Raw genomic sequence first — 56896 nt, 5'->3', positions numbered from 1 at the left:
GCGAGCGAGTACGACCCTCCTTCTGGCCCCAGGGCGAGACCGGGTGGCGACCACCGGAGGTCTTGCCCTCACCACCACCGTGCGGGTGGTCAACCGGGTTCATCACGACACCACGCACGGTCGGGCGGACGCCCTTCCAGCGCATACGGCCGGCCTTACCCCAGTTGATGTTCGACTGCTCGGCGTTGCCGACCTCGCCGACAGTGGCGCGGCAGCGGACGTCGACCAGGCGGATCTCACCGGACGGCATACGCAGGTGGGCCATCGAGCCCTCCCGCGCCAGCAGCTGCACGGAGGCACCGGCCGAGCGGGCGAACTTCGCACCGCCGCCCGGACGCAGCTCGATCGCGTGGATCGTCGTACCCACGGGGATGTGACGCAGCGGCAGGTTGTTGCCGGGCTTGATGTCGGCGCCAGGGCCGTTCTCAATCCGGTCACCCTGGCTCAGGCCACGGGGCGCGATGATGTAGCGCTTCTCGCCGTCTGCGTAGTGCAGCAGCGCGATGCGCGCGGTGCGGTTCGGGTCGTACTCGATGTGCGCGACCTTGGCCGGCACGCCGTCCTTGTCGTGACGACGGAAGTCGATCACTCGGTAGGCGCGCTTGTGGCCACCGCCCTGGTGGCGAACGGTCACACGACCGGCGTTGTTACGGCCGCCCTTGCTGTGCAGCGGGCGGACCAGCGACTTCTCCGGCGTGGACCGCGTGATCTCGACAAAGTCGGCGACGCTGGAGCCACGACGGCCCGGGGTCGTCGGCTTGTACTTGCGGATACCCATTTCTCAGTCCTCGTCCGATTTCGGACGATCCGGACCGCCCTTAGGCGGTCGGACCGCCGAAGATGTCGATACGGTCGCCCTCGGCGAGGGTCACGATGGCGCGCTTGGTGTTCGCGCGCTTACCGAAACCGGTCTTGGTGCGCTTGCGCTTACCCTGCCGGTTGATCGTGTTGACCCCGGTGACCTTGACCGAGAAGACCGCCTCGACGGCCTGCTTGATCTGGGTCTTGTTCGCGCGCGGGTCGACGACGAACGTGTACTTGTTCTCGTCCAGCAGCGCGTAGCTCTTCTCGGAAACCACCGGCTTGACGAGAATGTCGCGGGGGTCCGTGAAGGTCTTGCTGGTGACGACGGCCTCAGTCATCAGGCGTCGCTCCCTTCGGTCTCAGCGTTGGCCTTGGGGCCAGACACGAAGGACTCGAAGGCGGCCTTGGTGAAGACCACGTCGTCGGAGACGAGCACGTCGTACGTGTTCAGCTGGCCCGGCTCCAGGATGTGGACCTGGGGCAGGTTGCGGGCGGACAGCCACGCGGCCTCGTCGCTGCGCTCGGCGACCAGGAGCACGTTCTTGCGCTCGCTGACCTTGCCCAGCAGGGACTTGGCGGCCTTGGTGGAAGCCGTGCCCTCGACCACGCCGGCAACGACGTGGATGCGGCTGTTGCGGGCCCGGTCGGTGAGGGCACCGCGCAGGGCGGCGGCCTTCATCTTCTTCGGGGTCCGCTGGCTGTAGTCACGCGGCACGGGGCCGTGGACGACGCCACCGCCGGCGAACTGCGGCGCACGGGTCGAACCCTGGCGCGCGCGGCCGGTGCCCTTCTGGCGGTACGGCTTCTTGCCACCGCCGCGGACCTCGCCGCGAGTCTTGGTCTTGTGCGTGCCCTGACGGGCCGCGGCCAGCTGCGCAACAACGACCTGGTGGATCAGCGGAACGCTGACCTTGGCGTCGAAGATCTCCGCGGGGAGCTCGACGGTCCCGGCCTTGTCGCCAGCAGGCGAAAGGATGTCAATGGTGCTCATCGGTTACCTCAGGCCCCCTTGGCCGCGGTACGGACCAGGACGAGGCCGCCGTTCGGACCAGGAACTGCGCCCTTGATGAGCAGCAGACCCTTCTCCGCGTCAACGGCGTGGACGGTCAGGTTCTGGGTGGTGACCCGCTCATTGCCCATACGGCCGGCCATCCGCATGCCCTTGAACACGCGGCCCGGGGTGGCGCAGCCACCGATGGAGCCGGGCTTACGGTGCACGCGGTGGGCACCGTGGGAGGCCTTGCCGCCGTGGAAGCCATGACGCTTCATGACACCGGCGAAGCCCTTGCCCTTGCTCTTGCCGGTCACGTCCACCTTGACGCCGGACTCGAAGGTCTCAGCGGTCAGCTCCTGGCCGAGGGTGTACTCACTGGCGTCAGGAGTACGGACCTCGACGAGGTGACGACGGGGGGTGACGTCGGCCTTCGCGAAGTGGCCCTTGAGGGGCTTGTTCACCTTGCGCGGGTCGATCTCGCCGAAGGCGATCTGGACGGAGTCGTAACCGTCCTGGTCATTGGTGCGCACCTGGGTAACGACGCAGGGGCCGGCCTTCACCACGGTCACCGGGACGACACGGTTGTTCTCGTCCCAGACCTGGGTCATGCCGAGCTTCTCGCCCAGGATGCCCTTGATCTGCTTAGCCATCTCTTCCGCGCCTCTCAGAGCTTGATCTCGATGTCAACGCCGGCCGGAAGGTCCAGGCGCATCAGCGAGTCAACGGTCTTGGGCGTCGGGTCGAGGATGTCGATCAGGCGCTTGTGCGTGCGCATCTCGAAGTGCTCGCGCGAGTCCTTGTACTTGTGCGGCGACTTGATGACGCAGTACACGTTCTTTTCAGTGGGCAGCGGCACCGGGCCTGCGACCGACGCACCAGTGCGGGTCACCGTCTCGACGATCTTCTTCGCCGAGGTGTCGATGACCTCGTGGTCGTAGGCCTTGAGCCGGATGCGGATCTTCTGTCCCGCCATGGCTACTGTGTAGTCCTTTGTCTCGTAACGCTCTGGGACCCGATGCGCTGTGCTCCTTGCGGAGCACCGTCCAACCTCCGACCCACGCGGTCGGGCGTGTCGCACCCCTTCCCGTAAATCTCCGCAGGGGAGATCCTTCGAGAAGGAGATTGTGGGGGAAGAACACCCACCGGGCGCCTGGCCGAGGCACCCCGCTGACGCTTCCCGGAAGATTCCCGTATTTCCGGCCCTGAGAAGGGACGACGAATACCTGGGACTCGCTTCCAGTCCTCCCGGCGGGAGGCGCGCAGCATCGGCACTCAACCGAGCAACCTGGACAGTGTGCCATACGTGGGATGTGTAAGGCCAATCGAGGCCCAACTGTCAAGGAGCCCCGCCCACCTGATGGCGAGCGGGGCTCCTTGAACCACTACTACCGGGTCTCCCCGATCAACAGAACTTACTTGTTGATCTTGGTGACCTGGCCGGCGCCGACGGTCCGGCCACCCTCACGGATGGCGAACTTCAGGCCCTCCTCCATGGCGACCGGCTGGATCAGCGAGACGGACATCTCGGTGTTGTCGCCGGGCATGACCATCTCGGTGCCCTCGGGGAGGGTCACCACACCGGTCACGTCAGTCGTACGGAAGTAGAACTGCGGACGGTAGTTGTTGAAGAACGGCGTGTGGCGGCCACCCTCGTCCTTGGAGAGGATGTAGGCCTGCGCCTCGAACTCGGTGTGCGGGGTGACCGAGCCCGGCTTGATGATGACCTGGCCGCGCTCGACGTCCTCGCGCTTGATGCCACGGAGCAGCAGACCGACGTTCTCACCGGCCTGGCCCTCGTCGAGCAGCTTGCGGAACATCTCGATGCCGGTGACCGTGGTGGTGGTCTTCTCGGTCTTGATGCCGATGATGTCGACGGTCTCGTTGACCTTGAGGACACCACGCTCGATACGACCGGTGACAACGGTGCCACGGCCGGTGATCGTGAAGACGTCCTCGATCGGCATCAGGAACGGCTTGTCGACGTCGCGCTCGGGCTGCGGGATCGACTCGTCGACGGCCTTCATCAGGTCGAGGACGGAGTTGCCCCACTCCTTGTCGCCCTCGAGCGCCTTGAGCGCCGAGACCTTGACGACCGGAACGTCGTCGCCCGGGAACTCGTACTCGGAGAGGAGCTCACGGACCTCGAGCTCGACGAGCTCCAGGATCTCCTCGTCGTCCACCATGTCGGCCTTGTTCAGGGCGACGACGATGTACGGAACGCCGACCTGGCGGGCCAGGAGCACGTGCTCCTTGGTCTGCGGCATCGGGCCGTCGGTGGCGGCAACCACGAGGATGGCGCCGTCCATCTGCGCCGCACCCGTGATCATGTTCTTGATGTAGTCCGCGTGACCGGGGCAGTCGACGTGGGCGTAGTGACGCGACTCGGTCTGGTACTCGACGTGCGCGATGGAGATGGTGATACCGCGCTGGCGCTCCTCAGGAGCCTTGTCGATCTGGTCGAAGGCCGAGGCCTCGTTCAGGTCCGGGTACGCGTCGTGCAGCACCTTGGTAATGGCGGCCGTGAGGGTCGTCTTACCGTGGTCAATGTGACCGATGGTGCCGATGTTGACGTGCGGCTTAGTCCGCTCGAACTTCGCCTTCGCCACTGGTTCCTCCTGAAGTGGTTCTGTACGCCTTACTCATCGGCGCCAGGTGATCTTTGCTGGGATGCCGGCTGCCGGGGCATTCCTCACGGATTGCGGGGATTACCCCGGCAGACGGTGTCAAGCCTAAAGCGTGTTCCGACTCTCGGGAGACGGAGTTATTCGCCCTTGGCCTTCGCGATGATCTCCTCGGCGACGTTCCGGGGAACCTCGGCGTAGGAGTCGAACTGCATCGAGTAGCTTGCGCGACCCGAGGTCTTGCTGCGGAGGTCTCCGACGTAGCCGAACATCTCCGACAGGGGGACCAGGCCCGTGACGAGCTTGGCGCCGCTGCGCTCCTCCATGGACTGGATCTGACCACGGCGCGAGTTGATGTCGCCGATCACATCGCCCATGTAGTCCTCGGGCGTGGTGACCTCGACCTTCATCATCGGCTCGAGCAGGGCCGGGGAGGCCTTGCGGGCGGCCTCCTTGAAGGCCATCGAACCGGCGATCTTGAAGGCCATTTCCGACGAGTCGACCTCGTGGAAGGCACCGTCGAGAAGGGTGACCTTGACGCCCGTCAGCGGGTAGCCGGCGAGCACACCGAACTCCATGGCCTCCTGGCAGCCCGCGTCCACGGACGGGATGTACTCCCGCGGGATACGGCCACCGGTGACCTTGTTCTCGAACTCGTACCCGTCGCCCTCGAGGGGCGCAAGCGCGATCTGCACCTTCGCGAACTGGCCGGAACCACCAGTCTGCTTCTTGTGCGTGTAGTCGAGACGCTCGACCGGCTTGCGCAGGGTCTCGCGGTAGGCCACCTGCGGCTTGCCGACGTTGGCCTCGACCTTGAACTCACGCTTCATACGGTCGACCAGCACGTCGAGGTGCAGCTCGCCCATACCCGCGATGATGGTCTGGCCGGTCTCCTCGTCGGTGTGCACCTGGAACGAGGGGTCCTCTTCGGCGAGGCGCTGGATCGCGACTGCCAGCTTCTCCTGGTCGCCCTTCGACTTGGGCTCGATGGCGACCTGGATGACCGGGGCCGGGAACTCCATCGACTCGAGGATCACCGGGTTGCCCGCGTCGCAGAGGGTCTCACCGGTGGTGGTCTGCTTCAGACCCATGACGGCGACGATGTCACCGGCACCCACCGCGTCGATCTCCTCACGCTTGTTCGCGTGCATCCGGTAGATCTTGCCGATGCGCTCCTTCTTGCCCTTCACCGAGTTCTGCACCTGCGAGCCGGCCTCGAGGCGGCCCGAGTACACCCGGATGAAGGTGAGCTTGCCCAGGTGGGGGTCGCTCGCGATCTTGAAGGCCAGCGCCGAGAGCGGCTCGCTCTCGGACGGCTTGCGCTTGACGACCTCGTCCGGGTTGTTGACGGCGTGGCCCTCGATGGCCTCGACGTCGAGCGGGGACGGGAGGTAGCGCACGACCGCGTCGAGCAGGGGCTGGACGCCCTTGTTCTTGAACGCGGTACCGCAGAACACCGGGGTGACGGTGGTCACGTCGGCCTTGCCGGAGGCCAGGGTGATACGACGGATGGCGGCGTAGAGCTGCTCCTCGGTGGGCTCCTGGCCCTCGAGGTAGAGCTCCATCATGGCCTCGTCGTTCTCCGCGACGGCCTCGAGCAGCTTCCCGCGCCACTCGTCGGCGGCCTCGGTGTGCGAAGCGGGGATGTCGACGACGTCGTACATCTCCCCCTTGGCGGCCTCGGCGGACCAGACCAGGGCCTTCATCTTCACGAGGTCGACGACGCCCTTGAAGTCCATCTCGGTGCCGATCGGCAGCTGCATGACCAGCGGAACGGCGCCGAGGCGGTCCGTGATCATGTCGACGCAGCGGTGGAACTCCGCGCCGGTCCGGTCGAGCTTGTTGACGAAACAGATGCGGGGAACGCCGTAGCGGTCCGCCTGGCGCCAGACGGTCTCCGACTGGGGCTCGACACCGGCGACGCCGTCGAACACCGTCACCGCACCGTCGAGCACGCGCAGCGAGCGCTCCACCTCGACGGTGAAGTCGACGTGGCCCGGGGTGTCGATGATGTTGATGGTGTGGTCGACGTCTTCCAGCGGCCAGTGGCAGGTCGTCGCGGCAGACGTGATCGTGATGCCGCGCTCCTGCTCCTGCTCCATCCAGTCCATCGTGGCAGCGCCGTCGTGGACTTCACCGATCTTGTAAGAGACACCGGTGTAGAACAGGATCCGCTCGGTGGTGGTCGTCTTGCCCGCGTCGATGTGGGCCATGATCCCGATGTTGCGGACCTTGGCCAGGTCAAGCGAAGTGGTGGCCATATCGGCTCAATCTTCTCTCGGTCTCGATGTGGGTTGCGACTACCAGCGGTAGTGCGCGAAGGCCTTGTTGGACTCGGCCATCTTGTGCGTGTCCTCACGCTTCTTGACCGAAGCGCCGAGGCCGTTGGAGGCGTCGAGCAGTTCGTTCATGAGGCGCTCGGTCATGGTCTTCTCGCGGCGGGCGCGGGAGTAGCCCACGAGCCAGCGGAGCGACAGGGTGGCAGCGCGGCCGGGCTTGACCTCGACCGGGACCTGGTAGGTCGCGCCACCGACACGGCGGGACTTGACCTCGAGGGTCGGCTTGATGTTCTCGAGCGCGCGCTTGAGCGTGATGACCGGGTCGTTACCGGTCTTCTCGCGCAGACCCTCCATGGCGCCGTAGACGATGCGCTCGGCGGTGGAGCGCTTGCCGTTCAGCAGCACCTTGTTGATGAGGGAGGTCACCAGAGGAGAACCGTAGACCGGGTCGATGATGACCGGGCGCTTCGGGGCGGGGCCCTTACGAGGCATTCTTACTTCTCCTTCTTGGCGCCGTAGCGGCTGCGAGCCTGCTTGCGGTTCTTGACGCCCTGCGTGTCGAGGGAGCCGCGGATGATCTTGTAACGAACACCCGGCAGGTCCTTCACACGGCCACCACGCACGAGCACGATGGAGTGCTCCTGCAGGTTGTGCCCCTCACCCGGGACGTAGGCAGTGACCTCGATCCCACTGCTCAGCTTGACTCGCGCAACCTTGCGGAGGGCCGAGTTCGGCTTCTTCGGGGTGGTCGTGAACACACGCGTGCACGTACCACGACGCTGCGGCGAGCCCGCCAGTGCGGGTGTCTTGTTCTTCTCGACCTTGTCCTGGCGGCCCTTTCGGACCAGCTGCTGGATCGTAGGCACCGTTTCTCCGGTTTCTTGTCTCGGTACAACTAACCTGGAACGTCACCGACCCACGCGGTCGGGTGTGTCGAATGCTGTAGACCGCTCCTCGCGAACGAGAGCGGCGACAGATTGCGGTGTCGAGACCCGGCTTCCGCGCTCCTGCGCACTCTCCGGCCTAGGCTGGAGGAGGTTGCGGGCACGGCACGCCAGGGACACCCCAGGCACAAGGTCAGAGCGTACCTACAGCATGGGCTACGGTCAAAACAAATGCACACGCGAAGGACACGCCGGACTCCTCACGGCGCTGCGGCCACCGTAGTGGCATCGATGGCATTGGGGAAGAAGGCGGGGCGCCGTCCGCGGGCGGCGTCGGCCGGGGATTCCCCGGCACTCAGTGCCCGGCGATGCCCAGCAGGATCATCATCAGGATGAACAGCGCCCAGCCGCCGATACCCAGCCAGCCGATCACTATGCCGGCGATGGCCTGACCGTCCCCGCGCTCGCCCGTACGGCGGATCTCCGCGCGCGCCTTGTGGCCGAGGATGACCGCCGGGATCGCCGTCGCGCCCCACGTCATCGGCGTCAGGATCCCGCAGACCAGCGCCCCCGTCGCACAGCCGTTGGTGTGCACCGGCATCGGCATCTGCACGGGCATCGGCATGAACGTCGCGGGCACGGCCGGCCGCGGCTGGAACTGCGCCTGCGGTACCGGCCCCTGCGGCAGATCCGCGACCAGCATCTGCAGCTCGTGATGGGTCTGCGCCTGATAGGCACGAGTTATCCGCTGCTCGTACTCGGCCTGCTGAAGCCGCCCCTCGGCGAAACCGGCCTTCAGTACATCGACCGCTCGCTCGCGATCCGCGTGCGAGGCACGCATCACCGGCATCTGATTCGCCGGCTGAACGGGCTGCCCACCCTGCCACGGCTGGAATGCCACTTCGCGAACCTCCCCCCGCTCGACAGTTCTCCCCATCTTCTCATCACAGACGCAGAGATGGGAGGACAAGTTCCCTCGCCCGGCCGAACGCGAATCCGGGTGGCGCCGCCGAACGCCGCAGGGCGGCCACCCCGTGAGGGATGACCGCCCTGCGCCGACTGCAACGGGCTTACTGGTTGTACGGCCCGTAGTCGTAGTCCTCCAGCGGAACAGCCTGGCCGGAGCCGGTGCCGAAGGGCGAGTAGTCGATGTCGTCGTAACCGACGGCCGAGTACATCGCGGCCTTGGCCTCCTCGGTGGGCTCGACCCGGATGTTGCGGTAGCGGGACAGACCCGTACCGGCCGGGATGAGCTTACCGATGATGACGTTCTCCTTGAGGCCGATGAGGCTGTCGGACTTGGCGTTGATCGCCGCGTCCGTCAGGACTCGGGTCGTCTCCTGGAAGGAGGCGGCCGACAGCCAGGATTCCGTCGCCAGCGAAGCCTTGGTGATACCCATCAGCTGCGGACGGCCGGAGGCCGGGTGGCCACCCTCCGCCACGACGCGACGGTTCTCACCCTCGAACTTCGTGCGCTCCACCAGCTCGCCCGGCAGCAGCTCCGCGTCGCCGGACTCGATGATCGTCACGCGGCGCAGCATCTGCCGGATGATGATCTCGATGTGCTTGTCGTGGATCGCCACACCCTGGCTGTTGTAGACCTTCTGGACCTCGCCGACCAGGTGGACCTGGACGGCACGCTGGCCGAGGATCCGCAGCACGTCGTGCGGGTTGATGGCACCCACGGTCAGCGGCTGGCCGACCACGACGTGGTCACCCTCGCCCACCAGCAGACGGGCACGCTTCGAGACGCCGTAAGCCGTCTCGTCCGAGCCGTCGTCCGGGGTGACGATGACCTTCTTGGTCTTCTCGGTCTCCTCGATCCGGACGCGGCCGGCCGCCTCCGAGATCGGGGCGACACCCTTGGGCGTACGGGCCTCGAAGAGCTCGACGACACGCGGCAGACCCAGGGTGATGTCGTCACCGGCCACACCACCGGTGTGGAAGGTACGCATCGTCAGCTGGGTACCGGGCTCACCGATGGACTGGGCGGCGATGATGCCGACCGCCTCACCGATGTCGACCAGCTTGCCGGTGGCCAGCGAACGGCCGTAGCAGTAGGCACAGGTGCCGACCGCCGACTCACAGGTCAGGACCGAGCGGGTCTTGACCTCCTCGACGCCGTTGGCGACCAGCGCGTCGATGAGCACGTCACCGAGGTCGACGTTGGCCGGGGCGACGACCTTGCCGTCCACCACGACGTCCTCGGCGAGCATCCGGGCGTACACGCTGGACTCGACGTCGTCCGCCTTGCGCAGCACGCCGGAGGCGTCCTTCGAGGCGATCCGCAGCTTGAGGCCACGCTCCGTACCGCAGTCCTCCTCGCGAATGATGACGTCCTGGGAGACGTCGACCAGACGACGGGTGAGGTAACCGGAGTCGGCGGTACGCAGGGCGGTGTCCGCCAGACCCTTACGGGCACCGTGCGTGGAGATGAAGTACTCCAGCACGGACAGACCCTCGCGGAACGACGCCTTGATCGGACGCGGGATGGTCTCGTTCTTCGCGTTCGACACCAGACCACGCATACCGGCGATCTGCCGCATCTGCATCATGTTTCCTCGGGCACCCGAGTCAACCATCATGAAGATGGGGTTCGTCTTGGGGAAGTTCTCGTTCATCGCCTCGGCGACCTCGTTGGTCGCCTTGGTCCAGATGTTGATCAGTTCCTGAGTGCGCTCGTCCTTGGTGATCAGACCGCGCTCGTACTGCTTCTGGACCTTCTCGTCCTGGGCCTCGTAGCCCGCGACGATGGCCTTCTTGGCCTCCGGGACGACGATGTCCGAAACGGCGACGGTGACGCCGGAACGGGTCGCCCAGTGGAAACCGGCCGCCTTCAGGTTGTCGAGCGTCGCCGCCACGATGACCTTCGGGTAGCGCTCGGCCAGGTCGTTGACGATCGCGGAGAGCTGCTTCTTGCCCACCGAGTAGTCGACGAACGGGTAGTCCTCGGGCAGCAGCTCGTTGAAGAGCGCGCGGCCCAGGGTCGTCCGCAGGCGGAAGCTGTCACCCTGCTGCCACTCGGGCTCGCCCTCCTCCGGAACCGGCGGGGTCCAGCCGCGGGGCGGGACGGTGCCGATCGGGAAGCGGATGTCGACCTTCGCCTGGAGCGAGAGCTCCTTGGCGTCGAACGCCATGATCGCCTCGGCGGCCGAGCCGAACGCGCGGCCCTCGCCGATGACCTTGCGCTCCTCTTCATCCGTGGTGAGGAAGAAGAGGCCGAGCACCATGTCCTGGGTCGGCATGGTGACCGGACGGCCGTCGGCCGGCTTGAGGATGTTGTTCGAGGACAGCATCAGGATGCGGGCCTCGGCCTGGGCCTCCGCGGACAGCGGGAGGTGGACGGCCATCTGGTCACCGTCGAAGTCCGCGTTGAACGCGGTGCAGACGAGCGGGTGAATCTGAATGGCCTTGCCCTCGACCAGCTGCGGCTCGAAGGCCTGGATGCCCAGACGGTGCAGGGTGGGCGCACGGTTCAGCAGAACCGGGTGCTCCGCGATGACCTCTTCCAGGACGTCGTACACGACCGTGCGGCCGCGCTCGACCATCCGCTTCGCGCTCTTGATGTTCTGCGCGTGGTTGAGGTCCACCAGGCGCTTCATCACGAACGGCTTGAAGAGCTCCAGCGCCATGGCCTTGGGCAGACCGCACTGGTGCAGCTTCAGCTGCGGGCCGACGACGATGACGGAACGCGCCGAGTAGTCGACTCGCTTACCGAGCAGGTTCTGACGGAAGCGGCCCTGCTTGCCCTTGAGCATGTCGGACAGCGACTTCAGCGGACGGTTGCCGGGGCCCGTCACCGGGCGGCCGCGGCGGCCGTTGTCGAAGAGCGCGTCGACGGCCTCCTGGAGCATGCGCTTCTCGTTGTTCACGATGATCTCGGGCGCGCCGAGGTCGAGAAGCCGCTTCAGGCGGTTGTTGCGGTTGATGACGCGGCGGTACAGGTCGTTCAGGTCGGAGGTCGCGAAGCGGCCACCGTCCAGCTGCACCATCGGACGCAGGTCCGGCGGGATCACCGGGATGCAGTCCAGCACCATGCCCTTGGGGCTGTTGCGGGTCTGCAGGAAGGCGGAGACGACCTTGAGGCGCTTGAGCGCACGGGTCTTCTTCTGGCCCTTGCCGGTGCGGATGATCTCGCGGAGGCGCTCGGCCTCCTCCTCGAGGTCGAAGGTCTCCAGGCGCTTCTGCAGGGCAGCGGCACCCATGGAGCCGTCGAAGTACGTGCCGAAGCGGTCACGCAGCTCGCGGTAGAGGAGTTCGTCGCCCTCCAGGTCCTGGACCTTGAGGTTCTTGAAGCGGTTCCAGACCTCGTCGAGACGGTCGATCTCGCGCTGCGCACGGTCGCGCAGCTGCTTCATCTCACGCTCGGCACCCTCGCGCACCTTGCGGCGCACGTCCGCCTTGGCGCCCTCGGCCTCCAGCTCGGCCAGGTCGGTCTCGAGCTTCTTGGCGCGGGCCTCCAGGTCGGAGTCGCGGCGCTGCTCGATCTGCTGACGCTCGACGGAGACGTGCGCCTCCAGCGAGGACAGGTCGCGCGTGCGGCGCTCCTCGTCCACGTACGTGATCATGTACGCGGCGAAGTAGATGACCTTCTCGAGGTCCTTGGGCGCGAGGTCCAGCAGGTAGCCCAGCCGGCTCGGCACACCCTTGAAGTACCAGATGTGGGTAACAGGAGCGGCCAGCTCGATGTGGCCCATCCGCTCACGGCGCACCTTGGCGCGAGTGACCTCGACGCCGCAGCGCTCGCAGATGATGCCCTTGAAGCGGACGCGCTTGTACTTACCGCAGTAGCACTCCCAGTCCCGGGTCGGACCGAAGATCTTCTCGCAGAAGAGTCCGTCCTTTTCGGGCTTGAGGGTGCGGTAGTTGATGGTCTCGGGCTTCTTGACCTCGCCGTGGCTCCACTGACGGATGTCGTCAGCGGTAGCCAGACCGATCCGGAGCTCATCGAAGAAGTTGACGTCGAGCACTATGCGTCAATCCCTCTCAGGGTTGTAAGTCTTGGGGTCTGAAACGGGGGTCCTGGGGCCGGCCGGGGAACCATCACTGGCTCCCCGGCCGAACTCCCGTCAGACCTCTTCGACGCTGCTCGGCTCGCGCCGGGACAGGTCGATGCCGAGCTCCTCCGCAGCGCGGAAGACGTCCTCGTCGGTGTCGCGCATCTCGATGGACATGCCGTCCGAGGACAGCACCTCCACGTTGAGGCACAGGGACTGCATCTCCTTGATGAGCACCTTGAAGGACTCGGGGATGCCGGGCTCGGGGATGTTCTCGCCCTTGACGATGGCCTCGTAGACCTTCACGCGGCCGGTCACGTCGTCGGACTTGATCGTCAGCAGCTCCTGGAGGGCGTATGCGGCGCCGTAAGCCTCCAGCGCCCACACCTCCATCTCACCGAAGCGCTGGCCACCGAACTGAGCCTTACCACCCAGCGGCTGCTGGGTGATCATCGAGTACGGACCGGTCGAACGGGCGTGCAGCTTGTCGTCGACCAGGTGGTGCAGCTTGAGGATGTACATGTACCCGACCGAGATCGGGTCCGGGAACGGCTCACCGGAGCGGCCGTCGAAGAGCTGGGCCTTGCCGGAGCTCTTGACCATCCGCTCGCCGTCGCGGTTGGGAAGCGTCGAGTCGAACAGACCCGCCAGCTCGTCCTCGCGCGCACCGTCGAAGACCGGGGTGGCGACGTTGGTGTTCGGCGCGACGTTGTCGGCGCCGATCGCCTGGAGCCGCTGCTGCCAGTCCTCGGAACCCTCGACCTTCCAGCCCTGGCTGGCGAGCCAGCCGAGGTGGATCTCCAGGACCTGTCCCGGGTTCATTCGGGACGGGACACCCAGCGGGTTGAGGATGATGTCGACCGGGGTGCCGTCCTCCAGGAACGGCATGTCCTCGACCGGCAGGATCTTGGAGATGACGCCCTTGTTGCCGTGACGGCCGGCGAGCTTGTCACCGTCGGTGATCTTGCGCTTCTGGGCGACGTAGACGCGGACCAGCTGGTTCACGCCCGGGGGCAGCTCGTCGCCCTCTTCACGGTCGAAGACGCGGACGCCGATGACCTTGCCGATCTCACCGTGCGGCACCTTCAGCGAGGTGTCGCGCACCTCGCGCGCCTTCTCACCGAAGATCGCACGGAGCAGGCGCTCCTCGGGGGTCAGCTCGGTCTCACCCTTGGGCGTGACCTTGCCGACGAGGATGTCGCCGGCGACGACCTCGGCACCGATCCGGATGATGCCGCGCTCGTCGAGGTCGGAGAGGACCTCCTCGGAGACGTTCGGGATGTCCCGGGTGATCTCCTCGGGGCCCAGCTTGGTGTCACGGGCGTCGACCTCGTGCTCCTCGATGTGGATCGAGGAGAGGACGTCGTCCTGCACGAGGCGCTGCGACAGGATGATCGCGTCCTCGTAGTTGTGACCCTCCCACGGCATGAACGCGACGAGCAGGTTCTTGCCGAGGGCCATCTCGCCCTCTTCGGTGGACGGACCGTCGGCGAGGACCTGGCCCTCGATGACCCGCGCGCCCTCGTCCACGACGACCTTCTGGTTGAAGGAGGTGCCCTGGTTGGAGCGGGTGAACTTGGCGACGCGGTACGTGGTGTACGTGCCGTCGTCGTTGGCGACGGTGATGTAGTCCGCGGAGACCTCCTGGACCACACCGTCCTTCTCCGCCTTGATGACGTCGCCGGCGTCGACCGCGCAGCGGTACTCCATACCGGTACCGACCAGCGGCGACTCCGCCTTGATCAGCGGAACGGCCTGGCGCATCATGTTCGATCCCATGAGCGCGCGGTTGGCGTCGTCGTGCTCGAGGAACGGGATCATGGCGGTCGCGGCCGACACCATCTGGCGCGGCGAGACGTCCATGAAGTCCACCTCGTCGGCGGGGACGAGGTCGACCTCGCCGCCACGACGGCGGACCAGCACACGCTGCTCGGCGAAGCGCATGTCGTCGCTGAGCTTGGCGTTGGCCTGGGCGATCAGGAAGCGGTCCTCCTCATCGGCGGTGAGGTAGTCCACCTCCTCGGTGACCTGACCGTCGACGACCTTGCGGTACGGGGTCTCGATGAAGCCGAAGACGTTGACGCGACCGTAGGAGGCCAGCGAGCCGATCAGACCGATGTTGGGACCTTCAGGGGTCTCGATCGGGCACATACGGCCGTAGTGCGAGGGGTGCACGTCACGGACGTCCAGGCCGGCCCGCTCACGGGAGAGACCACCCGGGCCCAGCGCCGACAGGCGGCGCTTGTGGGTCAGACCCGACAGCGGGTTGGTCTGGTCCATGAACTGCGACAGCTGGCTGGTGCCGAAGAACTCCTTGATGGAGGCGACGACCGGCCGGATGTTGATCAGGGTCTGCGGCGTGATCGCCTCGACGTCCTGGGTGGTCATGCGCTCACGCACGACGCGCTCCATACGGGCCAGACCCGTACGGACCTGGTTCTGGATGAGCTCGCCGACGTTGCGCAGACGACGGTTGCCGAAGTGGTCGATGTCGTCGGTCTCGACGACGATCTCCCGGCCGCTCTCGCCCATCGTCTCGGTCTCGCCGGCGTGCAGCTTGACCAGGTACTTGATGGTGGCGATGACGTCGTCGGTGGTCAGCACGCCCGCGTCGAGCGGCTCTTCGCCACCGAGCTTCTTGTTGACCTTGTAGCGGCCGACCTTGGCGAGGTCGTAGCGCTTGGGGTTGAAGTACAGGTTCTCGAGCAGCGTCTGCGCGGCCTCACGGGTCGGCGGCTCGCCCGGACGCAGCTTGCGGTAGATGTCGAGCAGCGCGTCGTCCTGACCCTGGGTGTGGTCCTTCTCCAGGGTGGCGCGCATGGACTCGTACTCGCCGAACTCCTCGAGGATCTGCTCGGTGGTCCACCCGAGCGCCTTGAGCAGGACGGTGACGGACTGCTTGCGCTTGCGGTCGATACGCACACCGACCATGTCGCGCTTGTCGATCTCCATCTCCAGCCAGGCACCCCGGGACGGGATGATCTTGGCGGAGAAGATGTCCTTGTCGGACGTCTTGTCGATGGAGCTGTCGAAGTACACACCCGGCGAGCGGACCAGCTGCGAGACGACGACACGCTCGGTGCCGTTGATGCAGAAGGTGCCCTTGTTCGTCATGAGCGGGAAGTCGCCCATGAAGACCGTCTGAGACTTGATCTCGCCGGTCTCGTTGTTGGTGAACTCGGCGGTGACGAACAGCGGAGCCGCGTACGTGAAGTCGCGCTCCTTGCACTCGTCGATCGAGTTCTTCGGGGGCTCGAAGCGGTGGTCGCGGAACGTCAGCGACATCGACCCGGAGAAGTCCTCGATCGGCGAGATCTCCTCAAAGATCTCTTCGAGACCGGACTTGGTGGGAACTTCCTGCCCACTCTCCAGCGCAGCCTCGACGCGACCCTTCCATGCGGCATTGCCGAGCAGCCAGTCGAAGCTTTCGGTCTGCAGCGCAAGGAGGTTCGGAACCCCGAGGGGCTCCTTGATCTTCGCAAAAGAGATGCGCAGCGGGGCAGTGCTGTCGCCGTTGTTCGTATTGGCAGTCGAGGCGTTGCGCGAGGCGGCCAAGAGGGGGTCCTTCCGAGGGCTCGGACTCACTACGCGCGTACCGGTCCCGAACGAACAAAGTGAGAGAAACCCCAGGTCAGGGCGTATCATTCAGCAATGCTCGGGCTCGGGTATGCCCCTGGTGACGGGCAGGGAGCAGCTAACAGGCAGCGCAAAGGGTCAGTGTAGCCACTTGGCACACTGATGTCCAGAGCGAGTTTCCGGAGACCGGTTCATCGCCGTGATACCGATCTTCTCCCTCCGGGAGGGTGCGCCCTCCTCGCCGGAGAAGCCCCTCATTGTTCTTCTTCTCTTCGCCCAATGCCCTGCGCCTGCCGAAAGCCCTTGCGCCAGTGGCGCACACCGATGCTTCCCTCTTCGTCCGCGATCCATGCCTCGAACCCTGGATCGCTTCCGCGTCGCGTCCCGAGAATTGCGCGCCGCGTGCGGTTCGTCAAGGCCCCCCACCTCAGGGAGATCGTCACATGGTGGCAGGTCCGGGCAACGAAGATCACCATACTCGCACTCCGGCGCGAGGCAATGCAGCCGTGGCGAGCACGCCGAAGGGCGACCACCCGCATGGGTGATCGCCCTTCGCAGTGTCCAGGTGCGCCATCAGGCGCTCAGGACGTGAGCCCGAGGCTCAGTGGGGTCACTTGACCTCGACGGAGGCGCCGGCGCCCTTGAGGGCCTCGGCGGCCTTCTCCGCGGCGTCCTTGGCGACCTTCTCGAGGACCGGCTTCGGGGTGCCGTCGACGAGGTCCTTGGCCTCCTTCAGACCCAGGGAGGTCAGCTCACGCACGACCTTGATGACCTGGATCTTCTTGTCACCGGCGCCGGTGAGGATGACGTCGAACTCGTCCTGCTCCTCGACGGCCTCGGCGGCGCCACCAGCGGCACCACCGGCGACGACGACCGGCGCGGCAGCGGCGGCGGTGACGTCGAACTTCTCCTCGAACGCCTTCACGAACTCGGAGAGCTCGATGAGGGTCATCTCCTCGAACTGCGCGAGCAGGTCTTCCTGGCTGAGCTTCGCCATGATGGGCGGTCCTTCCACTAATTCGGCTGGTGCCGGATGTACATGTGAGGCGGGCGTACGTTCGGGCCCGCGGTGGCCTTCCTGCCTAGGCGTACCTGGGCGGGAACGACCAATGTGCGAGCCGAATTACTCGGCACCGCCCTGCTCGGCCTGCTTGGCGCGAAGCGCGTCCACGGTGCGGACGAGCTTCGACGGAAGCGCCTGGAAGAGCGACGCAGCCTGGGACTGCTTGCCCTTCATGGCGCCCGCCAGCTTGGCGAGCAGAACCTCGCGGGACTCGAGGTCCGCAAGCTTCTTGATCTCGTCGGCGGACAGGCCCTTGCCGTCAAGGACACCGCCCTTGATGACGAGAGCGGGGTTCTCCTTGGCGAAGTCACGAAGACCCTTCGCCGCCTCGACCGGGTCACCGGTAACGAAGGCGACGGCCGTCGAGCCACTGAGGTGCTCGTCCAGCACGGAGATCCCGGCCTCCTGGGCCGCGATCTTGGTCAGCGTGTTCTTCACCACACGGTACTGAGCGTTCTCGCCGAGAGAACGACGCAGCTCCTTGAGCTGCGCCACAGTCAGTCCGGTGTAAGACGTCACAACAGCTGCGTTGGAGTCACGGAGCTTCTCCGTGATCTCAGCAACTGCTGCGTTCTTCTCAGACGTCGCCATGAGCCTCGGCCTCCTTCCGGGTGATGAGGACCGCGCAGAAGGGGCTGGGCAAAACAAACGCCCCGGCGCAGGCGCACGGGGCGAACTCGACCGGACAGAATTCCGTCCGGGAGCACTTCCACACACAACCTGCGCAGGCCGTCCGCAGCTAGCGGATCCTTCGGCCACCACGCGCCCGTTATCGGACGTGCAGAGACAACCAGCGGTCTTTGGCTTCGTGGGTACGGTACGGGAGAGGCCCGCGGTCAGGCAAATCGGCCGGAGCGGGGGCATCGGTGACGTCCCCGCTCCGGCCTCTGTTCACGCCCGGCTCACGTCCGGCGCGCCGGTCAGCTGCCGGGACGCTCCATCACCTGGCTCGCCGGCGGCGGGGTCACATCGACCTTGTCGCCGTAGGCCGAGTAGAACACGACCGCGGTCTGGGTGCTGCCGAGCTTCTCCTGCTTCTTGACCAGCAGGTTGTTCGAGTCGATCCAGACGTCGAGCTTCTCGCTCTTGTCCTTGGACTTCGCCAGCTGCTTGCGCAGCGCCTCCTGGGCCGCCGGGCTGAGCCTCTTGCCCTGCACGTCCAGCGTGATCGTGCCGCTGTAGTGAGTCGCCTGGACGCCGCGGACGTCTTCCTTGCCGACCACCTTGAGGTCCCCGGCGGCGGTCATCCACTCGATCGGCTGGCTCGGGTTGGCGGTCGAGAGCACTTCCTTGATCAGCTGACCGCCGTTCGGCTGCTTCGACAGGGAGGCGTACGAATGCTTCGCCCAGGGCTTGCCACCGGGCAGGCCCATGTTCATGTACACCGCGTCCTTGGTGTACAGGGCCTTCATGGGCCGGCCCTTGCCGCCGGGCGGGGACACCTCGATGTTCATCTGGGTGCCGTCGCTCCAGTCCACCCCGCCCTTGCTGTCCTGCTGCCCCGCAGCGGACGTGATCGTGCTGTCCAGCTTCACGGACTTCTTGGCATCGGTCGCCGCCTTCGCGGCGTTCAGCGCGTCCAGCGGGCTCGAGGCCGGGTCCTTCGCCGGGTCGCTGCCGCCGGTGCTGCTGCCGCCGGTGCTGCTGCTACCGCCGGTGCTGCCCCCGGCCTTGTCACCATCGCTGCCCTTGTCGTTACAGGCGCTCAGACCGGCCACCATGATGACAACCCCCGCCGCGATGGCGGTCATACGCGTGCTACGCACTTGAGGCTCCCCCTTAGTTCTCCTTATGGACCTCGGCGCCGACTGTAGTGCAGGGCACCGACAGCACATGCGTCAGGCCCCGTTTTCCCTGGGGAAAACGGGGCCTGACGTTCCGATCACACGCTACGGCGGATCACCCGCCCAGAGGCTCAGACAGCCTCGTCCTCCACAAGGAGGTTGCGGGTGCGGTTGGAGTCCAGCGGGATGCCGGGGCCCATCGTGGTGGTGATGGTGGCCTTCTTGATGTAGCGGCCCTTCGCGGCGGACGGCTTGAGGCGGTTGATCTCCTCGAGCGCCGCGGCGTAGTTCTCCACCAGCTTGGTGTCGTCGAAGGACACCTTGCCGATGATGAAGTGGAGGTTCGCGTGCTTGTCCACGCGGAACTCGATCTTGCCGCCCTTGATGTCCGTGACGGCCTTCGCCACGTCCGGGGTGACGGTGCCGGTCTTCGGGTTCGGCATCAGACCACGGGGACCGAGCACGCGGCCGAGGCGGCCGACCTTGCCCATCAGGTCCGGGGTGGCGACGACGGCGTCGAAGTCCAGACGGCCCTTGGAGACCTCGTCGATCAGTTCGTCCGAGCCGACGATGTCGGCGCCGGCGGCTTCCGCGGCCGCAGCACGGTCACCGGTCGCGAAGACCAGGACCCGGGCGGTCTTGCCGGTGCCGTGCGGGAGGTTCACGGTGCCACGGACCATCTGGTCGGCCTTGCGCGGGTCGACACCCAGACGCATGGCAACCTCGACGGTCGCGTCGAACTTGGCGGCGGAGGTCTCCTTGGCGAGACGGACGGCCTCGAGCGGGGCGTACAGACGCTCCCGGTCGATCTTCGCGTCCGCGTTGCGAAGAGTCTTGCTGCGCTTCACTTCTGCTCCTGATGCAGTGGGGTGGAGTCGTGGTGCGGACCAGCGCCTGGTCCTGCCACGGATTGCCTGAAGGGGCTGATCAGCCCTCGACCGTGATGCCCATGGAACGGGCGGTGCCGGCGATGATCTTCGACGCGGCGTCCAGGTCGTTGGCGTTCAGGTCGGGCATCTTGGTGGTGGCGATCTCGCGGACCTGCGCCTCGGTGATCTTGGCGACCTTGGTCTTGTGCGGCTCGCCGGAGCCCTTCTCCACGCCCGCGGCCTTCAGGATGAGCTTGGCGGCCGGCGGAGTCTTGGTGACGAAGGTGAAGGAACGGTCCTCGTAGACCGTGATCTCCACCGGCACGACCATGCCACGCTGCGACTCGGTCGCGGCGTTGTAGGCCTTGCAGAACTCCATGATGTTGACGCCGTGCTGACCCAGCGCGGGGCCGACCGGCGGAGCCGGGTTGGCGGCACCGGCCTGGATCTGGAGCTTGATAAGCCCCGTGACCTTCTTCTTCTTGGGAGGCATGCTCTCTCCGGGTCCTAGTGAGAGGTGGTTCGCCCCGCAATCCGGTCATCCGGATGGAGGCATACCGCACAACGATAACGGGTATGGATGCGCGGCCAAAAACCGAGCAGGTCAGACCGGCTCCGCAGAGCCCGTCTGACCTGTCCGGCAAATCTTCTGGATCAGTTCTTCTGGATCTGGTCGAAGCTCAGCTCGACCGGCGTCTCGCGGCCGAAGATCTCGACGAGGCCCTTGACCTTCTTCGAGTCGGCGTTGATCTCGTTGATCGTCGCCTGCAGCGTCGCGAACGGGCCGTCGGTGACGGTGACGGAGTCGCCCACCTCGAAGTCCAGCACCTGGACCTCGACCTTGCGGGACGGGGCCGGCTTGCCCTCGGCCGCGGCGGCCTCCTTGGCGGCCTTCTCCTCGGCCTCCGGGGCGAGCATCTTGACGATCTCGTCCAGCGTCAGCGGGTAGGGGTCGTAGGCGTTGCCGACGAATCCCGTGACACCCGGGGTGTTACGGACGACGCCCCAGGACTCGTTCGTCAGGTCCATCCGCACCAGCACATAGCCCGGGAGCTTGTTCTGGCGGATGGTCTTGCGCTCGCCGTTCTTGATCTGGGCGACCTCTTCCTGCGGCACCTCGGCCTGGAAGATGTAGTCCTCGACGTTCAGCGAGACGGCGCGCTGCTCGAGGTTGGTCTTCACGCGGTTCTCGTAGCCCGCGTAGGTGTGGATGACGTACCACTCACCGGGGAGGCCACGCAGCTCGTCGCGGAGAGCGGCCACCGGGTCGACCGGCTCCTGCTCCTCCTCGGACGCGCTCTCGGCGTCCTCCTCGACCGTCACCGCGGCTTCTTCGGCGGGCTCGCCGGCGGCAGCGTCCTCGGCGTCGAGCTCGTCCGCACCGTCGGCGCTCTCGACGATCTCCACAGAGGTGTCGTCGCCCTCGACCTCGGCCGAGACGGCCGCGTCAACGTCGGCCTCTGCAGCCGCGACGGGCTCGGCGGCGTCGTTCAGGTTCGGGTCAGACACGTGGCTGCTTCTTCCTTGCTTCAAGGGGTTGAACGTGCGAAGGGCCGCCCCCGCTGAGGCACCCTCCGCGGGATCAGCCGAAGACGTACCCGACGACTCGGTTGATTCCCAAGTCAATCACGGTTACGAGACCAATGATGATGGCCACGAAGACGATCACCACGGTGGTGTACGACGACAGCTGGCTGCGCGTGGGCCAGACGACCTTGCGGAGCTCCGCCACGACCTGGCGGTAGAAGAGCGCAAGACGCGCGAAAGGCCCCTTCTTGCCGCGCTTACCGCCACGACGGGGCTTCTTCTGGGATTCCGCGGTCTCGTCCTCGGAACGACCGCGCTCAGGCATGTCGATGGAGCCCAGGGCGTCCGTCACTCGTCCTCACCTGAATCCGGGTCGTGGCCGTGCCGCGCCCGGTTGAGCCGCACGGCGGTGCAATCCATACGTACGCGTGCACGCACCTTGGTGAAGAAAGTGCGTGTAGCAGGGCCGGAGGGACTTGAACCCCCAACCGCTGGTTTTGGAGACCAGTGCTCTACCAATTGAGCTACGACCCTTTGTGGTTCCCCCAACCTACCGCATACGACCGAGTGCACTACGTGCGTGTGTCGCGGCGGCCTGTTCGGAGCCAACGGTCAGCGAGTGTACGTGCTCGAGCGCCGGGCGTCGAACAGAAACCTCGCGCAACGGTCCCGGGACGTGCCCGCAAACCCGTGCACCGGGCTCCCGGGCGGTCTGCGACGATGCCTGTATGAGCGCTGCCACTCCTTCCGCATCGTCCCCCACCGAGCGCCGGGTCTCCGCCCGCATCGGTGCGATCTCCGAGTCCGCCACCCTCGCCGTCGACGCCAAGGCCAAGGCCCTCAAGGCCGCCGGGCGCCCGGTCATCGGCTTCGGCGCCGGTGAGCCCGACTTCCCCACGCCCGACTACATCGTCGAGGCGGCCGTCGAGGCGTGCCGTAACCCGAAGTTCCACCGCTACACGCCGGCCGGCGGCCTCCCCGAGCTGAAGGCCGCGATCGTCGAGAAGACCCGGCGCGACTCCGGCTACGAGATCGAGGCCGCCAACGTCCTGGTCACCAACGGCGGCAAGCAGGCCATCTACGAGGCGTTCGCGGCCATCGTCGACCCCGGCGACGAGGTCATCATCCCGGCCCCGTACTGGACCACCTACCCCGAGTCGATCCAGCTCGCGGGCGGTGTGCCGGTCCCGGTGGTCGCCGACGAGACGACCGGCTACCGCGTCACCGTCGAGCAGCTGGAGGCCGCGCGTACGGAGAAGACCAAGGTCCTGGTCTTCGTCTCGCCCTCGAACCCGACCGGCGCGGTCTACCCCCGCGAGCAGGTCGAGGCGGTCGGCCGCTGGGCCGCCGAGCACGGTCTGTGGGTGCTGACCGACGAGATCTACGAGCACCTGGTCTACGGCGACGCGCAGTTCTCCTCGCTGCCGGTGGCCGTGCCCGAGCTGCGCGACAAGTGCATCGTCGTCAACGGTGTGGCCAAGACGTATGCGATGACCGGCTGGCGGGTGGGCTGGGTGATCGGCCCCAAGGACGTCGTCAAGGCCGCCACGAACCTCCAGTCGCACGCGACCTCCAACGTCTCCAACGTCGCGCAGGCCGCGGCCCTCGCGGCGGTCTCCGGTGACCTCACGGCCGTCGAGGAGATGAAGGTCGCCTTCGACCGCCGCCGCCGCAAGATCGTGCAGATGCTCAACGAGATCGACGGTGTGCTCTGCCCCGAGCCGGAGGGCGCGTTCTACGCGTACCCGTCGGTGAAGGAGCTCCTGGGCAAGGAGATCCGCGGCAAGCGCCCGCAGACCAGCGTCGAGCTGGCCGAGCTGATCCTGGAGGAGGCCGAGGTCGCCGTCGTCCCGGGCGAGGCCTTCGGCACCCCCGGCTACCTGCGGCTTTCGTATGCGCTGGGCGACGAGGACCTGGTGGAGGGCGTGTCCCGGGTCCAGAAGCTGCTGGCGGAGGCCAAGTAGGCAGTCGAGCAGGCAGCCACCTCCTCACGTGAGGAGGTGACGGGCGGGGCCGGAGCATCTTCCGGCCCCGTTCGCGCTTTCGGCAGGCCCTTCGTTCGGGGCGGGACCTATCGGCGTGGCGCCCGCATACGGCAATATCTGCGGATGGAGCGCCTCCGTGATCTGCGTCAATTGCCCAAGGCCCATCTGCACCTGCACTTCACCGGTTCGATGCGGGCCACGACCCTGCTGGAGCTCGCCGACAAGTACGGCGTGCATCTGCCGGACGCGCTCACGGGCGGCGAGCCGCCCAGGCTGAGGGCGACCGACGAGCGCGGCTGGTTCCGTTTCCAGCGGCTCTACGACATCGCCCGGTCGTGTCTGCGCTCGCCGGAGGACATCCAGCGGCTGGTGCGCGAGGCCGCCGAGGAGGACGTCCGGGACGGGTCCGGGTGGCTGGAGATCCAGGTCGACCCGACCTCGTACGCGCCGCGGCTGGGCGGGCTGATCCCGGCGCTGGAGATCATTCTGGACGCGGTCGGGCGCGCCTCGCGGGACACCGGTCTGGGCATCCGCGTCCTGGTGGCCGCGAACCGTATGAAGCACCCCCTGGACGCCCGGACGCTGGCCCGGCTCGCGGTCCGCTACGCGGATCAGGGCGTGGTCGGCTTCGGGCTCTCGAATGACGAACGCCGCGGTTTCGCGCGGGACTTCGACCGGGCCTTCGCCATCGCACGGGACGGTGGGCTGCTGGCGGCGCCGCACGGCGGCGAGCTGTCGGGCCCGGCGAGCGTGCGGGACTGCCTGGACGATCTGCACGCGGGACGGATCGGGCACGGCGTACGGGCGGCGGAGGATCCGAAGCTGCTGCGGCGGCTGGCTCAGCGCGGGGTGACCTGTGAGGTGTGCCCGGCGTCGAATGTGGCGCTGGGGGTGTACGAGAAGCCGGAGGACGTACCGCTGCGGACGCTGTTCGAGGCGGGGGTGCCGATGGCGCTGGGTGCGGACGATCCGCTGCTGTTCGGCGCGCGGCTGGCCGCGCAGTACGAGATCGCCCGTACCGCGCACGGCTTCTCGGACGCGGAACTGGCCGAGCTCGCCCGTCAGTCGGTCCGCGGCTCCCAGGCGCCCCAGGAGGACCGCCAACGGCTGCTGGCGGACATCGACGCCTGGCTGGCGGCGTAAGGCCCGCAGCGGCCGCCTGGCGCCGTTCTGGCGGCTCCGGGCGGCCGTCTGGGACGCCTTGGACGCCTTGGACGTCTAGAGGCTGACGCCGACCGTCACCGGCTCGTTGACGAGGGTGACGCCGAAGGCCGCCTGCACACCGTCCCGGACCTCGCGGGCCAGTGCCAGGAGGTCCTCGGTGGTGGCCGCGCCGCGGTTGGTGAGCGCGAGGGTGTGCTTGGTGGAGATCCGGGCCGGGCCGCTGCCGTAGCCCTTGGTGAAGCCGGCGCGGTCGATGAGCCAGGCGGCGGAGGTCTTCACCAGCCCGTCGCCCGCCGGGAAGGCAGGGGGTTCGGCCTCGGCGCCGAGACGGTCGCGGACGCGCTCCAGGAAGGCGGCGTGCTCGGCCGCGGTGAGGATCGGGTTGGTGAAGAAGGAGCCGGCCGACCAGGTGTCGTGGTCCTCGGGGTCCAGCACCATGCCCTTGCCCGCGCGCAGGGCCAGCACGGTCTTGCGGGCGACGGCCGCCGGGACGCGGTCCCCGGTCCCGACGCCGAGGGTACGGGCGGTCTCGGCGTACTTCAGCGGCGCGGAGAGCCCCCCGGCGTCCTCCAGGGCGAACCGCACCCGCAGCACGACGAACCGGTCGGGGTGCGCCTTGAAACGGCTGTGGCGGTAGGAGAAGGCGCATTCCTCGTTGGTGAGGCTGACGGTCTCGCCCGCCCGGCGGTCGTAGGCGACGACCTCCGTGATGGTGGCGGAGACCTCCTGGCCGTACGCGCCGACGTTCTGGATCGGGGTGGCGCCCGCCGAGCCGGGGATGCCGGCCAGGCACTCGATGCCGGCCAGTCCGGCCTCGACCGTGCGGGCGACGGCGTCGGACCAGTTCTCGCCCGCGGCGAGCGTCAGCGTCGTGCCGTCCAGCTCGAAGCCGCTGGTGGCGATGCGCAGGGCCGTGCCGTCGAAGCCCTTGTCGCCGATGACCAGGTTGGAGCCGCCGCCGATGATCAGCAGCGGGGTGCCGGCGTCGTCGGCCGCTCGGACGGCGGCGATCACCTCGTCGTCGGTGGTGGCCGTGACGAGACGGGTCGCCGGGCCACCGAGACGGAAGGTGGTCAGCGGGGCGAGGGGGGCGTCGTGGAGTTCCTGCACCCGGCCAAGGGTACGGGCCGCATCACCCAGGAACGTTCCTAGGTGATGCTCGTCTCCGTACGGCCGTGATCCGGCAGCTCAGGCGAGGCGGACCACGGCGCGGGACATGCCCAGCACCTTCTGGCCGGCGCTGGTCGCGGTCAGGTCGACGCGGACCGTACGTGCCTCGTCGTCCAGCTTGGCGGCCACCTTGGCGCTGACCTCGATCAGGGCGCCGGTCTCGTCGTTGGGGACGACGACGGGCTTGGTGAAGCGCACGCCGTACTCGGCGACCGCGGCCGGGTCGCCGGCCCAGTCGGTGACCACCCGGATCGCCTCGGCCATGGTGAACATGCCGTGCGCGATGACGTCGGGCAGCCCGACCTCCTTGGCGAACTTCTCGTTCCAGTGGATCGGGTTGAAGTCGCCGGAGGCGCCCGCGTACCGGACGAGTGTGGCGCGGCTCACGGGGAAGGACTGCGCCGGGAGTTCGGTGCCGACCTCGACATCGTCGTAAGAGATCTTCGCGGTCATCTCAGCCCTCCTCGGTCACGGCACGGACCACCAGCTTGGTGAATGCGGTCACGACGTGCTCGCCCGCCTCGTCGTGCACGTCACCACGGATGTCGATGATGTCGTTGCCCGCCATCGACTTGATCGCCTCGATGGTGGAGGTGACGGACAGTCGGTCACCGGCGTGCACCGGCCGGGTGTAGGCGAACTTCTGGTCGCCGTGCACCATCCGGTTGTAGTCCAGGCCCAGTTGCGGGTCGCCGACGACCTGCCCCGCGTCCTTGAACGTGATGGCGAACACAAAAGTCGGCGGCGCGATCACATCGGGGTGCCCGAGCGCCTTGGCGGCTTCGGTATCGGTGTATGCGGGGTTGGTGTCCCCTATCGCCTCGGCGAATTCGCGAATCTTTTCCCGGCCGACCTCGTACGGATCGGTGGGCGGGTACGTGCGTCCGACAAAAGACGGATCGAGCGCCATGGGCTCGCAACCTCCCTGTGCTGCAGCGGTGATCAACGCCGTGAGGCCGCCCCCAAATTGGGGACGGCCTCACGGCTGTGCTTTACGAGAAGCGCGGCCTGACTTATCGCGTCTCGCGGTGCGCGGTGTGCGAGTTGCAACGGGGGCAGTGCTTCTTCATCTCAAGACGGTCCGGGTCGTTGCGCCGGTTCTTCTTGGTGATGTAGTTCCGCTCCTTGCACTCCACGCAGGCCAGCGTGATCTTCGGGCGGACGTCGGTGGCAGCCACGTGAGTGCTCCTTGACGGACAGATGGTCGGATTGAACGCATAAAAGAGTAGCCGATCGGAGGACCGACCCCACAATCGGCTACTGTCAGTAGCGGTGACCGGACTTGAACCGGTGACACAGCGATTATGAGCCGCTTGCTCTACCGACTGAGCTACACCGCTGTGATGCGAGGGGTCCCGCCCGAAGGCGGGTACCTCACACATCAGAGCCCCAATACGGAATCGAACCGTAGACCTTCTCCTTACCATGGAGACGCTCTGCCGACTGAGCTATTGGGGCGAGCGATGAAGACATTACACGGCCCGCAGCCAAAGGTGAAATCCGTATCCGGGCCGCGCACCAACCGCCCCGCGCACCACACCGGTACGACTATTTCGCGCCTGCACGAAGCTCTCCCGGCGGCGGCCTACGCTCGGAGAACGCTGCGTGATCTTGCACGCCCGTGCCTTCGAGGAGCGCGATGTCCGACAGCAGTTCACCGCAGCAGCCACAGCCGGGGAAGAAGCGGGGGCAGCCGAACTCCGGCCGGCAGGCCAGGTCGGACTCCGGCGCGCTGGTGCTGTGCGGCGCCCGGTTGGCCGACGGCCGGACGGTGGACGTACGGCTCGGCGGCGGGCGCATCGAGGCCGTCGGGACGGCGGGCAGCCTCGCCCCGCAGGGCTCCCGCGTGGACCTCGCGGGCTATCTGCTGCTCCCCGCCCCCGCCGAACCCCACGCACACTGCGACACCGCGCTGACCGCGGACACCGACGGCCCCGCCTCCGACTCCCCCGAGGACGTCCAGCGCCGCACGACGGAGGCCGCGCTGCTGCAGCTCGGGCACGGCGCCACCGCCTCGCGCAGCCATGTCCGCATCGGCGACGTCCAGGGGCTGCGCTCGCTCCAGGCGGTGCTGCAGGCCCGCCGGTCGCTGCGGGGGCTGGCCGATCTGGCGGCGGTGGCGGTGCCGCGGGTGCTGACCGGGGTGGCGGGCGCGGACGGGCTGGCGATGCTGCGGGACGCCGTCAAGATGGGGGCCTCGGTCATCGGCGGCTGCCCGGACCTCGACCCCGATCCGGCCGGGTACGTCGAGACGGTCCTGGACGTGGCGGGCGAGCACGGCTGCCCGGTGGATCTGCACACCGACGGTGACGATCCGGCGCGGCTGTCCCGCTTCGCGGCGATGGCCGGCGGGCTGCGGCCGGGCGTGGCCCTCGGGCCGTGTGCCGGGATGGCCCGGATGCCGCGCAGCGTGGCCGCCCGGGTCGCCGAACAGCTCGCGGCCGCCGATGTCGCCGTCGTCTGCCTGCCCCAGGGCGACTGCACCGGCCTGGAACGCCACGGCTCACGGGTGGCCCGTCCCGCCCCCGTACGGCTGCTGCGCGCGGCCGGGGTGCGGGTGGCGGCCGGCAGCGGCGCGCTGCGCGATGTGGCGAACCCGGTGGGGCGCGGCGATCCCCTGGAGGCCGCGTATCTGCTGGCGTCCCTCGGGGAGGCCACGCCCGAGGCGGCGTACGAGACGGTGAGCGCGGCGGCACGGGCGACGCTGGGCCTGCCGGAGGTGCGGGTCGAGGCGGGCTTCCCGGCGGAGCTGCTGGCCGTACGGGGTGAGCGGATCGCCGGGGTGCTGTCGCTCGCGTACAGCCGGGTCGTGGTGCACCGGGGCCGGGTGGTGGCCCGGACCAGCGCGGTGCGCGAGTACTGCGATTCGGCGGCGGAGGTGGCGCTGGAGCTGCCGCGGCAGTCGCAGCGCTAGAGGACCGCCCCAGGGACGGCTTTGCGCCGCACCGGCCGGTCCCGCACGGTGCGCGGGCGGTGCGGCGTACGGTCGGGATCATGCGCATTGTCATCGCAGGTGGACATGGTCAGATCGCGCTGCGGCTGGAGCGGTTGCTCGCCGGGCGCGGGGACGAGGTCGCGGGCATCGTCCGGCGGCCGGAACAGGCCGGCGACTTGCTGGCCGCGGGTGCCGAACCGGTGGTCTGCGACCTGGAGTCGGCGTCGGTGGAGGATGTGGCGCGGCATCTGGAGGGCGCGGACGCGGCGGTCTTCGCGGCCGGTGCGGGGCCGGGCAGCGGGGCCGAGCGCAAGGACAGCGTGGACCGCGGCGCGGCGGCGCTGTTCGCGGACGCGGCCGAGGCGGCGGGCGTGCGGCGCTTCCTCGTCGTCTCCTCGATGGGCGCGGACCGCGAGCCGCCGGAGGGCACCGACCCGGTCTTCGCGGCGTATCTGCGGGCCAAGGGCGCCGCGGACGCGGACGTACGGTCCCGCGCCGGGCTCGACTGGACGATCCTGCGGCCGGGCCGGCTGAACGACGGCCCCGGCACCGGCCTGGTGACCCTGGGCGAATCCACCGGCCGCGGCGACGTCACCCGGGACGACGTGGCGGCCGTCCTCGCGGAGCTGCTCGACCAACCGGCCACCGCGGGGCGGACGTTGGAGCTGATCGGGGGCGATGTGGCGGTCTCCGAGGCGGTGCGGGACGTGGCTGCCGCGTGAGGCCGCGGGCCGCGCCTCGCCGCCCGGCCGCGCCGCGAGGCCAACGGCGAACTCACCTGGCGGAACGCCTCGTTCGAGTGACGTATCGCACGGCCACGGCCGGCCGGGGCCTGCCTGCGACGGCCTGATCGGCTGCGGGGGCGGGACTACGGCGAGGCGTTACAGAGGGTGACGGCGGGGGCGCGGCGGTTGGGGCGGGATGGCCCCGGACGCGGAGTGAGAAGCAGCGAGAAGGGGCGAGACGGTCCGTGCCGCACCGGGGGCAGGGGTATAGGGCGAAGATGCACGGCAGGAGATGCATGACAAAGGGCCCCTGATCCGCGATAGTCGCAGATCAGGGGCCCTTTGCACTCCTGTGGCGGCGCCAGGATTCGAACCTGGGAAGGCGAAGCCGGCAGATTTACAGTCTGCTCCCTTTGGCCGCTCGGGCACACCGCCAGGGTTTGCTGCCGCGAGTTCCGCTGTGGGGCGGTGCTCTGTGGCAACGACGTAAACCATACCCGATGGCAGGGGGTGGTCCGCCACTCGATTCCGAGGCGCTGGATCTTGGCCGGGTAGCTAGGCTTGGCAGGCGGTCCGGGGACGGCCCGCACCCCTGACGGATCTACGTACGAGGAGCCAACTCAACATGGCCGACTCCAGTTTCGACATCGTCTCGAAGGTCGAGCGGCAGGAGGTCGACAACGCCCTCAACCAGGCCGCCAAGGAGATCTCGCAGCGCTACGACTTCAAGGGCGTGGACGCCTCGATCGCGTGGTCGGGCGAGAAGATCGAGATGCGGGCCAACGCCGAGGAGCGCGTGAAGGCCGTACTCGACATCTTCCAGTCCAAGCTGGTCAAGCGCGGGATCTCGCTCAAGGCGCTGGACGCCGGGGAGCCGCAGGCCTCGGGCAAGGAGTACAAGATCTCCGCCTCGATGGAGGAGGGGATCTCGCAGGAGAACGCGAAGAAGGTCGCCAAGATCATCCGCGATGAGGGCCCGAAGGGCGTCAAGGCGCAGGTGCAGGGCGATGAGCTGCGGGTCAGCTCGAAGAGCCGGGACGACCTGCAGGCGGTGCAGCAGCTGCTGAAGGGGAAGGACCTGGACTTCGCCATTCAGTTTGTGAACTACCGGTAGGCATCCGGGTCCGGGGAATCCCGTTTCCGGCTGCCAGGGATGGGGCGGCACGCTTCGGCGTGCCGCCCCACCGGTGTTTACGGGGCGGGGTAACGGCGGCGCTCGGCCTCGACATCAGCCTCGCTATTGACCTCGATATTGGTTGAGGTTGCAGGGTGCTGCCATGACCACACAGCAGAGCGCGCACAGCACCGCACGCGACGGCAGTCAGGGCACTCAGGACGCTCAGGGCGCCTTTCTCGCCGACGTCTTTCCGGAGGTCCGGCGGCCGGATGCCGGTGCCGTACTGATCAGCGAGTGGGACGCGGGCAGTCCCGAGGGCCAGCGGGCCGTCGTGGACGGCGTGGCCCGCGTCTGGCAGGAGACGCCGCTGCCGGAGGGCTTTCTCTCGCGGGTGCTGTTCACCGGGACGGACGGCCGGAGCGTTCTGAATTACGGGCAGTGGACCAGCCATGCGGCGCGCCAGGAGTTCGTACGGACCGCTGAGGACAGCGGGCTGCGCGAGCGGATCGCGGCGGTCCTGGACGGCGTCGTGGAGGCCGACGGCACGGGTCCCGGCCGCTTCCGGCTCTACCGCAGCCTGCTGGCCCAGGACGCGCCGGGGGCGGTGGGCTGCGTCGTACGGGTCGGTTTCCGCACGTCCGGGCACGAGGCGGCCCTGCGGCTCGTCGACGGCCTGATGGAGATGTTCGGCGGCCGCCAGGGCGGCGAGGGGGCCTTCGCCTCGCATTTCCACCTCCGCGAGGACGGGCGGCAGGTCGTCAACTACAGCGAGTGGACGGACGCGGAAGCCCATCAGCGCCAGGTGGGGTCCGCGCTGCAGCGCGGCGGGGCGGTGATGGGCTTCATCGCGGGCCTGGAGGGCGTGGAGCCGCTGGGGTTCAAGCGGTTCGTGGGGCCTCGGGGGCTCGTACGGGCGTAACGGCGGCCTCGTACGGACGCGGGGACGGCGCCGTCAGCGGGTGGCGAACGGCTCGTCTGTGGGGACGATCTCGCGGCCCAGGGGCAGCAGCGAGATCGGGATCATCTTGAAGTTGGCGATGCCCAAGGGGATGCCGATGATCGTCACGCACTGCGCGATACCGGTGACGATGTGCCCCAGGGCCAGCCACCAGCCCGCGAAGACGATCCAGATGATGTTGCCCAGCACCGAGCCCGCTCCGGCGTCGCGGCGCTCGACGGTCGTACGGCCGAAGGGCCACAGCGCATAGCCCGCGATCCGGAACGAGGCGATGCCGAAGGGGATCGTGATGATCAGTACGCAGCAGATGATGCCTGCCAGGACGTACCCGATCGCCAGCCACAGGCCGCTCAGGACGAGCCAGATGAGATTAAGGATGAGCTTCATGATCGGCAGCCTTCCACGGGCGCGTCGAGGGATCGTTCCGCCCTGCTAGACGCGCTTACCACCGTGGACCGTTGCGACGTCGGGCCGCAATCGGAAGGAACCCGGGCCCGGTGGCCGGCCGGGTGCGGGGGCAGTGGGGTGATCTTTGCGCGCGGGTCGTGGGCCGGGGGCGGCCCGGGGAAGTACAGAGGCTGATCACCGTCTCGGCCTTCGGGAGAAATCATGCGCATCCGCACCACGCTCTTCGCAGTGACCCTGGCCTCCGCTGCCCTGCTCGGCAGTGCGGGTACCGCCGCCGCCGACGACCGCTCGGGCCCGGCTTCGGATCACGGGTCGTCCGGCCCCGGCGGTTCCCCCATGGGCGGGGAGTCGGACAGGCCGGACCGGCAGGGTCTGCTGGGGGGCGACAGTTCCACCGCTCATGGGGTGCGTGACAACTACCCGGTCTCGGTGGTCGGCCGCCTCCTCGGCATGTGAGCCGGCCGGGCGGCGCCGGCGGCGGAGCTTCTCGCCGCCGGCCTCGCTCGGCCCCGTCAGGGACGGTGCCCCGCCATCTCTTCGAGGCGGGCGATGCGTTCGCGCATCGGGGGGTGGGTGGAGAAGAGCCGGGACATCCCCTCGCCCGCCCGGAACGGGTTGGCGATCATCATGTGGCTCGCGGTCTCGATCCGCGGCTCGGGCGGGAGCGGCAGCCGCTGGGTGCCCGCCTCCAGCTTGCGCAGGGCGGAGGCGAGGGCCAGCGGATCGCCGGTGAGCTGGGCGCCCGCGGCGTCCGCCTGGTACTCGCGGGAGCGGCTGACGGCCAGCTGGATGAGGGAGGCCGCCACCGGGCCGAGAATCATGATCAGCAGCATGCCCAGGAGGCCGGGGCCCTCGTCGTCGTCGCTTCTGCCGAACGGGATCAGCCAGGCGAAGTTGACGAGGAACATGACGACGGAGGCGAGCGCGCCCGCGACGGACGAGATGAGGATGTCGCGGTTGTAGACGTGGCTGAGCTCATGGCCGATGACGCCGCGCAGTTCGCGTTCGTCGAGGAGCTGCAGGATGCCGTCCGTGCAGCAGACCGCGGCGTTGCGCGGGTTGCGGCCGGTGGCGAAGGCGTTGGGGGCCTGGGTCGGGGAGATGTAGAGGCGGGGCATGGGCCGGCGGGCGGCCGTGGAGAGCTCGCGCACCATGCGGTAGAGCCCGGGGGCCTCGAATTCGCTGACGGGGCGGGCGCGCATGGCCCGCAGCGCCAGTTTGTCGCTGTTCCAGTACGCGTAGGCGTTGGTGCCCAGGGCGACGACGACGGCGATGATCAGGCCCGCACGGCCGAACAGGCTGCCGATGACGATGATGAGTGCGGACAGTCCCCCGAGGAGTACGGCGGTCCTGAGCCCGTTGTGCCGGCGGTGCACGGTACGCCCTCCAAGCGGTGCGGCAGGGGAACCCTGTGCTGCTTCTCCACTCTCCGGTGGACCCTTACGCACTGGTCAACGCGGGATGGGGAGGGGTGGTTCCCCGGCCGGCGCGGCGGGACGCCGGGCGGGGCATCGCCCGTAGGGCTGCGTACCGCTACAGGAGCGCCCCGGAGGCGAAGCGCAGGACGAGCTGCGGGGCGCCGGAGAGGACGATGCCGAGGACGGTGGCGAGGGCGATCGCGGTGGTGAGGGCGGCCGGAATCCTGGCGGGCGGCGCGGTCCGGTCCACGGCCTCGGCGCCCTCGGTCTCCTTGGCGCCCCGGAAGAGAACTGCCGTCCACTGGAGGTAGTAGTAGAGCGCGATCACGACATTGACGGCCATGACGACGGCGAGCCAGGCCAGGCCCGCGTCGACGGCCGAGGAGAAGACCGTCACCTTGGCGAAGAGGCCGATGATGCCGGGCGGCAGGCCGGCGAGGTTGAGCAGGAAGAAGCCGAGGGCGAGCGCCACCAGGGGGCGGCGGGCGTACAGGCCCCGGTAGTCGGTGATCCGGTTGGCAGGGCGGGTACGGGCCACCAGGGCGGCGATGGCGAAGGCGCCGAGGTTCACCGCGCCGTACATCAGGGCGTAGGCGATGGTGGAGCCGATGGCGTGCGCCGGGTTGTCGGTGTAGCCGGCCGCCGCGAGCGGAACCAGGAGGTAGCCGGCCTGGCCGACCGACGACCAGGCCAGCAGGCGTACGGCGCTGTGCGCGCGGTGCGGGTCCTGGCGGAGGGCGGCGACGTTGCCGACGGTCATGGTGAGCGCGGCGAGGACGGCCAGTACCGGGCCCCAGATGTCGGCGTACGAGGGGAAGCCCTCGACCGTGACAAGGATCAGACCGGAGAAGCCGACCGCCTTGCCGATGACCGAGAGGTAGGCGGCGATGGGCAGCGGCGCGCCGACGTAGGTGTCGGGAACCCAGAAGTGGAACGGGACGGCCGCGGTCTTGAAGGCGAAGCCGACCAGGGTGAGCGCGACGCCCGCGGCGGCCAGTGTGGCCAGCCGGGGGTCGGGGAGGTCGGTGAGGGCGTGCGCCACCCGGGAGAGGTACAGGCTCCTGGTGGCGGCGTACAGGAAGCTCACGCCGAGGAGCATCACGGCGGTGGCGGCCACCGAGGAGAGGAAGAACTTGAGGGCGGCCTCGGAGGAGAGGCGGCTGCCGCGGCGCAGTCCTACGAGGGCGAAGGCGGGCAGGGAGGCCACTTCGAGGGCGATGACCAGGGTGGCGAGGTCCCGGGAGGCGGGCAGCAGGGCGGCGCCGGCCGCAGAGGAGAGCAGCAGGAACCAGTACTCGCCGGTGGGCAGGTCGTGGTCCTTGATGGTGTCGATCGACAGCAGGGCGGTCAGCAGCGCGCCGGCCAGCACCAGGAACTGGATCACCAGGGCGAAGGGGTCGGCCACGTAACTGCACACATCCGGGTGGCCGGTGAGGCAGAAGGTGCGGCGGTCGCCGTCCAGGAGGGGCAGGAGGGACAGCGCGGCCAGGGCCAGGCCCGCGGTCGCCATCCAGCCGAGCAGCGGCTTTCTGGCGGCGGGGAGGAAGAGATCGGCGACGAGCACCGCCAGGGCGACCGTCGCGGCGATGGTGGGCGGCGCGATGGCGAGCCAGTCGACGGACTGGACCAGAGAACCCACCGGGTGCGCGGCGGCCAGGTTCCCGTCGGCCATGGGGATCGTCGGGCTCATCACTTACCGCCTCCGAGGAGCTGCTGGACGGCCGGGTTGGTGAGGCCGAGGAGGGCCGCGGGCCACAGTCCGGCGAGGACGGTGAGGACGGCGAGGGGGGACCAGGCCGCGTATTCGTGGCGCGCGATGTCGGGGATGACGGGGGCAGGCTCTTCTGCGGGCACGGGCTCTTCGCCCGGTGCCGCCTGGGCCGCCAGGTGGCCGCCCATGCAGACGCGGCGGACGACGAGCAGCAGGTAGGCGGCGGTCAGCAGGGTGCCGAGGCCGGCCAGCACCATGAACGTCAGGAAGGCGGCGCGGCTGAGGCCCGCGGCCGGGCGGAAGGCGCCGAACATCGCGAGCATCTCGCCCCAGAACCCGGCGAGGCCCGGGATGCCCAGCGAGGCGACGGCGCCGAAGGCGAGCAGGCCGCCGAAGCGGGGCGCCCTGCCGTACAGGGCGGCGCCGGTGGTGCCCGCGAGGGCGTCCAGGTCGGTGCTGCCGGTGCGGTCCTTGAGGGCGCCGACCATGAAGAACAGCAGGCCGGTGATCAGGCCGTGGGCGATGTTGGCGAACAGCGCGCCGTTGACGCCGGTGGGGGTCATGCTCGCGATGCCGAGCAGGACGAAGCCCATGTGGCCGACGGAGCTGTAGGCGATCAGGCGCTTGAGGTCGCCCTTCGCCCCGTTGCGTACGAGGGCGAGGCAGGCGAGGGACCCGTAGATGATGCCGATGGCGGCGAACGCCGCGAGGTACGGCGCGAAGGTGTGCATGCCCTCGGGTGTGATGGGCAGCGCGATGCGGACGAACCCGTAGGTGCCCATCTTCAGCAGGACGCCGGCCAGCAGCACGGAGCCGACGGTGGGGGCCGCGGTGTGCGCGTCCGGCAGCCAGCTGTGCAGCGGCCACATCGGGGACTTGACGGCCAGTCCGATGCCGATCGCGAGCACCGCCAGCAGCTGGACCGTGTGGCTGAGCTGGGCTTTCGGGCCGTTGTCAGTGGCCAGTGCGACCATGTCGAACGTGCCGGACTTCACGCCGATGAGGAGGAGGCCGAGCAGCATGACGACCGAGCCGAGCAGCGTGAAGAGGATGAACTTCCAGGCCGCCGCCTGCTTTCCGGCACCGCCCCAGCGGGCGATGAGGAAGTACATCGGGATGAGGACCATCTCGAAGGCGAGGAAGAACAGCATCAGGTCGAGGACGGCGAAGGTGGCGAGGGTGCCGGCCTCGAGGACGAGCAGCAGGGACACAAATGCCTTGGGGGACGGGCCCGTTGGCATCTTGAAGTAGCTGTAGAGCGCGCAGAGGAAGGTCAGCAGCGCGGTCAGGACGACGAGGGGGAGCGAAATGCCGTCGACGCCGAGGTGGATGCGGATGTGGAGCGCCGGGATCCAGCTGATGTCGGTGGTGGCCTGCATACGGGCCGGGTGGCCGCGGTCGAAGCCGGCGGCCAGCGCGACGGCGGCGACGAGGACGACGCCGGTGACGGTGACTCCGTGGCGCAGCACGGCCTGGTCGGGGTTGCGCCCCTTGAGGCCGGGCGGGGCGGGCAGCAGGGCGGCGACGGCGCCCAGGAGGGGGAGGACGACGACCGCCGCGAGGAGGTACTGCAGTGCGGTGTGGTTCACGGGGTCAGCCCCTCCTCAGGGTGTCGCTCGGGCGCCGGCAGTGCGGGGTGTGTGCCCCGCGCGTGTCATGCAGCATCGGTCAGGCTCCCGTACCCGTGGCGACGAGGACGGCGGCGACGGCCAGGACGAGCGAGCCCGCGAGCAGCGCGCCGAGGTAGGTCTGCACATTGCCGGTCTGGGCGCGGCGGACGGCGGCGCCCAGCCAGCGGGGAGCGGCGCCCGCGCCGCGGACGTAGGTGTCGACGACCTCGCGGTCGAGGAAGCGGACGAGCGTGGCGGCGGCGCGTACGGGCCGGACGAACAGCGCGGAGTAGACGGCGTCCAGGTGGAAGCCGACGGCCGCGTGGCGGTGCAGCGGGCCCAGGAGGAGGCGGCCGGGGTCGGCCGGGTCCGGGGCGCCGGCCACGCCGCCGTAGGCCGGGGCGTGGCTCTCGATGGCCAGTTCCTCGGCGAGGCCGGGGGCGGCGTCCGGGGCCGCCGCCACTGCCCCGAGGGGGGCGCGGGCGGCGAGGGCGCTGGTGTGGCGCCAGGCCGCGTAGGCGACCAGGCCGCCGGCGAGTGCGGCACCGGTGCCCAGGACGGAGGTGGTGAGCGTGGGGTTGAGCGAGCGTCCGTCGAACCACTGGGGCAGATAGGGGCCCGTCAGGCCGAGCGCGACGGTGGGGACGAAGAGGACCCACAGCATGGCGTTCATGACGACCGGCTGGCGACCATGGTCGGGGACCTCGGCGCCCTTGCCCCGGAAGGCGAGCAGCCACAGGCGGGCGGCATAGGCCGCGGTGAGGAGGGCGGTGAGCAGGCCGGAGACCAGGACGGTCCAGCCGGCCGCGCCGGGAACACCGTGCGCCCCACCGGAGGCGGCGTGCTCGGCGGCGCCCAGGACGGCCTCCTTGGAGAAGAAGCCGGCAAAGGGCGGGATCGCGGCGAGCGCGAGCAGCGCCACGGTGACCGTCCAGTAGGCGTCCGGGATCCGCCGGGACAGCCCGCTCATCCGGGACATGGCGGCCAGCGAGTTCGTCCCGGCGGCGTGGATGATCACGCCCGCGCCGAGGAAGAGCAGGGCCTTGAACACGCCGTGGGACAGGAGGTGGAAGACGGCGGCACCGCGGTCGCCGACGGCCAGGGCGCCCATCATGTAGCCGAGCTGGCCCACCGTCGAATAGGCCAGTACGCGCTTGATGTCGTCCTGGGCGAGCGCGGCCAGGCCGGAGCCGACCATGGTGATCGCGGCCATGACGGCGAGCACGACCAGCGCGGCCGCGGAGGCGGCGAACACAGGAAGCAGCCGGGCGACGACGTAGACACCGGCGGCCACCATCGTCGCGGCGTGGATCAGTGCCGAGACGGGCGTCGGGCCGGCCATCGCGTCCGGGAGCCAGGTGTGCAGCGGGAACTGCGCCGACTTGCCCGCGGCACCGGCCAGCAGCAGCAGCGCGATCAGCGTCGGGTGGTCCAGGCCGCCGCTGGTGACGTGGCCGAGGATGCCGGTGATGCGGAAGGTCCCGGCGTCGGCGGCCAGCGCGAAGATGCCGAAGAGGAAGGGGACGTCGCCGAGCTTGGTGACGAGGAAGGCCTTGAGGGAGGCGGCGCGGGCGGCCTTGGTCTCCCAGTAGTGGCCGACGAGAAAGTACGAGCAGATGCCCATGACTTCCCAGCCGACCAGCAGCACCATCAGGTCGCCGGTGTAGACGACGAGCAGCATCGCGGAGGTGAACAGCGAGACCAGCGCGGCGTAGGAGGGGTAGCGCGGATCGTCGCGCAGATAGCCGGTGGAGTAGATCTGCACACAGCTCGCCACGACGCCGACCAGGACGGCGATCAGCGCGGCGAAACCGTCGATGTGCAGGGCCAGGTCGATGGGGATCGAGCCGGTCGGGGTGAGCCGGGTGGCGACGTCGGTGGCCGGGCCGCCGCCCTGCTCGACGGCGACGGACACCGCGAGAGCGGCCGCGGCGAGCGTCGGCAGAACGGCCAGCGGCCGGACGAAACCGGGCGCGCTCCGCCCCAGGAGGAGGCCGGCGACGGCCCCGAGGAAGGGCAGGAGGGGGACGAGGACGGCGCTGGTCGTGAGCGTCACGCGGGGGCCTCCGCCTGGGTGTCCGGCTGCGGCTGCGCGCCGTGGTCCGTGGCGTCCGTACCGTCCGGCCGCTCCGCGAGGTCACGGAGCCGGTCGATGTCGGAGCTGCCGCGGTTGCGGTAGACGAGCAGCACGATCGCCAGGCCGATACCGATCTCGGCGGCGGCGATGGCAATGGTGAAAAGGGTCAGCGCCTGGCCGGCGTGCAGGGTGTCGCGCAGCCAGACGTCGAAGGCGACGAGGTTGAGGTTGACGGCGTTGAGCATCAGCTCGACGGACATCAGCACCAGGATGGCGTTGCGGCGGGCGAGCACGCCGTACAGACCGGTGCAGAAGAGGAGGACGGCGAGGACGGCCGGATAGGCGAGATGCATCAGCGCTGGTCCTCTCGCGGGGCGGGGGCCGGGGACGTGCGGAAGACGTTCCGGAGACCCGCCACCGGGGCCTTGCCCTCCCCGGCCCGGCGGGACAGCACGATCGCCCCGACGAGCGCGGCGAGCAGCAGCACGGACAGCGCTTCGAAGGGCAGCACCCAGTACTGGAAGAGGGTGCGTCCGGAGGACTGGGTGGAGCCCTGGACGGCGCCGTCGAGGTCGATCCAGGTGGCCCGGAAGGCGTCCACGACAACCCAGACCAGCGCGCCCGCGGCGGCGACGGCCACGATGAGCGCGGCCCAGCGGTTGCCCGAATCGGCGTCCGGGGAGCGGCCGATGGGCGCCTTCGTCAGCATCAGCCCGAAGAGAAGGAGGACGACGACGGAACCGACATAGATCAGCACCTGCACCCAGGCGATGAATTCGGCGGTCAGGAGGAGGTACTCCACGGCGACCCCGCCGAGGGTGACCACCAGCCAGAGGGCGGCGTGCACCAGCTGCCGGGTGGTGACGGTGACGACGGCCGCGCCGAGGGTGGCGATGCCGACCAGGAGGAAGGCGATCTCGACACCGGTGGGCGAAAGGAAGCCGTGGCCTGCGGCGGTGGCGGCGAGCGTCACGTTCCCTCCTCCTCGGTGTCCTTGGCCTGTTCCTCCTGGCCTGCGGCCTCGGCCGCCTGCTGGGCCTCGGCCGCCTGCTGGGCGGCGAGCTTGTCCGCGGCCTTGCGTGCGGCGCCGATTTCCTTGGGCTCCTCGGCCGCCGGGTCGAGCGCGGGCGGCTCGGGCACCGTCCACATCCACTCGCGGAGCCGGTCGCGTTCATGCGTCAGCTCGCGGATGTCCGTCTCGGCGTACTCGAATTCCGGCGACCAGAAGAGCGCGTCGAACGGACAGACCTCGATGCAGATACCGCAGTACATGCACAGCGCGAAGTCGATCGCGAAGCGGTCCAGCACATTACGGCTGCGCTCGCGGCCACCGGGCGCGGCGGGCGGCACCGTCTCCTTGTGGGAGTCGATGTAGATGCACCAGTCCGGGCACTCACGGGCGCACAGCATGCAGACCGTGCAGTTCTCCTCGAACAGCCCGATGACGCCGCGGGTGCGCGGTGCGAGGTCGGGCTGGGCGTCCGGGTACTGCGCGGTGACGGACTTCCGCGTCATCGTGCGCAGGGTGACGGCCAGGCCCTTGGCGAGGCCTTTGCCAGGCATGCCCATTACGAGATCACCACCTTGACGACGCCGGTGAGGGCGATCTGGGCGAGGGCGAGCGGGATGAGGGCCGTCCAGGCGAGCTTCTGCAGCTGGTCCTCCCGCAGGCGCGGGTAGGTGACCCGCAGCCAGATGACGCCGAAGGCGAGGATCGCGGTCTTCAGCAGCGTCCACAGCCAGCCGAGGCCGTCGAGGCCGAACGGGCCGTGCCAGCCGCCGAGGAAGAGGACGGAGGTCAGCGCGCAGAGGACGACGATGCCCGCGTACTCGGCCAGGAGGAAGAGCGCGAAGCGCAGTCCGGTGTACTCGGTGTACGCGCCGAAGATGATCTCCGAGTCGGCGACCGGCATATCGAACGGCGGGCGCTGGAGTTCGGCGAGGCCCGCGGTGAAGAAGACGACGCCGCCGACGATCTGCCAGGGCACCCACCACCAGTGGAAGGCCTCCAGGATGCCGGGCAGGGAGAGCGTGCCGGCCGCCATCGCGACGGACGCGGCGGCGAGCAGCATCGGCAGCTCGTACGCCAGCAGCTGCGCGGCCGTCCGCAGACCGCCGAGCAGCGAGAACTTGTTTGCCGACGCCCAGCCCGCCATCAGCGAGCCGAGCACACCGACGCCCATGACGGCGAGCACGAAGAAGATGCCCGCGTCGATGACCTGGCCCACGGCGCCGTGCGGGCCGATCGGTATGGCGATCAGGACCAGGAGGTACGGCAGCAGGGCGACGGCCGGCGCGAGCTGGAAGATCCGCCGGTCGGCGCCCGCCGGGACGATGTCCTCCTTCTGCGCGAACTTGACGCCGTCCGCCACCAGTTGCGCCCAGCCGTGGAAGCCGCCCGCGTACATGGGGCCGAGGCGGCCCTGCATATGGGCCATGACCTTGTGCTCGGTCTGCCCGATGACCAGCGGGAACACCAGGAAGACGACGAAGACGGCGAGCAGGCGCAGGGCGATGTCGAGGGTGTCACTCATGGGGTCCCACCTCCTGCCTGGTCGTCTTGGGTGCCGTTCCGGGGGCTGTCCTGTTCCGGCTGCGGTTCGGGCTCCGGCGTCGCCTCGGCCTCGGCCTTCGACTCCGGTTTCGGCTCCGATGCCTTCTCCGGCGTCTTCTCCGGCTCGTCGAAGGCCGGGCGGGCGTGGTGCCACGGCGCGTCGGAGGAACGCGGGGCCGCCTCCTTGGCCGGGGCCGCGGGGGCCGTCTCCGAAGCCTCCTCGGCTGCGGCGGCCGCCGTCTGCTGGCTCGCCGACCCCTCGCTCACCGAGCGGGTCCGCCGTGCCGGCCGCGCCGGGCGCTCGGCAGGCGCCGCGGCGGCAGCCGGTGCCTCGGCGGCCTCCCCCGCCGCCTGCTGGCTCGCCGACCCCGCACTCGCCGTACGGGTACGCCGTACCGGACGCTCGCCCGCGGCAGCACCCGCGGCCCGCGCGCCACCGGCCGCCCGTGCACCCCGCGCCGGCCGCGCGGGAGCAGGCGGCAGCTGGCCCTTGAGCGGACCCCACTCGTTCGGGTCCGGCACACCCGGCGGCAGCATCTGCCGCCGCTTGGGCCCACCGTGTTCGGATTCGCCCGGCTCCTTGGCCCCCGGCCACGCCTTGGCGACCCGCGCCGCCAGCACGAAGTCCTTGCGCAACGGGTGGCCCTCGAAGCTCTCCGGGAGCAGCAGCGGTACGAGATGCGGATGGCCGGTGAAGTCCACGCCGAACATCTCGTGGGTCTCGCGCTCATGCCAGCCCGCGCCCGCGTACACACCCACGGCGGTGGGCAGCGCGGCGGCGTCGTGCGGCACGGTCGTACGGACAATCAGCCGCCGGACGGTCCCCGGGTGCGCCACATCCGCGAGGTGCGCGCAGATCCGGAAGCCGGTGCCGGGCTCGTCGACGGCGCTCAGCCAGTCGAAATAGGTGCAGCCGAGGTCGTCGCGGGCGGCCGTCAGGGCGGCGAGCCAGCCGTCCACCGGGACGTCGACCGTCAGCAGGTCGTATGCCTCCTCGGCCGTGGCGCCCGTACCGAAGATCTCGCTCGCGGGCCGCGGCAGCCAGCCGACGACGGGCTCGGGGGCGGACTCGGGGGCGGACTCTGCGGCCTCGACCGCCTCGGCGGCGGGCTCGACCGGCTGCCCGGCCTGCTGCTCGCTCATCGGGGCTCCTCCCCCGCGGCCTTGGGGGCGGGCGGCGTGACCAGCCCGCTGCGCAGCGCGGCCGCCGAGGGCCGGGCGGTGCGGCCGTGGTGGTAGCGCTCCCCCAGCGACTCGCGCGCGATCTTCTCCTGCAGCTTGAGGATGCCCTGCAGCAGCGCTTCGGGCCGCGGCGGGCAGCCCGGTACGTACACATCCACCGGAATGATCTGGTCGACGCCCTTGGTGACCGAGTACGAGTCCCAGTAGGGGCCGCCGCAGTTGGAGCAGGCGCCGAAGGAGATGACGTACTTCGGCTCCGGCATCTGCTCGTAGAGCCGCTTCACGGCGGGGGCCATCTTGTCCGTCACCGTCCCGGAGACGACCATCAGGTCGGCCTGGCGCGGGCCGGGCGCGAACGGGATCACCCCGAGCCGGATGAAGTCGTGCCGGGCCATGGACGCGGCGATGAATTCGATCGCGCAGCAGGCGAGCCCGAAGTTGAAGACCCAGAGCGAGTACCGGCGGCCCCAGTTGAGGACCACCTTCATCGGTTCGGGCGCGAGGCGGGCCAGCGTGCCCAGGCGCCGGGGTTCCGGCAGGAGCTGGGGGGCGGCACCCTCGGCCGCGGCTGCGGATCCGTTGGAGACGGGGTTCACGTCCATTCCAGGACGCCCTTCTTCCATGCGTAGAGCAGGCCGACGGCGAGAAAGCCGAGGAAGATGAACATTTCCACCAGCGTCACGCCGCCGAAACCGGGGGCGGCGAAGATCGTCGCCCAGGGGAACAGGAAGATCGAGTCGACGGCGAAGATGACGTAGAGGAACGCATAGACGTAGTAGCGGACCTGGGTGTGCGCCCAGCCCTCACCGACCGGGTCCACACCGCACTCATACGTCAGCATCTTCTCGGGCGTCGGCACGACAGGCCGCAGCAACCGCCCGGCCCCGAAGGCCACGGCCACGAAGAGCACACCGATCACGGCGATGAGCCCCACGACCGAGTAGCCCTCGAAGTAGCCCGCGGCGATGGTGGTGCGTACGGTCGTGTCCGGCACGTCCGCCCCTCGCTCCCTGACTGCGCTTGTTCAACGACTTTCGACAATCTTTACGGTCCGGAGTCTAGGCCCTGCCCCGACCGCGCCCCGCAGCCGCGTCGTCGCGGACGGTGGGCTTGTCCGTACTTCGCCCTACCTGGGTGGGCGGCAGCGTAGACGGCGCGGGGGGTTGTCTCAGGAGGTGTCTCACGGAGCGGACGGCGGGCCCGGTCGGCGGGCGGTGGATCAGCGCATGGGGCCGCCGTCGAAGGGGCTGCGGGTGTCGGGGGTGCCGGGATCGGCGGGGGTGCCGGGATCGGCGGGGGTGCCGGGATCGGCGGGGGCCGACAGCCGGGGCGATGCGGGGGGCGGGGCCGGAGCCGGAGCCGGGGGAGGTGACGCAGCCGGGGCCCGGGTGGGCTGGGGTTGCGACGTCGGCTGCAGGGTCGGTTGCGGCATCGGCGGGAGCGGGGCCTGCGGCATCGGCGGTGCGGCAGGCCGGGGCACCGGGGCCGGCTGCGGCGGTACGGGCACGGCCCCCGGAGCAGGGTGCGGAAACACAGGAGCGGGCCCGGGGGCAGCGGCCTGCGGCGGCACGGACGCCTGGCCCGGGGCGTGGACGACCTGCGGGGGGTGTATCGCCTGCGGGGCCCCGCCCTGCCGCCTCCCCGGCTCCCGCGAGACGGCACGGTCCATCACCTCGGCGGCGATCCGGGCCGCCGCTTCCCGGGTCCGCTCGCCCAGCAGTTCCGTCCGGATGGCTCCGCCCGCCGCCAGATGGCGGTCGTACGGCAGCGGGAGCACCGCCGCGCCCCCGGCGCCCAGATGCTCGGCCGCCTTGCGCACGTCGAGACCGGCATCGGGAGAGGAGTGCGTGAGCACGACCACCGTGGTCGGCAGCAGGCCGGGGTGCAGACCGCCTATCCAGTTCAGTACGGAGCGGGTGGCCGCCACACCCTCCGGGGTCGCCGGGGTGACCAGCACCCGCGCCTGGGTGGTCACCAGGGCGGTGCGCGCCACCTCGGCGGGCAGCGTTTCGCAGTCCACCACGGTGGCGGCGAAATGACGGCGCAAGGAGGTCATCACGACCCGGTAGGTCTCCAGATCCAGCCGGGTGCCGATGGACCCCTGGCTGCCGGGCAGCAGCCAGCCGCCGCCCGCGAACGGCAGGAGATAGCCCGTCAGGTCGGTGATCAGCATCGACGGGTCGACGATCTGGGCCAGATCGCTGCCCGACCAGCGCACCTCCCGCGCACCGAGGCGGTGCGGCAGTGTGCCGAGCGCGGGATCGGCCTCGACGGCGAGCACCGGGTCGGAGCGGTAGTGCGCGTAGGTGAGTGCCAGGAGGGCGGCGACGGTGGACTTGCCCGCGCCGCCGCGGATGCTGGACACGGCGATCTGGCGGCCGGTGGTCACGGGCTGCTGAATGGCGGAGGCGGCCTGGGTGACGGCCGCCGTCTCGGCGGCCGGGGACGACGCGAACACCCGCCGCAGCGCCCGCCCGGCCCGCCGGGCCAGCGGGTCGCCGCGCCGCGGCTTGGGCTGCCCGGCGGCCAGCTCGGGCGGCAGCAGGGGGACGGAGACGGGGGTACGCGCCGGCACACCGGAACGGCCGTAGCGGCCGGGGGCGGGGGCCGACGGGGCGGGAGCGGGCACCGAGGGGACGGAGGCCGTCGGCACGAAGGCGGTCGGCACGGGTGCCGACGGGGCGGTGGCGGGGGCCGCCTGGGCAGGAGGCGGGGCGGCGGGGGCGGGCGGTCCCGGGGGCGGCGCGGCCTGGGACACCGGGGCCTGGGGCTGCGCAGCGGGGGCCTGCGCACCGAGGATGTGCGTGGCGGGGATGTGGGGAATGGGCTCTTGCGCTGCGGGGGCCTGCACTGCGGCGGCCTGCCGTAGAGCGGCTTGCCCGGCAGACGTCGGCTCCATGGGGGCCTGCCGCGCTGCCGGAGCAGCCGGCTTCTCCAGAGAAACCGGAGCCGTCGCCGTCTCCGGAGCCCATGCGGGCATCGGCCCGGCCCCACCCGTCGCACCCGAACCCGAACTCGTACTCACCGCACCCATACCTCCCTCCCCCTCACTCAACGCCCGGCCCGGTCGGACCGGTTCCGCTCCCGCGCCCTGATGCGCAGCGGCTCCAGCAGCCGCATGCGCACTCGCTTCCGCCGACATCTTCCCTCCGCAGCCTTCCGGGTCAGGACCCGCCCAGCAGCAAGCTGTAGACCCCGAAGGCCCCCAGGGCCACCGGGATCAGCGCCACCACGGCGATCGACTCGGCCAGATCCAGCCACCGCCGCAGCCGCGCCCGCAGGGTCTCCGGCACCCGTACCGCGAGCACCGCCACCGGGAGCAGCGCCAGCCCGCCCAGCACCACCAGGGCACCGGCCCGGCCGCCGCCGTCCGTCGCCCACAGCAGAACGAGCCGTACGGCTCCGGCGGTTCCGGCTGCCAGCAACGCGACGACCTCTACCGCCAGCGGATAGGCGCGTGCCCTCGAGAGCAGCACCACACAGAGCAACAGCGCGGTGAGCACGGTCCACAGGCCCGGTGTGTCCACCGCCAGCACGGCCGCCGCGCCGGCCGAGACCGCCATCGCCACCGTGGCCAGGGCCAGACCGCGGTGGGTGGCACCCAGCGCGGCCGCGACCTGGTGCCTGCTGACCGGCGTGCCACCGGAGCGCTGGTCGTCCAGCCGGGTCAGCCCGGCGGCCATCAGGGCCAGCCGCGGCAGATACCCGAGCACGAGGACGGAGACGAAGCCGAGCGCAACTCCCGTACGGGCGGGGGTGGTCAATGCCAGGCCGAGCTCCCAGCCGCCCACGGTGAGCGCGATCGAGGCCGCGCCGGTCAGGCCGCCGCGGCCCAGCGGCGTACACAGGCCGAGGAGCGCGCAGACAACAGCGACGGTGAGTCCTGCGGCGGCCAGCCTGGCGGCGCCGCCGGAAACGGCCTGCCAGGAGGCGACCACGCCGAGCCCGCCACCGAGCAGCAGCAGCGCGACATCGGGGGCGTGCCGTCCCGGCTGTCCGGCCACCTTGCCGATCACCGCGCCCGCGCCCGCGGCGAGCGCCGCGGCGCCTCCGAGCCAGGGGGCGGTGCCTCCGTACCAGGTGACCGCGCAGACCCCGGCGACCGCTGCGAGCAGCACACTCGCCGTCACCGACGTCCAGGCCCTGGTCCGTTCGCCCCAGCCCCAGCCACGGATGTCGAGCGGACCGGCCGTCTCGTCGACGAGCTCCGCCGCGACGGGTTCCGGCTCCAGCAATCGGCTGTCACGACCCCGCGCCATCGCCCCGCCTCTCCCGCTCTGCACCGCCACACCATACGGTCCCGCCGGCGCGCCGTGTCCACCAGAGGCGATAACGAGATCGGCACCAACCTGCACCGATGCGCGGGAGGACGGCGGCCGGAGGTGGGGAAAACCCCACCTTCGCCGCACCGGCCACCCCATGGCCCCCAGCGCCCCCGCCGGGCAGGCTGGACCCCATGACGGAAAGTCCCCCCATCAGCACCGGTGCCGCCCCCCTTGACGACACCTCACCCCCGCCCCCCAAAGCGCCGCTCAGCGCCTGGACCTGGCGGGAGATCGCCTATCTGCTCTCCAATTTCCCGTTGGACGTCGTCGCGTTCGTGGTGCTGCTGGTCTGGCTCACACTCGGGATCGGGCTGTCCGTCACCGTGGTCGGGCTGCCGTTGCTGGCGACGGGGCTGGTGGCGTGCCGGCGGTACGGGAAGCTGGAGCGTGCGCGGGCGCGGGCCCTGCTCGGGGTGGAAGTGGAGGAGCCGAGTCCGCTGCGGGCGCGGGAGAAGGGGTTCTTCCCCTGGTTGTGGGCATGTCTGAAGGATCCGGTCGCCTGGCGGCACGCCCTGTTCGCGTTCATCCGGCTGCCCTGGGCCGTCCTCACCTTCTCGGTCACCCTCGTCTCGCTGTTCGTGGCGTGGCCGGCGCTGCCCTGGCTGGCGCGCTGGCTGTCGAACGTGGACCGGGCGATGGTGCGCGGACTGCTCTCGCCCTCCGACGAGTTGGAGCGGCGGATCGCCGAGCTGGAGGCGGACCGGATGGCGGTCAGCGACACCGCGGCGGCCGATCTGCGGCGGATCGAACGGGATCTGCACGACGGTGCGCAGGCCCGGCTGGTGGCGCTGGCCATGGGGCTCGGGCTGGCGAAGGAGAAGCTGCTGGAGGGCCGGGCCGACGAGGGCGTGGCGGCGATGGTGGACGAGGCGCACGGCGAGGTGAAGCTGGCGCTGCAGGAGCTGCGGGATCTGGCCCGGGGCATCCATCCGGCGATCCTGACGGACCGGGGGCTGGGGCCGGCGCTGGCCTCCCTGGCCGGGCGCTGCACGGTGCCGGTCGCGACCTCCGTGGACCTGGCGGAGCGGCCCGCGCCCGCCATCGAGGGGATCGTCTACTTCACCGTCTCCGAGCTGCTGCAGAACATCTCGAAGCACAGTGCCGCGCGGAAGGCGTCCGTGGAGGTGTGGCGGGTCGAGGACCGGCTGCTGATCCAGGTGGCGGACGACGGGCGGGGCGGGGCCCGGCTGGACGGCGGCAGCGGAATGGCCGGGCTCGCCGAGCGGCTGGGGTCGGTGGACGGGCTGTTCGTGCTGGATTCTCCGGTCGGCGGGCCGACGCGGGTGACGGCGGAGCTGCCGTGGCGGGCGCGCGGAGAGACGTCGCGGACGGGGAAGCGCTGACGGGCAGGGGGACGGTGGCGGGCGGGGGCGACGGGGCGGGGCAGGGGCATGGTGGGGCGGTCCGACGGGTCGGTCCGGGGCGTGAGGGTGGTCGTCCTCAGGCCCGGGGGTGGGGAAAACCCCAGGAAAAGACTGCGCTGAACCTCATGGTGCGGGCGGCGGCGGCCGCGGACTCTTGTCGTAGCGGAAAACGGCCGGACGCATCCGGCAGAAGACCTCCTGCATACGGCAGAACGGACGGACGACGAGACGATGGACACCGCATACGCACCGCAGCCCCGCGGCTCCCACGTGCCCGTGGGACTGCGCGCCCCCTTCTCCGGGCGCACCTGGCGCGAGTTCCTCTATCTCTTCCTCAGCCTCCCGATCGCGTGCGTGATGTTCAGCTACGCGATAGCGGTGATCTCGCTCGGCGCCGGTCTGCTGATCACGTTCCTGGGCATCCCGGTGCTGGCCGGCGGGCTGGCCGGATGCCGGGCGCTGGGCATTGTGGAGCGCGGGCGGGCCCGTGCGCTGCTCGGGCTGGAGGTGGCCGAGCCGGAGCCGGTCCGCGCCGCCAAGCCGGGCCCGATGGGGTGGATCGGCGCCGTCCTGAAGAGCGGAGTGTCCTGGCGGCACCTGCTCTACTCCTTCTTCCACTTCCCGTGGGCGCTGTTCTCCTTCGTCTTCGCCACGACCTTCTGGTCCGTCGGCTGGTGCCTGCTGACCTACCCCCTGTGGCGGTGGACGTTCCCCGCATACCTCGGCCTGCCCGGCATCCAGATGTGGGGCGACGGCGACGGCCACGGCTTCTACCTCGACACTCCCATGGAGATAGGCGGGATCAGCGCCGTCGGGCTGCTGCTGGTGCTGGCCGGGCCGTGGCTGATCCGCGGGCTGACCCAGGTGGACCGTCTGATGGTGCACGGGCTGCTGGGCCCGTCCCGCCTCGCCGGCCGGGTCTCGGAGCTGGAGTCGAACCGAGGGGCCGTGGTCGACACCGCGGCGGCCGATCTGGCGCGGATCGAGCGGGAGCTGCACGACGGTGCGCAGGCCAGGCTGGTGGCGCTCGCCATGGACCTGGGACTGGCCAAGGAGAAGCTGGCGAAGGACCCGGACGCCGCCGCACGGATGGTGGACGAGGCGCACGGCGAGGTGAAGCTGGCGCTGCAGGAGCTGCGGGATCTGGCCCGGGGCATCCATCCGGCGATCCTGACCGACCGGGGGCTCGGCCCGGCGCTGTCGGCGCTGGCCGCGCGGTGCCCGGTGCCGGTGACGGTGACCGTCGACCTGGACCTCAGACCCGCCGCGGCGATCGAGGGCATCGCGTACTTCACCGTCTCCGAGCTGCTGCAGAACGTCTCCCGGCATGCGAGGGCCACCAGCGCCACGGTCGATGTCTGGCGCGCCGCGGACCGGATCATGCTGCAGGTGACGGACACCGGCCGGGGCGGCGCCTCCACCGGAGCGGGCGGCGGCCTGGCGGGCCTGGCCGAGCGGCTCGGTTCCATGGACGGCCTGCTGGTGGTGCGATCCCCGGAGGGTGGTCCGACCTCCATATCCGCCGAGCTGCCGTGGCGCAGCCGGTAGCGGCCGGATAGCCACGGCCGGGGCCGGGACGGGGGTCCGGCCCCGGCCCCCTGTGCGCCTCCCCTCCCCTGAGCCCCCTCGGCCCTCCCTGGCATCCAATCCCCTGCTCCCGCCGCGCCGTATCTCCAATGCTGGAATGCTGGAGCCGGAGATCGGGTTGTACGAGGCGTGGGGGAAGCTGAACCGTGGAGGACAGGGTGCGGGTGGTCATCGCCGAGGATTCGGTGCTCCTCCGGGAGGGCCTGACGCGACTGCTCACCGACCGTGGGCACGATGTCGTGGCAGGTGTGGGGGACGCCGAGGCGCTGATCAAGGTGATCGCCGAGCTGGCCGACGAGGGTGCGCTGCCGGATGTGGTGGTGGCGGACGTACGGATGCCGCCGACGCACACCGACGAAGGGGTGCGGGCCGCGATCCGGCTGCGCAGGGACCATCCGGATCTGGGCGTGCTGGTGCTGTCGCAGTATGTCGAGGAGCAGTACGCGACGGAGCTGCTGGCCGGTTCCACCAAGGGCATCGGTTATCTGCTCAAGGACCGGGTGGCCGAGGTCCGGGAGTTCGTCGACGCCGTGGTCCGGGTCGCCGGGGGCGGCACCGCGCTGGACCCGGAGGTGGTGGCGCAGCTGCTCGGACGGAGCCGTAAGCAGGACGTCCTGGCCAATCTGACACCGAGGGAGCGGGAAGTACTGGGGCTGATGGCCGAGGGCCGGACGAATTCCGCGGTCGCCCGGCAGCTGGTGGTCAGCGACGGCGCGGTCGAGAAGCACGTCAGCAACATCTTTCTGAAGCTGGGCCTGGCCCAGAGTGACGGGGATCACCGTCGGGTGCTCGCGGTGCTGACCTACCTCAACTCCTGATCATTTGACAGCCTGTCAGATGCCCAGGCCGGAGAGATGTCACCCAGGGCCCAGGACCTTGGACCTAGAACTAATGGACGAAGTCCGGAGTGCCGCGGAGAAGAGGTAACGGGGGCGTTGATTTCATGACAAATCATGCCAGAACGGTGTCTCATCGTGATGTTCACTATGTGACCGACTCAGGGAAGGCGACCCTTACCCACGTACGATGGATATGGGACAACCGGTCGGTACGACACGTCCCGAGCCCTGCCTCAGGCGGGGACGCCGCACCCCTCGAGGGAGGTCCGAAGCAGTGACCAGCCAGGTCAGTAGCCCAGCCGAGAAGACCGATGGTGCGCTTGTCGGGGAACAGCGCACGCCCGGCGACGGCGGCGGAGGCAAGGAAGTCCGGCGCCTGGACCGGGTGATCATCCGGTTCGCGGGTGACTCCGGTGACGGCATGCAGCTCACCGGCGACCGGTTCACCTCCGAGACGGCGTCGTTCGGCAACGACCTGTCGACGCTGCCGAACTTCCCCGCCGAGATCCGGGCCCCCGCAGGCACCCTGCCGGGCGTCTCCAGCTTCCAGCTGCACTTCGCCGACCACGACATCCTCACCCCCGGTGACGCTCCGAACGTCCTGGTGGCCATGAATCCGGCTGCCCTGAAGGCGAACATCGGCGATGTGCCGCGGGGCGCGGAGATCATCGTCAACACCGACGAGTTCACCAAGCGCCCGATGGCCAAGGTCGGCTATGCGACCAGCCCGCTGGAGGACGGCTCGCTGGAGGCGTACAACGTCCATCCGGTGCCGCTGACGACGCTGACGATCGAGGCGCTCAAGGAGTTCGGGCTCTCCCGCAAGGAGGCCGAGCGCAGCAAGAACATGTTCGCGCTGGGCCTGCTGTCGTGGATGTACCACCGGCCGACGGAGGGCACCGAGAAGTTCCTGCGGTCGAAGTTCGCGAAGAAGCCGGATATCGCGGAGGCGAATGTCACGGCCTTCCGGGCAGGCTGGAACTTCGGCGAGACCACCGAGGACTTCGCGACGTCCTACGAGGTCGCCCCGGCCACCAAGGCCTTCCCGACCGGCACCTACCGCAACATCTCCGGCAACCTTGCGCTGTCCTACGGGCTGGTCGCCGCCTCGCAGCAGGCCGATCTGCCGCTCTACCTGGGCTCGTACCCCATCACCCCGGCCTCCGACATCCTGCACGAGCTGTCCAAGCACAAGAACTTCGGTGTGCGGACGTTCCAGGCGGAGGACGAGATCGCGGGCATCGGCGCGGCGCTGGGCGCGGCGTTCGGCGGGTCGCTCGCGGTGACGACGACGTCGGGCCCCGGTGTGGCGCTGAAGTCGGAGACCATCGGCCTGGCGGTGAGCCTCGAGCTCCCGCTGCTGATCGTGGACATCCAGCGCGGCGGACCCTCGACGGGCCTGCCCACCAAGACCGAGCAGGCCGATCTGCTGCAGGCGATGTACGGCCGCAACGGCGAGGCCCCGGTGCCCATCGTGGCACCGAAGACCCCGGCCGACTGCTTCGACGCGGCGCTGGATGCGGCCCGTATCGCCCTGACCTACCGCACCCCCGTCTTCCTGCTCTCCGACGGCTATCTGGCCAACGGCTCCGAGCCCTGGCGGATCCCCGACGTCGACGAACTCCCGGACCTGCGCGTCCAGTTCGCATCCGGCCCCAACCACCAGCTGGCGGACGGCACCGAGGTGTTCTGGCCCTACAAGCGCGATGAGCAGACCCTGGCCCGCCCGTGGGCGGTGCCGGGCACGCCGGGCCTGGAGCACCGTATCGGCGGCATCGAGAAGCAGGACGGCACGGGCAACATCTCCTACGACCCCGCCAACCACGACTTCATGGTGCGCACCCGCCAGGCGAAGGTCGACGGCATCGAGGTCCCGGACGTCGAGGTCGACGACCCGTCCGGCCAGGCCCGCACCCTTGTCGTGGGCTGGGGTTCGACGTACGGCCCCATCACCGCGGCGGTACGGCGCGTAAGGGGCGCAGGGGCGCACATCGCTCAGGCGCATCTGCGCCACCTCAACCCCTTCCCGAGGAATCTCGGCGAGGTGCTCCGGCGTTACGACAACGTGGTCGTGCCGGAGATGAACCTCGGACAGCTCAGCACCCTGCTGCGCGCCAAGTACCTCGTGGACGCGCGCTCGCACACCCAGGTCAGCGGCATGCCGTTCAAGGCCGAGCAGCTCGCGGAGGTCTTTAAGGAGGCCATCAATGACTGAGACGATCTCGGAGGAGAAGCCCGCACAGATCGAGGCGCTCTCCCTGGTGCCCAAGGCCGAGGCCAAGCAGTCCATGAAGGACTTCAAGTCCGACCAGGAAGTGCGCTGGTGCCCCGGCTGCGGTGACTACGCCGTCCTCGCCGCCGTCCAGGGCTTCATGCCCGAGCTCGGCCTGGCGAAGGAAAACATCGTCTTCGTCTCCGGCATCGGCTGTTCCTCCCGCTTCCCGTACTACATGAACACCTACGGGATGCACTCCATCCACGGCCGCGCCCCGGCCATTGCCACCGGCCTGGCCTCCTCGCGGCGCGACCTGTCGGTATGGGTCGTCACCGGTGACGGCGATGCGCTGTCCATCGGCGGCAACCACCTCATCCATGCCCTGCGGCGCAACGTCAACCTCAAGATCCTGCTGTTCAACAACCGGATCTACGGTCTGACCAAGGGCCAGTACAGCCCCACCTCCGAGATCGGCAAGATCACCAAGTCGACGCCGATGGGGTCGCTGGACGCGCCGTTCAACCCCGTCTCGCTGGCGCTGGGCGCCGAGGCGTCCTTCGTGGCCCGCACCGTCGACTCCGACCGCAAGCATCTGACCTCGGTGCTGCGCGAGGCCGCGGCCCACCCGGGCACGGCGCTGGTGGAGATCTACCAGAACTGCAACATCTTCAACGACGGTGCCTTCGAGGTCCTCAAGGACAAGGACAAGGCCCTGGAGGCGGTCATCCGCCTGGAGCACGGCCAGCCGATCCGGTTCGGGGCCCCGGCCCCCGACGGCCTCGGCTCCAAGGGCGTGGTCCGCGACCCGGCCACCGGCGACCTCAAGGTCATCGATGTCACCGAGGAGGGCGCGGACGGCGTGCTGGTACATGACGCGCACGCCGCCTCGCCCACCACAGCCTTCGCGCTCTCCCGGCTCGCCGACCCGGAGACGCTGCACCGCACCCCCATCGGTGTCCTGCGCAATGTCGAGCGCCCGGTCTACGACACGATGATGTCCGACCAGCTCGACTCCGCCATCGAGCAGAAGGGCAAGGGCGACCTCGCCACCCTGCTGGCCGGCAATGACACCTGGACGGTCGTCGGCTGATCTGACGCCCCCAGGCCGGCGCCCTCACGGGTGTCCGTACGCGAGCGCCTTATGGCGTTCCCGCACGGGCACCCGTTTGTCGTTCCGTGGCGTTGGGTCGGCGCGCCGCACACCCACACCCTCAGATCCATACATCCGCCATCCGCGAATCCCCCATCTATACATTCGTCATAGACATTTGTTTATGACGAATGTATGGTCGTGCCCTCGGTCCGCGAACACCCACAGGGGGCAACTCATGAGCTACGTCATCACCGGCGCCACCGGAGCGCTCGGCCGGCTCGTCATCGAGGCACTGCTGGCGCGTACGGCACCGGGCGAGATCGTCGCGGTCGCCCGCGACCGGGCCAAGGCGGCGGATCTCGCGGCGCGCGGGGTCGCGGTGCGGATCGCGGACTACGGCCGGCCCGAAACCCTTCGGGGCGCCTTCGCGGCCGGCGACCGGGTGCTGTTGATCTCCGGCAACGAGGCAGGCCGGCGCCTCGCCCAGCACAGCGCGGTCATCGACGCCGCGCGGGAGGCGGGCGTGGCGCTGCTCACGTACACCAGCGTGCTGGGCGGACCGGCCGCCACCTTCTCCATCGCCGAGGAGCACATCGCCACCGAGCAGGCGCTCCTGGCGTCCGGCGTGCCGTACTGCCTGCTGCGCAACGGCTGGTACCACGAGAACTACACCGGGGCCCTGGCAGGCACCCTGAAGACGGGGGCGGTCATCGGCAGCGCGGACGGCGGCCGGGTGGCCAGTGCCGCGCGCCGGGACTACGCCGAGGCCGCCGCCGAGGTGCTGACCGGCAGCGGCCATGAGGACTCCGTGTACGAGCTGAGCGGCGACACCGCCTGGACGATGGCCGAGTACGCGGCCGAGGTGTCCCGGCAGACCGGCCGCAAGATCCCGTACCGCGATCTGCCGGAGGAGCGGTATGCGGCGCTGATGACCGAGGCGGGGGTGCCGGGCCCCGCCGCGCGGATGGTGGCCGATGCGGACGCCGCGATCGCCCGTGGCGAGCTGGCTTCCACCTCCGGTGACCTGGCCCGGCTCCTCGGCCGTCCGACCACTCCGCTCTCAGACGCGATCGCCGACGCCCTCAAGGAGCCGGGACTGTCATGACCGTATTCCGAAACAGGCATGACAGCGGCGGCGTACGGCGTTACCTTCACTGAGTCGACGCAGCACCAACGGGAGGGTCCCTTGCAGCCTCGAACCGATCAGCGCACAGGACTCGCCTTCGGTCTCGCCGCCTACACCATGTGGGGCCTGCTGCCCCTCTATTGGCATCTGCTGGACGCCGCCGCGCCGTCCGAGATCCTGGCCCACCGCATGATGTGGTCGCTGCCCGTCGCCGTCATCATCCTGGCCGTGCTGCGCCGCTGGTCCTGGATACCCCCGCTGCTGCGGCAGCCCCGGCGGCTCGGGCTGGTCCTGGTCTGCGCCCTGGTCATCTCGGTGAACTGGTTCCTCTACATCTGGGCCGTCAATGCCGGGCACGTCCTCGAAGCCTCACTCGGCTACTTCATCAACCCCCTGGTCAGCATCGCTTTCGGTGTGCTGGTGCTGCGCGAGCGGCTGCGGCCGCTGCAGTGGACGGCGGTGGGCATCGGCACCCTGGCCGTCGTCGTGATGACCGTCGCCTACGGCAAGGTGCCCTGGATCGCGCTCATCCTGGCCCTGTCGTTCGCGACCTACGGCCTGGTCAAGAAGGGCATCAAGCTCGACGGCATCGAGGGCTTCAGCGCGGAGACGGCGATGCAGCTGCTGCCCGCGCTGGGCTTTCTGATCTACCTGGGCGCGCGCGGCGAGTCCAGCTTCGTCACCGGCGGACCCGGCCAGGCGCTGCTTCTCGCAGGCTGCGGCATCGCGACCGCGGTGCCGCTGATCTGCTTCGGTGCGGCGGCGATGCGGCTGCCGCTGGTGACGATCGGGATGATGCAGTATCTGGCGCCGACTTTTCAGTTCGTCCTCGGCCTGACGGTCTTCCATGAGGAGATGCCGCCCGAGCGCTGGGCCGGCTTCGCGCTGGTCTGGCTGGCCCTGTGCGTACTGACCTGGGACGCGCTGCGCACCGCACGGCGTGCGCGGACCGCACTGGCCGCCGCGGGGGCACGAGCGGGCGAGGCGGCCACGGAGACCGCGCTCGCCGAGGCGGCAGTGGACGAGGCGGCGGGCGAGGCCACAGCCACTGCCCAGGCCGGCGCGGCCACCGCCGACCCCGGCCCCCGTATCACGCAGTGACGTCCCGCGTGGTGAACCGCGCCCACGCCGCCGAGCCGAACACGACCGCATACAGCGCCTGCAGGCCTATGTTCTTCTGCAGCCCGTCCCAGTAGACGGGGTCGCGCAACAGGTCCGCGAAGGACAGCCAGTAGTGCGGGAAGAGATACGGCTGGATGGCCTGCAACTGCGGGATGGTGTCCAGGATCTGCACGGTGATCAGCAGGCCGACCGTGGTCGCCATCGCCGCGATACCGCTGTTGGTGAGCGTCGATATGAACAGGCCCACGGCGGCGACCCCCATCAGGGAGAGCGCCACCACGCACGCAATGGCCAGCGCGCGCAGCAGTCCCTCGCCGAACGGTATGGACGTGCCGGAGAGCAGGGTGACATCGCCCAGGGGAAAGAGCAGCGCGCCGACCGCCAGCGCCGAGAGCGCCACGACCAGGGTCGCCACCAGGCAGAACGCGAGGGTCGTGGCGTATTTGACCAGCAGCAGACGCGTACGGCCCGCGGGAGCGACGAGGAGATAGCGCAGCGTCCCGGCATTGGCCTCGCCCGCGAGGGAGTCCCCCGCGATCACTCCGATGGCCATCGGGAGGAAGAACGGCAGCGTGACGGCGAGCGAGGTGAAGACCAGGAAAAGGCCGTTGTTGGTGACCTGGGAGAGGAACGCCGGGCCGCCGTCCCCGCCACCGTGGCCCGCCGGTCCGCCGTCGCCGGTCTCGATCTTCACGGCGATGCCGACCAGGATCGGTACGCCCGCGAGCACCGCCAGCAGCGCGAGGGTGCGCCAGCGCCGGAACGTCATACCGATCTCGCTGCGCAGCAGGCCCAGCGACCACAGCGGCCCGG

The 56896-nt window shown here is 69.5% G+C and carries 52 protein-coding genes and 4 tRNA genes (2 of these 56 running past the window's edge); 14 read left to right on the top strand and 42 right to left on the bottom strand.

Going from position 1 to position 56896, the window contains the following annotated elements; translation table 11 throughout:
- The 20 genes from rplB to ADL29_RS20470 all read right to left on the bottom strand — a co-directional run.
- Nucleotides 1-778 carry the 5' portion of a 50S ribosomal protein L2 gene (rplB, locus tag ADL29_RS20565; RefSeq protein ID WP_030283452.1) on the bottom strand. 59 nt of this gene lie to the left of the window's left edge, so 778 of the gene's 837 nt are visible here — the first part of the coding sequence; its start codon is at nt 776-778; its stop codon lies beyond the left edge, outside the window.
- Nucleotides 779-818: 40 nt separating this feature from the next.
- Nucleotides 819-1142 carry a 50S ribosomal protein L23 gene (gene rplW, locus ADL29_RS20560; protein ID WP_053925087.1) on the bottom strand — a complete coding sequence of 108 codons (324 nt, stop codon included), beginning with the start codon at nt 1140-1142 and terminating at the stop codon, nt 819-821.
- Nucleotides 1142-1795: a 50S ribosomal protein L4 gene (gene rplD, locus ADL29_RS20555; protein WP_046927443.1), complete on the bottom strand. Its 654-nt coding sequence runs from the start codon at nt 1793-1795 to the stop codon at nt 1142-1144. The genes rplW and rplD overlap by 1 nt, the downstream gene beginning before the upstream one ends.
- Nucleotides 1796-1803: 8 nt before the next feature.
- The gene (gene rplC, locus ADL29_RS20550; RefSeq protein ID WP_046927442.1) at nt 1804-2448 is read right to left on the bottom strand and encodes a 50S ribosomal protein L3; all 645 of its coding nucleotides are present in this window, start codon (nt 2446-2448) and stop codon (nt 1804-1806) included.
- A 14-nt stretch (nt 2449-2462) separates the two neighbouring features.
- Nucleotides 2463-2771, bottom strand: a complete 309-nt coding sequence (rpsJ, locus tag ADL29_RS20545; protein ID WP_004571821.1) for a 30S ribosomal protein S10 — start codon at nt 2769-2771, stop codon at nt 2463-2465.
- Between the two features lie 439 nt (nt 2772-3210).
- Nucleotides 3211-4404, bottom strand: coding sequence for an elongation factor Tu (gene tuf / locus ADL29_RS20540; RefSeq protein ID WP_053925086.1), 1194 nt, complete (start codon nt 4402-4404; stop codon nt 3211-3213).
- A gap of 155 nt (nt 4405-4559) precedes the next feature.
- Nucleotides 4560-6680, bottom strand: coding sequence for an elongation factor G (gene fusA / locus ADL29_RS20535; protein ID WP_053925085.1), 2121 nt, complete (start codon nt 6678-6680; stop codon nt 4560-4562).
- A gap of 39 nt (nt 6681-6719) precedes the next feature.
- Nucleotides 6720-7190, bottom strand: a complete 471-nt coding sequence (gene rpsG / locus ADL29_RS20530; protein WP_004571813.1) for a 30S ribosomal protein S7 — start codon at nt 7188-7190, stop codon at nt 6720-6722.
- A gap of 2 nt (nt 7191-7192) precedes the next feature.
- Entirely contained in the window at nt 7193-7564 is a 372-nt protein-coding gene (gene rpsL, locus ADL29_RS20525) for a 30S ribosomal protein S12 (RefSeq protein WP_030062899.1), read from the bottom strand.
- Between the two features lie 373 nt (nt 7565-7937).
- Complete coding sequence (locus ADL29_RS20520; protein ID WP_053925181.1) at nt 7938-8423, bottom strand: DUF1707 and DUF4190 domain-containing protein; 486 nt, start codon at nt 8421-8423, stop codon at nt 7938-7940.
- 229 nt (nt 8424-8652) lie between these two features.
- A complete protein-coding gene (locus tag ADL29_RS20515) occupies nt 8653-12552 on the bottom strand; it encodes a DNA-directed RNA polymerase subunit beta' (RefSeq protein WP_053925084.1) in 3900 nt (1299 codons plus the stop codon).
- A 99-nt stretch (nt 12553-12651) separates the two neighbouring features.
- Nucleotides 12652-16134 (bottom strand): DNA-directed RNA polymerase subunit beta, encoded by a 3483-nt coding sequence (rpoB, locus tag ADL29_RS20510; RefSeq protein ID WP_053925083.1) that lies wholly within the window; start codon nt 16132-16134, stop codon nt 12652-12654.
- Between the two features lie 631 nt (nt 16135-16765).
- On the bottom strand, nt 16766-17152 hold the full coding sequence (rplL, locus tag ADL29_RS20505; protein ID WP_053925082.1) for a 50S ribosomal protein L7/L12: 387 nt from the start codon (nt 17150-17152) through the stop codon (nt 16766-16768).
- Between the two features lie 126 nt (nt 17153-17278).
- Complete coding sequence (gene rplJ / locus ADL29_RS20500) at nt 17279-17809, bottom strand: 50S ribosomal protein L10 (protein ID WP_046927436.1); 531 nt, start codon at nt 17807-17809, stop codon at nt 17279-17281.
- A 329-nt stretch (nt 17810-18138) separates the two neighbouring features.
- On the bottom strand, nt 18139-18984 hold the full coding sequence (locus ADL29_RS20495) for an SCO4651 family lipoprotein (protein ID WP_053925081.1): 846 nt from the start codon (nt 18982-18984) through the stop codon (nt 18139-18141).
- Between the two features lie 149 nt (nt 18985-19133).
- Nucleotides 19134-19850: a 50S ribosomal protein L1 gene (gene rplA, locus ADL29_RS20490; protein ID WP_053925080.1), complete on the bottom strand. Its 717-nt coding sequence runs from the start codon at nt 19848-19850 to the stop codon at nt 19134-19136.
- 79 nt (nt 19851-19929) lie between these two features.
- Nucleotides 19930-20364 (bottom strand): 50S ribosomal protein L11, encoded by a 435-nt coding sequence (gene rplK / locus ADL29_RS20485; protein WP_016571043.1) that lies wholly within the window; start codon nt 20362-20364, stop codon nt 19930-19932.
- A 161-nt stretch (nt 20365-20525) separates the two neighbouring features.
- Nucleotides 20526-21380: a transcription termination/antitermination protein NusG gene (gene nusG, locus ADL29_RS20480; protein WP_053925079.1), complete on the bottom strand. Its 855-nt coding sequence runs from the start codon at nt 21378-21380 to the stop codon at nt 20526-20528.
- A 73-nt stretch (nt 21381-21453) separates the two neighbouring features.
- Nucleotides 21454-21750, bottom strand: a complete 297-nt coding sequence (gene secE / locus ADL29_RS20475) for a preprotein translocase subunit SecE (protein ID WP_046927433.1) — start codon at nt 21748-21750, stop codon at nt 21454-21456.
- A 109-nt stretch (nt 21751-21859) separates the two neighbouring features.
- Nucleotides 21860-21932, bottom strand: a tRNA-Trp gene (locus tag ADL29_RS20470).
- Nucleotides 21933-22126: 194 nt separating this feature from the next.
- On the opposite strand from ADL29_RS20470, the gene ADL29_RS20465 reads away from it, so the two are divergent.
- Together ADL29_RS20465 and ADL29_RS20460 are read left to right on the top strand one after the other, a co-directional pair.
- Nucleotides 22127-23362, top strand: a complete 1236-nt coding sequence (locus ADL29_RS20465) for a pyridoxal phosphate-dependent aminotransferase (RefSeq protein WP_053925078.1) — start codon at nt 22127-22129, stop codon at nt 23360-23362.
- A 144-nt stretch (nt 23363-23506) separates the two neighbouring features.
- On the top strand, nt 23507-24526 hold the full coding sequence (locus tag ADL29_RS20460) for an adenosine deaminase (protein WP_046927431.1): 1020 nt from the start codon (nt 23507-23509) through the stop codon (nt 24524-24526).
- 75 nt (nt 24527-24601) lie between these two features.
- Here the strand turns inward: ADL29_RS20460 and ADL29_RS20455 are convergent, their stop codons facing one another.
- From ADL29_RS20455 to ADL29_RS20430, 6 genes are all read right to left on the bottom strand, one after another.
- The gene (locus ADL29_RS20455; protein WP_046927430.1) at nt 24602-25657 is read right to left on the bottom strand and encodes a UDP-N-acetylmuramate dehydrogenase; all 1056 of its coding nucleotides are present in this window, start codon (nt 25655-25657) and stop codon (nt 24602-24604) included.
- 78 nt (nt 25658-25735) lie between these two features.
- The gene (locus tag ADL29_RS20450; RefSeq protein WP_046927429.1) at nt 25736-26170 is read right to left on the bottom strand and encodes a MaoC family dehydratase; all 435 of its coding nucleotides are present in this window, start codon (nt 26168-26170) and stop codon (nt 25736-25738) included.
- 1 nt (nt 26171) lies between these two features.
- A complete protein-coding gene (locus ADL29_RS20445) occupies nt 26172-26627 on the bottom strand; it encodes a MaoC family dehydratase N-terminal domain-containing protein (protein ID WP_053925077.1) in 456 nt (151 codons plus the stop codon).
- 103 nt (nt 26628-26730) lie between these two features.
- A complete protein-coding gene (rpmG, locus tag ADL29_RS20440; RefSeq protein WP_006604855.1) occupies nt 26731-26895 on the bottom strand; it encodes a 50S ribosomal protein L33 in 165 nt (54 codons plus the stop codon).
- An 89-nt stretch (nt 26896-26984) separates the two neighbouring features.
- Nucleotides 26985-27057: transfer RNA gene (locus ADL29_RS20435), tRNA-Met, on the bottom strand.
- 45 nt (nt 27058-27102) lie between these two features.
- Nucleotides 27103-27175, bottom strand: a tRNA-Thr gene (locus ADL29_RS20430).
- Between the two features lie 181 nt (nt 27176-27356).
- On the opposite strand from ADL29_RS20430, the gene ADL29_RS20425 reads away from it, so the two are divergent.
- Together ADL29_RS20425 and ADL29_RS20420 are read left to right on the top strand one after the other, a co-directional pair.
- Nucleotides 27357-28631: an amidohydrolase family protein gene (locus tag ADL29_RS20425; protein WP_046927427.1), complete on the top strand. Its 1275-nt coding sequence runs from the start codon at nt 27357-27359 to the stop codon at nt 28629-28631.
- Between the two features lie 80 nt (nt 28632-28711).
- The gene (locus ADL29_RS20420) at nt 28712-29374 is read left to right on the top strand and encodes an NAD(P)H-binding protein (protein WP_053925180.1); all 663 of its coding nucleotides are present in this window, start codon (nt 28712-28714) and stop codon (nt 29372-29374) included.
- 356 nt (nt 29375-29730) lie between these two features.
- Here the strand turns inward: ADL29_RS20420 and ADL29_RS20415 are convergent.
- A tRNA-Tyr gene (locus tag ADL29_RS20415) sits at nt 29731-29812 on the bottom strand.
- 190 nt (nt 29813-30002) lie between these two features.
- On the opposite strand from ADL29_RS20415, the gene ADL29_RS20410 reads away from it, so the two are divergent.
- Both ADL29_RS20410 and ADL29_RS20405 read left to right on the top strand, forming a co-directional pair.
- On the top strand, nt 30003-30491 hold the full coding sequence (locus ADL29_RS20410; protein ID WP_053925076.1) for a YajQ family cyclic di-GMP-binding protein: 489 nt from the start codon (nt 30003-30005) through the stop codon (nt 30489-30491).
- A gap of 163 nt (nt 30492-30654) precedes the next feature.
- On the top strand, nt 30655-31413 hold the full coding sequence (locus ADL29_RS20405; protein WP_053925075.1) for an antibiotic biosynthesis monooxygenase: 759 nt from the start codon (nt 30655-30657) through the stop codon (nt 31411-31413).
- Between the two features lie 33 nt (nt 31414-31446).
- On the opposite strand, the gene ADL29_RS20400 is transcribed toward ADL29_RS20405, so the two are convergent.
- Nucleotides 31447-31839, bottom strand: coding sequence for a YccF domain-containing protein (locus ADL29_RS20400; RefSeq protein WP_046927424.1), 393 nt, complete (start codon nt 31837-31839; stop codon nt 31447-31449).
- A 222-nt stretch (nt 31840-32061) separates the two neighbouring features.
- On the opposite strand from ADL29_RS20400, the gene ADL29_RS20395 reads away from it, so the two are divergent.
- On the top strand, nt 32062-32316 hold the full coding sequence (locus ADL29_RS20395; protein WP_046927423.1) for a hypothetical protein: 255 nt from the start codon (nt 32062-32064) through the stop codon (nt 32314-32316).
- 56 nt (nt 32317-32372) lie between these two features.
- Here ADL29_RS20395 and htpX read toward each other — a convergent pair whose 3' ends face one another.
- From htpX to ADL29_RS20330, 13 genes are all read right to left on the bottom strand, one after another.
- Nucleotides 32373-33236: a zinc metalloprotease HtpX gene (gene htpX / locus ADL29_RS20390; RefSeq protein ID WP_053925074.1), complete on the bottom strand. Its 864-nt coding sequence runs from the start codon at nt 33234-33236 to the stop codon at nt 32373-32375.
- Between the two features lie 157 nt (nt 33237-33393).
- Nucleotides 33394-34968 carry an NADH-quinone oxidoreductase subunit N gene (locus ADL29_RS20385; protein WP_245689542.1) on the bottom strand — a complete coding sequence of 525 codons (1575 nt, stop codon included), beginning with the start codon at nt 34966-34968 and terminating at the stop codon, nt 33394-33396.
- On the bottom strand, nt 34968-36563 hold the full coding sequence (locus tag ADL29_RS20380; RefSeq protein WP_063788504.1) for a complex I subunit 4 family protein: 1596 nt from the start codon (nt 36561-36563) through the stop codon (nt 34968-34970). The genes ADL29_RS20385 and ADL29_RS20380 overlap by 1 nt, the downstream gene beginning before the upstream one ends.
- A 94-nt stretch (nt 36564-36657) precedes the next feature.
- Nucleotides 36658-38655: an NADH-quinone oxidoreductase subunit 5 family protein gene (locus ADL29_RS20375; RefSeq protein WP_053925071.1), complete on the bottom strand. Its 1998-nt coding sequence runs from the start codon at nt 38653-38655 to the stop codon at nt 36658-36660.
- On the bottom strand, nt 38652-39029 hold the full coding sequence (gene nuoK, locus ADL29_RS20370; RefSeq protein ID WP_046927419.1) for an NADH-quinone oxidoreductase subunit NuoK: 378 nt from the start codon (nt 39027-39029) through the stop codon (nt 38652-38654). The genes ADL29_RS20375 and nuoK overlap by 4 nt, the downstream gene beginning before the upstream one ends.
- On the bottom strand, nt 39029-39649 hold the full coding sequence (locus ADL29_RS20365) for an NADH-quinone oxidoreductase subunit J family protein (protein ID WP_053925070.1): 621 nt from the start codon (nt 39647-39649) through the stop codon (nt 39029-39031). Before ADL29_RS20365 ends, nuoK begins: the two co-directional genes overlap by 1 nt.
- On the bottom strand, nt 39646-40245 hold the full coding sequence (locus tag ADL29_RS20360) for a NuoI/complex I 23 kDa subunit family protein (protein ID WP_053925069.1): 600 nt from the start codon (nt 40243-40245) through the stop codon (nt 39646-39648). The genes ADL29_RS20365 and ADL29_RS20360 overlap by 4 nt, the downstream gene beginning before the upstream one ends.
- Complete coding sequence (locus tag ADL29_RS20355) at nt 40245-41210, bottom strand: complex I subunit 1/NuoH family protein (protein ID WP_053925068.1); 966 nt, start codon at nt 41208-41210, stop codon at nt 40245-40247. The genes ADL29_RS20360 and ADL29_RS20355 overlap by 1 nt, the downstream gene beginning before the upstream one ends.
- Complete coding sequence (locus ADL29_RS20350; protein WP_053925067.1) at nt 41207-42373, bottom strand: NADH-quinone oxidoreductase subunit C; 1167 nt, start codon at nt 42371-42373, stop codon at nt 41207-41209. The genes ADL29_RS20355 and ADL29_RS20350 overlap by 4 nt, the downstream gene beginning before the upstream one ends.
- A complete protein-coding gene (locus ADL29_RS20345) occupies nt 42370-43014 on the bottom strand; it encodes an NADH-quinone oxidoreductase subunit B (protein ID WP_053925066.1) in 645 nt (214 codons plus the stop codon). Before ADL29_RS20345 ends, ADL29_RS20350 begins: the two co-directional genes overlap by 4 nt.
- Nucleotides 43005-43406, bottom strand: coding sequence for an NADH-quinone oxidoreductase subunit A (locus tag ADL29_RS20340; RefSeq protein ID WP_053925065.1), 402 nt, complete (start codon nt 43404-43406; stop codon nt 43005-43007). The genes ADL29_RS20345 and ADL29_RS20340 overlap by 10 nt, the downstream gene beginning before the upstream one ends.
- A gap of 225 nt (nt 43407-43631) precedes the next feature.
- Nucleotides 43632-45263 carry a CpaE/TadZ family protein gene (locus ADL29_RS45375; protein WP_245689556.1) on the bottom strand — a complete coding sequence of 544 codons (1632 nt, stop codon included), beginning with the start codon at nt 45261-45263 and terminating at the stop codon, nt 43632-43634.
- Between the two features lie 313 nt (nt 45264-45576).
- The gene (locus ADL29_RS20330) at nt 45577-46671 is read right to left on the bottom strand and encodes a ubiquitin family protein (RefSeq protein ID WP_053925064.1); all 1095 of its coding nucleotides are present in this window, start codon (nt 46669-46671) and stop codon (nt 45577-45579) included.
- Nucleotides 46672-46868: 197 nt separating this feature from the next.
- On the opposite strand from ADL29_RS20330, the gene ADL29_RS20325 reads away from it, so the two are divergent.
- From ADL29_RS20325 to rarD, 7 genes are all read left to right on the top strand, one after another.
- Nucleotides 46869-48080 carry a sensor histidine kinase gene (locus ADL29_RS20325; protein ID WP_053925063.1) on the top strand — a complete coding sequence of 404 codons (1212 nt, stop codon included), beginning with the start codon at nt 46869-46871 and terminating at the stop codon, nt 48078-48080.
- 252 nt (nt 48081-48332) lie between these two features.
- The gene (locus ADL29_RS20320) at nt 48333-49649 is read left to right on the top strand and encodes a sensor histidine kinase (protein WP_053925062.1); all 1317 of its coding nucleotides are present in this window, start codon (nt 48333-48335) and stop codon (nt 49647-49649) included.
- A gap of 197 nt (nt 49650-49846) precedes the next feature.
- The gene (locus ADL29_RS20315; RefSeq protein ID WP_046931099.1) at nt 49847-50506 is read left to right on the top strand and encodes a response regulator transcription factor; all 660 of its coding nucleotides are present in this window, start codon (nt 49847-49849) and stop codon (nt 50504-50506) included.
- A gap of 295 nt (nt 50507-50801) precedes the next feature.
- Nucleotides 50802-52742 (top strand): 2-oxoacid:acceptor oxidoreductase subunit alpha, encoded by a 1941-nt coding sequence (locus ADL29_RS20310; RefSeq protein ID WP_053925061.1) that lies wholly within the window; start codon nt 50802-50804, stop codon nt 52740-52742.
- Complete coding sequence (locus ADL29_RS20305; protein WP_053925060.1) at nt 52735-53832, top strand: 2-oxoacid:ferredoxin oxidoreductase subunit beta; 1098 nt, start codon at nt 52735-52737, stop codon at nt 53830-53832. Before ADL29_RS20310 ends, ADL29_RS20305 begins: the two co-directional genes overlap by 8 nt.
- A 238-nt stretch (nt 53833-54070) precedes the next feature.
- The gene (locus tag ADL29_RS20300) at nt 54071-54940 is read left to right on the top strand and encodes an SDR family oxidoreductase (RefSeq protein ID WP_053925059.1); all 870 of its coding nucleotides are present in this window, start codon (nt 54071-54073) and stop codon (nt 54938-54940) included.
- 81 nt (nt 54941-55021) lie between these two features.
- Nucleotides 55022-56062: an EamA family transporter RarD gene (gene rarD, locus ADL29_RS20295; RefSeq protein WP_053925058.1), complete on the top strand. Its 1041-nt coding sequence runs from the start codon at nt 55022-55024 to the stop codon at nt 56060-56062.
- Here rarD and ADL29_RS20290 read toward each other — a convergent pair.
- Nucleotides 56052-56896: the 3' portion of an ABC transporter permease gene (locus tag ADL29_RS20290; protein ID WP_053925057.1), read on the bottom strand. The gene runs 61 nt beyond the window's last position; the window shows 845 of its 906 coding nt (coding positions 62-906); the start codon falls outside the window, past its right edge — the gene reads right to left on this strand; it ends in the stop codon at nt 56052-56054. The genes rarD and ADL29_RS20290 overlap by 11 nt on opposite strands.

It is taken from the genome of Streptomyces chattanoogensis, from assembly GCF_001294335.1.
Classification (GTDB): Bacteria; Actinomycetota; Actinomycetes; order Streptomycetales; family Streptomycetaceae; genus Streptomyces; species Streptomyces chattanoogensis.
This window is presented reverse-complemented; position numbering and strand designations above follow the sequence as displayed.

Bases quoted from the DNA above. Each gene is read 5' to 3' on its own strand.
- ADL29_RS20395 (WP_046927423.1), top strand. From the start codon at position 32,062: ATGCGCATCCGCACCACGCTCTTCGCAGTGACCCTGGCCTCCGCTGCC.
- ADL29_RS20325 (WP_053925063.1), top strand. From the start codon at position 46,869: ATGACGGAAAGTCCCCCCATCAGCACCGGTGCCGCCCCCCTTGACGAC.
- ADL29_RS20405 (WP_053925075.1), top strand. From the start codon at position 30,655: ATGACCACACAGCAGAGCGCGCACAGCACCGCACGCGACGGCAGTCAG.
- ADL29_RS20400 (WP_046927424.1), bottom strand. From the start codon at position 31,839: ATGAAGCTCATCCTTAATCTCATCTGGCTCGTCCTGAGCGGCCTGTGG.
- nuoK (WP_046927419.1), bottom strand. From the start codon at position 39,029: ATGCATCTCGCCTATCCGGCCGTCCTCGCCGTCCTCCTCTTCTGCACC.
- rplK (WP_016571043.1), bottom strand. From the start codon at position 20,364: ATGCCTCCCAAGAAGAAGAAGGTCACGGGGCTTATCAAGCTCCAGATC.
- ADL29_RS20410 (WP_053925076.1), top strand. From the start codon at position 30,003: ATGGCCGACTCCAGTTTCGACATCGTCTCGAAGGTCGAGCGGCAGGAG.
- ADL29_RS20305 (WP_053925060.1), top strand. From the start codon at position 52,735: ATGACTGAGACGATCTCGGAGGAGAAGCCCGCACAGATCGAGGCGCTC.
- rpsG (WP_004571813.1), bottom strand. From the start codon at position 7,190: ATGCCTCGTAAGGGCCCCGCCCCGAAGCGCCCGGTCATCATCGACCCG.
- rplD (WP_046927443.1), bottom strand. From the start codon at position 1,795: ATGAGCACCATTGACATCCTTTCGCCTGCTGGCGACAAGGCCGGGACC.
- ADL29_RS20330 (WP_053925064.1), bottom strand. From the start codon at position 46,671: ATGGCGCGGGGTCGTGACAGCCGATTGCTGGAGCCGGAACCCGTCGCG.
- rplL (WP_053925082.1), bottom strand. From the start codon at position 17,152: ATGGCGAAGCTCAGCCAGGAAGACCTGCTCGCGCAGTTCGAGGAGATG.
- ADL29_RS20320 (WP_053925062.1), top strand. From the start codon at position 48,333: ATGGACACCGCATACGCACCGCAGCCCCGCGGCTCCCACGTGCCCGTG.
- ADL29_RS20355 (WP_053925068.1), bottom strand. From the start codon at position 41,210: ATGAGTGACACCCTCGACATCGCCCTGCGCCTGCTCGCCGTCTTCGTC.
- ADL29_RS20520 (WP_053925181.1), bottom strand. From the start codon at position 8,423: ATGCGTGCCTCGCACGCGGATCGCGAGCGAGCGGTCGATGTACTGAAG.
- ADL29_RS20450 (WP_046927429.1), bottom strand. From the start codon at position 26,170: ATGACCGCGAAGATCTCTTACGACGATGTCGAGGTCGGCACCGAACTC.
- rpsJ (WP_004571821.1), bottom strand. From the start codon at position 2,771: ATGGCGGGACAGAAGATCCGCATCCGGCTCAAGGCCTACGACCACGAG.
- rplW (WP_053925087.1), bottom strand. From the start codon at position 1,142: ATGACTGAGGCCGTCGTCACCAGCAAGACCTTCACGGACCCCCGCGAC.
- ADL29_RS20345 (WP_053925066.1), bottom strand. From the start codon at position 43,014: ATGGACGTGAACCCCGTCTCCAACGGATCCGCAGCCGCGGCCGAGGGT.
- ADL29_RS20465 (WP_053925078.1), top strand. From the start codon at position 22,127: ATGAGCGCTGCCACTCCTTCCGCATCGTCCCCCACCGAGCGCCGGGTC.
- ADL29_RS20360 (WP_053925069.1), bottom strand. From the start codon at position 40,245: ATGGGCATGCCTGGCAAAGGCCTCGCCAAGGGCCTGGCCGTCACCCTG.
- fusA (WP_053925085.1), bottom strand. From the start codon at position 6,680: ATGGCCACCACTTCGCTTGACCTGGCCAAGGTCCGCAACATCGGGATC.
- rplJ (WP_046927436.1), bottom strand. From the start codon at position 17,809: ATGGCGACGTCTGAGAAGAACGCAGCAGTTGCTGAGATCACGGAGAAG.
- ADL29_RS20445 (WP_053925077.1), bottom strand. From the start codon at position 26,627: ATGGCGCTCGATCCGTCTTTTGTCGGACGCACGTACCCGCCCACCGAT.
- rplC (WP_046927442.1), bottom strand. From the start codon at position 2,448: ATGGCTAAGCAGATCAAGGGCATCCTGGGCGAGAAGCTCGGCATGACC.
- ADL29_RS20350 (WP_053925067.1), bottom strand. From the start codon at position 42,373: ATGAGCGAGCAGCAGGCCGGGCAGCCGGTCGAGCCCGCCGCCGAGGCG.
- ADL29_RS20420 (WP_053925180.1), top strand. From the start codon at position 28,712: ATGCGCATTGTCATCGCAGGTGGACATGGTCAGATCGCGCTGCGGCTG.
- ADL29_RS20385 (WP_245689542.1), bottom strand. From the start codon at position 34,968: ATGAGCCCGACGATCCCCATGGCCGACGGGAACCTGGCCGCCGCGCAC.
- ADL29_RS20460 (WP_046927431.1), top strand. From the start codon at position 23,507: ATGGAGCGCCTCCGTGATCTGCGTCAATTGCCCAAGGCCCATCTGCAC.
- ADL29_RS20300 (WP_053925059.1), top strand. From the start codon at position 54,071: ATGAGCTACGTCATCACCGGCGCCACCGGAGCGCTCGGCCGGCTCGTC.
- ADL29_RS20425 (WP_046927427.1), top strand. From the start codon at position 27,357: ATGTCCGACAGCAGTTCACCGCAGCAGCCACAGCCGGGGAAGAAGCGG.